The following is a 57,671-nucleotide window of genomic DNA, read 5'->3' as shown; positions in this document are numbered from 1 at the left end:
TGCTGCACACCGTGTCCTATCACGGCGGCTTCCCCTATCTGACGGTGCCCACGCCGCAGGGCTTCGTCGAAATCACCCGCCAGGGCCTGGCCTACAGCCTGCTGCCCGAACTGATGCTGGAAGACGACATCGCCTCCGGCCGGCTGATCGATCTGTTTCCGCAGCAGCATCTGGACATTCCGCTGTATTGGCACCACTGGCGGGTGGAGTCGGCCTTGTCGCAGGCGCTGGCCGATGCGATGGCGCGGCATTGCCGGGACCACCTGCGCCAATGACCAGTCGGCGCGGCTTGCGCCGGAACGGACGCCTCTGCTGTACTGAAGCCGGACGCGCGCGCCGCGGCGGGATATTGACAGCCCGGCCGCGCGCGGCGCAACATGCCACGCCAACCGCAACGGAGGCAATATGACCGGCAACACACCCAACAACGAGCAATGGGCCGAGTTGGAAATGGCCGCCCGCCTGGCGGCTCGCCAGGCTTATGTCCCTTACAGCAAGTTCGCCGTCGGCGCCGCCATTCTGGACGGCGCCGGCAAGATCCACATTGGCTGCAATGTGGAAAACGCCTCCTACGGCCTGACCAATTGCGCCGAGCGCACCGCGATCTACGCCGCGCGCGCCAACCACGGCATCCAGGATGTCCTGGCGGTCTGCATTTACACCCCCACCGCCACGCCTACGCCGCCCTGCGGCGCCTGCCGCCAGGTGCTGAACGAATTCGGCCCGTCCATGCGCGTGCGCGCCATCTGCGACGGCGAGGATCAGATAGACACCACGCTGAAAGTGCTGCTGCCGGGCGCTTTCGGACCCAAGAACCTCAAGGACGCGAGCTAAAGCCCGCTCACGGCGCGCGCGGCGCGCGCGGCGCCGGCCTCAGCTGGTAGCCGCGCTGCCGCAGCTGGCGCACCAAGCCCTGGGGGCCGGCCAGATGCAGCGCGCCCACCGCCACGAACAGCCGCTTTGAGGCCGCCCAGTCGTCTATGCGGCGCGCCATCGCCAGATTGCGGCGGTCCAGCATTTCATGCTGGGTCCAGGCGCTGAGCCGCGGATAGCCGGGCAGCGCCACCAAGGCCTGCAAGGCGTCCAGATCGCCGCGCTCCCAAGCTGAAATCAAATCCCGGTAATAACGATCCGCCTCCTCCGCGCCCTGCCATTCGGCGCTCTGGCACACCCATTCGCGCAGCGCCGGCGCCGGCATCTCAAACAATAAACGGCTCTGCTGGCCGGCCGTTTCCAGGGCCAGCACCGGCCGCCTGGCCGCGCGCGCCATCTCCAGCAACATCGCTTCGCGGCTGTGCTGCGCCTGCTGCCCCATGCGCTGGTATTCCCGCAGCGCCAGCTGCATCAGCCACAGGCTGGGCGCCAGGCCGCGCGCCTGCTCGCGCGCCACGCCCATCTGATCCAACTGGCTCAACAAGGAGTCCCGGCTGGCGGCGTCCAGCTGCCGCCACTGCCTGGGCGCAGCGGCGCCGGCCAGCGCCGTCACCTCGGCCACCGCCGCCTCCACCGTCGGGTCCAATTCCAGCACCAGCGCGTCGCTGGCGCTCAGCGCCTGTTTCAAGCCCCAGTCCGGCGCGTCGGAACCCGGCCGGCCCACATGCATGGTGCCGTACAGATAATGGGTGCGGCCCTGCTTGCTGAAGGTGAACAAGGGGCCGTAGGCCGGCGCCGCCAAGGCCGCCGGCAGAAGCCAGCACAGCGCCAGCCAGACGCCCCAAAGGCAATGCCATCGTTTCATGTCTGCGATCCAAATCAAAACCGGTCAAGGATACCAGCTTGGCGCCTTCCTACCGGAGCGCTTTCAAGCCCTTGCCGCGCCAAAGCCCGGCCACTTGCAAGCGGCGCTTCAAATAAGTAATTGCCCCGAGGCAAAAACTGTTCTTTAGGACAGTTCGAAAGCTTTGCGGTTTGCTAATCCGAATACACCGCCTCACCGCCAGCCTTAGCCACTCCCGCCTCGGCCGCGCCGGAACGGCGTTCGCATCGAGGAGAACGACATGGCTCGCGTCCGCAAAGACATCTTGAAAATGAGCAATCCCTGGGACCCCACCGTGCTGTGGTACGCGCGGGCGGTGCGGGAAATGCAGAAACGCCCGATCAAGGACCCCACCAGCTGGCGTTACCTGGCCGCCATCCACGGCTTCGATTCCCAGCTCTGGCAACAACACGGTTATCTGCAAGCCGGCGAAGCGCTGCCCAGCGCCGCCGATCAGAACACCTACTGGCGACAATGCCAGCACCAGAGCTGGTATTTCATGCCCTGGCACCGCGGCTATCTGGCGGCCTTCGAAGCCATTGTGCTGGCGGAGATCGTCAAGCTGGGCGGCCCCGCCGACTGGGCCTTGCCCTATTGGAACTACAGCGACGGCGCCAACGCCAAGGCGCGCGACCTGCCCACCTGTTTCCAGTCCAAGACCTTGCCGGACGGCGGCGCCAATCCCTTGTGGCTGGCCCAACGCTACGGCTGGAACAACCAGCCCAATCACATCACGCTGCGCCCGGAAACCGTGCAGCTCACCGCCTTGAAGGACGCGCAGTTCATCGGCACCGCCAACGGCATTCCGCCGGGCTACGGCGGGCCGCAAACGCCGTTCTGGCACGGCGGCGGCAATAGCGGCGGGCTGGAAAACCTGCCGCACAATCCGGTGCACACCAATATCGGCGGCCGCAACGGCCTGATGTCGGACCCGGACCTCGCCGGCCTGGACCCGGTGTTCTGGATCCACCACTCCAATATCGACCGGCTGTGGCAGGTATGGCTCAATCGCAATCCCGGCCACAAAAACCCCAGCAACGACAATTGGCTGGAAGGCCCGGTCAACCGCAAGTTCGCGATGCCGCGCCCCAACGGCAGCGGCTACACCTTTGTCGCCAAGGACATGCTCAACACCCAGGCGCCGAACCTGAACTACGTCTACCAGGACGTATCGGACCCTCTCGGCGGCGCCAGCCGTGTCGCGCAGCGCATGCAGACGCTGGCGGCCATCCATCCCGACACCGCGGCGGCAAACACCATGGCGAACAATCCGAAAACCGAACTGCTGGGCGCCAACGCCGCGGCGATCAAACTGGGCAACAACACCGTCCACGCGCAGATGCAGCTGGACGACGACGCCAAGAACAAGGTGCTGAGCAGCTTCCAGGCCAGCCAGGCCGCCGCCCGCCAGTTCAAGGCCCAGCCAGACACCGCGCCGCAAGAGCCGGACCGCGTCTTTCTCAGCCTGGAGAACATCCGCTGCAAAGTGGACGGCGGCACGTTCAACGTCTACGTCGGCCTGCCCCAGGGCGCCGACCCGGCGCAACACCCGCAGAACCTGGCCGGCACCATCGCGCTGTTCGGCGCGCGCAAGGCCTCGCTGGCCGAGCACGGCGGCAACGGCGTCAGCCAGACGCTGGAGATCACCGACATCGTGGACCGCATGTGTCAAAGCCAGACGCTGGACACGGCGCCGATGGGGGTGCAATTGGTGCCGGTGTCCGACATCGAGGACGACGACGAGGTGACGATAGGCCGCATCAGCGTCTACCGCCACGGCCAGTAAGCGTCCATGCCGGTCAAGACCCTGATCGCCGCGCTGCGGGACACGCCCTGGCCGCTGCGCTGCGCCAGCCTCTTGGGCTGGCTCGGCCTGATCGCCCTGGAGCGGCGGCTGACCGCGCCGGGTTATTGCGGCGCCTGGGTTCTGGAGCGTCCCGGCGGCGGCTGGGACGCGCTGACCGGCGCGCTGTGGCTGAACCCGCCGGCGCAATGGCTGCCGTCCTGGCTGTTGATGCTGCTGGCGATGATGGCGCCGCTGCTGGCCGACCCGCTGCGGCAACTGTGGCTGCGCAGCCTGGCGCGCAAGCGCCCGCTGGCGCTGGCCATGTTCTGCTGCGGCTATCTACTGCCCTGGCTCGTCGCCGGCCTGCTGCTGCACCTGCTCGGCCTGGCGCTGCTGACCTTCAGCGCCACGCCGTGGCAGGCCTTCGTCGTCGCCTGCGGCGTCGCGGGGCTCTGGCAGGCGGCGCCGCAGCGGCTGCGCTGCCTGCAAGCCTGCCACCGCCAGCCCAGGCTGTCGCCGTTCGGCTGGCCGGCCGCGCTGTCGGCGCTGCGCGCCGGCCTCGCCGCCGGCGTCTGGTGCGCGGGCGCCTGCTGGGCCTGGATGTTGCCGCCTTTGCTCGCGGGGCCAGGGCATCTGCCCTTGATGGCGGCGATCGGCCTGTGGCTGCTGCTGGAACGCCGCCGGCCGGAGGGCGCGCCGCCCTTGTTGTCCATCCCCAAAGCTTTGCGCCCAGGCGGGCGCGAGCGCCCGGCCGGCGGCGTGAAAGGCCATGCGGCGGAAAACCCCTAGCGCCAAAGACAACGGCCCGCGATTGCGGGCCGTTTCAGCGCGTCCTCAGCCAAGCGGCGGATTCAAGACACTGCGGCAATGATCCCTAAACGCCTTCCTTAACGGCGCTCCGCCGCGATGGCCTGCGCCACCGCCTCCGCCACCTTGATGCCGTCCACCCCGGCGGACAGAATCCCCCCGGCGTAGCCGGCGCCCTCGCCGGCCGGGTACAGGCCGCGCACGTTCAAGCTCTGGCAATCCTCGCCGCGGGTGATGCGCAGCGGCGAGCTGGTGCGGGTTTCCACCCCGGTCAGCACCGCGTCGTGCATATCGTAACCGCGGATTTTCTTGCCGAACTCCGGCAGCGCCTCGCGCATCGCCGCGATGCAATAATCCGGCAAGGCCGCGGCCAGATCAGTCCAGTGCACGCCGGGTTGATAGGACGGCGGCACCGAGCCCACCTGGGTGGACGGCTTGCCGGCCAGGAAATCGCCCACCAGCTGCGCCGGCGCTTCGTAAGTGCCGCCGCCCAGCACATAGGCGCGGCTTTCCAGCTCGCGCTGGAAGGCGATGCCGGCCAGCGGATCGCCCGGATAATCGTCCGGACCGATGCTGACCACCAGGCCGGAATTGGCGTTGCGCTCGGCGCGCGAGTATTGGCTCATGCCGTTGGTCACCACGCGGCCCTCTTCCGAGGTGGCGGCCACCACCTGGCCGCCCGGGCACATGCAGAAGCTGTACACCGCCCGGCCGTTGCCGGCGTGGTGCACCAGCTTGTAATCCGCCGCGCCCAAGAGCGGGTGGCCGGCGTATTTGCCCCAGCGCGCCTTGTCGATCAGCGTCTGCGGGTGTTCGATGCGGAAGCCCACCGAGAACGGCTTGGCTTCCATATACACGCCGTGGCCGTGCAGCATCTCGAAACTGTCGCGCGCGCTGTGGCCCAGGGCCAGCACGATGTGATCGGCGCGGATCTGCTCGCCGCTGGCCAAGGTCAGGCCGCGCGCCACTTTGCGCCCGTCCGGACCGTCTTCCAGATGAATGTCGGCGACGCGCTGCTGGAAGCGGATTTCGCCGCCCAGCTCCTCGATCTCGGCGCGCATTTTTTCCACCATGCTCACCAGGCGGAAGGTGCCGATATGCGGCTTGGCCACGTAGAGGATTTCCTCCGGCGCGCCGGCTTTGACGAACTCGGTCAGCACCTTGCGGCCCAGATGACGCGGGTCCTTGATCTGGCTGTACAGTTTGCCGTCGGAGAAGGTGCCGGCGCCGCCTTCGCCGAATTGCACATTGGACTCGGGGTTCAAGACCTTGTTGCGCCACAGGCCCCAGGTGTCCTTGGTGCGCTCGCGCACCTTCTTGCCGCGCTCCAGCACGATGGGCTTGAAGCCCATCTGCGCCAGCAGCAGCGCGGCGAAGATGCCACAGGGGCCGAACCCCACCACCACCGGGCGGCGCTCCAGGTTTTCCGGCGCCTGCCCCACATAGTGATATTGGGTGTCCGGCGTCGGCATCACGTGCTTGTCGGCCTTGAAGCGGGCCAGCAGACGGGCCTCGTTGGCCACGTCGATGTCGACGATGTAGGCCAGGTTCATCATGCCCTTGCGCGCGTCGTAGCTGCGCTTGAAGACGACGACCTGGCGGATGTCCTGCTCCGGCACGCCCAGATAAGCCGCGATCGCGGCGTTCAGTTCTTCCGGGGCGTGTTCCAGCGGCAGTTTCAATTCGGTAATGCGCAACATCTTGAATTCCAGTACGGGTTGGTGTCTATTCAACGAGGCGGTATTGTAGCGGCAAACCGCTCTTAACCCTATCGCCAAGTCGCAAACTTCCCGTAAGAATCTGTTCGCCGGCCTGCCGCGCGCCGTCTACCGCGCTACACCTGGAATCCGGCCACCGTCTGCCGCAGGCCGCCGGTCACCTCGTCCATGCTCTGAATGCCGCTGGACGCCTGGGTGGCGGCGGCGGCGTTGCCGGCGGCCACCTGGGCGATCTGCTCCACGTGGCGGGCGATGTCCTGGCTGGCCACGCCTTGCTCCTGCAGCGCGTGGGAGATATCGCGCACCACTTGCACCACCTGGCCGGCGCTGCCGCGGATTTGCTGAATCATCTCCCCGCCCTGCTCGGCCAGCGCCAGCCCGGCGCGCACCCGCTCCACGGTCTGGCTCATATTGGCGCGCGACTGATCGGAGCTGAGCTGGATCTCGTCTATCATGCCGGCGATCTCCTCGGTGGCCTGCGCGGTGCGTTCGGACAGTTTGCGCACCTCGTCCGCCACCACCGCGAAACCGCGGCCGGTTTCGCCGGCGCGCGCCGCCTCGATCGCCGCGTTCAGCGCCAGGAGATTGGTCTGATCGGCAATGTCCTTGATCACCTGCATGATGCTGGAGATGGTGGCGGTCTTGTCCGCCAGCGCCGAGATCGCCCCGGCGGTGAGGTCCACCGTCTCGCTGATGCCCTTCATCTCCGCCACGGCCTTGGCGATCACTTCGCCGCCCTCGTCCGACAAACTGCCGGACTGCTGCGACACCTGGCGCGCGTCCTGCGCGTATTGGGAGATGTGGTTGATGCTCACCGTCAGCTCTTCGATCGACGCCGCCATCGAAGTGGCGCTCTCGCTTTGCTGCTGGGAGTTGTCCGCCACCGCCTGCGCGCCGGTCACCACCTCCTCGCTCAGCCGCCCCAGTTCGCCGGCGCTGGCCACGATGTCGGCCACCATCTGCCGCAAAGCCTGCTGCATATGGGCGATATTGGCCATCAGGCTGTCCGCGTCGCCCGCCCGCACCGGCACCGGCACATCCAGCCGCCCGCCGGCGATTTCCCGCACCACGGCCGCGGTCTGCGCCGGCTCCGCGCCCAATTGCCGCATCACGCTGCGGAACAGCCACCAGCCCAGGCCGCCGCACACCGCGGCGATCAGCAGCACCTGGACCGCCACGCCCAGCAATTGCACGCGCAAGGCCGCCCAGACGTCGTCCATATACAGGCCGGTGCCCACCACCCAGCCCCAGCGCGGGCTGGACTGCAAATACGCCAGCTTGGGCTGGGGCTCCGCCGAGCCGGGCTTGTCCCAGACGAATTCCGCGAAGCCCTTGCCCTGCCCCTGCCTCAGGGTCTGGTCGAACTTGTCGCCCAGGCTGCTGCCGCTGGAATCCTTGACCGCGTGCATGTCCTTGCCCACCAGCTTGGGGTTGACCCCGTGCGCCAGCCAGACCAGCCCCTTGTCCAGGGTGAAAAAATACTCCTTGCCGGCGAAACGCAGCCGGGTCAGCGCCAGCAGCGCCTGGCGCTGCGCCTCCGCCTCCGGCATGGCGCCGGCCGCCGCCCGCTCCTCGTAATTGGCCACCAGGCTCAAGGCGTTCTCCACCTGGCCGCGGATCAGATCCTGCCGGTCCGCCATCATTTGCTGATGCATGCTGCGCAGCACCAGGCCGCCCAGCAGACAAGTCAACGCGATCACGCTAAAAATCAATAACAACAAACGCTGCTTCAAGGAAAGGCCCGCTTGCATGATGTCTCCAAAAATCGCTGACGAGGCGGCAAACCGGGTCGCAGGCATGCCGCGGCGGTCCGGTTTATTCGCTGGTTTTATTAAGCAAACCCAAATAATACACCCGTCATTAATCAGCTGACCATGATTAATGACATATGCTTGATTTGCGTCAGTCGCAAGCGGCCCGGCCAGGCGCATGACTTGGCCGCTTCGCGATACCGCATCGATTTTATATTTTACAAATGTAATATCTACAAATAAAATATACACAGATGTAAAACATGGATAGACAGATGAAGCCGTTTTCCGCCACCCTCGCCCTTGCCGGCGCGCTCCTGCTCAGCGCCTGCGCCCAAATGGACGCCGTCAAACCGCAGTCCCAGCTCAAAACGCCGCCCGCCGTGAACGCACCCTGGGCCGGCATGCCCGCGGCGGCCTGGTGGCGGCAATGGCGGGATCCCCAGCTGGAGCGGCTGATCCACCAGGCCTTGCAGGACAACCCCGGCCTGCGCGGGGCCGAGGCGCGGCTGCGCCAGGCTCAGGCACTGAGCGAGGTCAGCGCCGCCGCCTCCCAGCCGCAAATCAACGCGCAATGGCAAAGCACCCGGCAGCTGCACGCGGAGAAAAACCTGGTGGCGCCGGCGGGTCACGGCAACTACGACTGGCAGACCCGCGCCGCCGTCAACCTCAGCTACGATCTGGACGCCTGGGGGCGCGAACGCCAGGCGCTGTCCGCCTCGCTGAGCGACGCCCAGATGGCCGCGGCCGACGCCCGGCTAAGCGCGCTGAACCTGGAGAGCGCCATCATCCGCGGCTATCTGCAGCTGGCCGAGCAATATCAGCAGCGAGATCTGGCGGCGGCGGAACTGGAACAGCAGCAGGCGCTGCTGGACCTCAGCCTGCGCCGCAAGGCCGCCGGGCTGGCCGCCCAGCCGGAGGTGGAACAGCAGCGCGGCAGGCTGCCGGCCGGCCGCGTCCAGCTGGCTCAAATCGACGAACGCATCGCCACCCTGGGCAATCAGCTGGCCGCGCTCAGCGGGCAAGCGCCCGACGCCGGAAACCGGCCGACGCGCCCCGCGCTGCGTCTGGACCAGGCGCTGGACCCGCTCGCCGCGGTGCCGGCCCAATTGCTGGGCCGGCGGCCGGACCTGAGCGCGCAACGCTGGCGGGTGGAGGCCGAGGCCGCGCGCATCAAGGTCGCCCGCGCCGCCTTCTATCCCAATATCAATCTCAGCGCCTTCGCCGGCTATCAGGCGATAGGCTTCGCCGACTTGCTGTCCCCGGCCGCCGCTCTGCGCGGCTTCGCCCCGGCGATCAGCCTGCCGATATTCGAAGGCGGCCGCCTGCGCGGCCAGCTGCGCGCCCAAACCGCCGCCTACGATCAGGCGGTGGAAAGCTACAACGCCGCCTTGATCAACGCCCTGAGCGAAACCGCCAGCGCCATCGTCCGCGCCCGCTCCGCGGACCAGCAAAGCCGGCAGGCCGAACAGGCGCTGGACGCCGCCAGCCGCGAACGGGCGCTGGCCGAACAGGCTTACCGCGCCGGCCTCAGCGATCAGAGCGCGGTGCGCCAGCTGCGGCTGAACGAGCTGTCCGCCCGGCAAAAGCGCGCTCAGGCCCAAGCCCAGCGCCTGGACAGCTACGCCGCGCTGATGGCCGCGCTGGGCGGCGGCGTCGAATCCCCCAATCCCATCGTCGGCGGAGAAAACCCATGAGCCACTTCGAAGAAACCCGCAAACGCCTGCTCCGCGTCAAGACCAGAATTCCGGAATTTCCGCTGGCGCTGCTGACCTTGACGCGGCTGAACTACCATGTGCAAAAACGCCTGCAGGACCTGACCAACGCCGCCCTGCGCAAACACGGGCTGACCGAGAGCAGCTATCTGGTGCTGGCGGTGCTCTACGGCTCCGAGCAAGAGACGACGACGCCCGGCTCTCTGGCGGAAACCTGCTCGCAAAAACCGGCCAATATGACCCGCATCTGCAACGACCTGGAAAAGCAGGGCCTGATCCGTCGCGGCGGCCTCAGCGACGATCGCCGCGCGGTCGCCGTCACCCTCAGCGACGCCGGCCGCGAACGCATCCGCAAGCTGCTGCCCGATGTCTGGGGCAATCTGGGCAATACCTTCGCCGGCTTCAGCGCCGAGGAAATGCAGCAGCAGGAACAGTTCTACCTGCGCCAGCTCAGCAATTTGAACCAGGCGGCGCCCAACGATGAGCACGACTAGCCTCGCCGCCCGGCGCCGCTGGCTGGGCCGGGCGCTGCGCGGCGCCGGACAGGACTGGCTGCGGCAGGAGGGCGAGCGCTGGATCTTCATCCTCAAGACGCTGCTGGCCTGCTTCGCCGCGCTGTGGCTGGCCTTCCGCCTGGGCTTCGATTCGCCGGGCACCGCGCTGATCACCGTGCTCATCGTCGGTTCGCCGCAAAGCGGCCTGGTGCTGGAAAAAGGCTTTTACCGGCTCCTGGGCACGCTGGCCGGCTGCGCGGCGGCCTTGATCCTGGTCGGCATGCTGGCCTCGCAGCCGGTCTTGCTGCTGGCGGCGCTGTCGCTCTGGATAGGCCTGTGCGCCGGCTGCGCCACCTTGTACCGCAACTCGCGCTCCTACGGTTTCGTGCTGGCCGGCTACACCGCCTGCATCATCGCGCTGCCGGCCATCGGCCGCCCGCTGACGGTGTTCGACCTGGCGGTGACCCGGGTCTCGGAAATCTCGCTGGGCCTGATCTGCAGCGCGGTGGTCTACGACATCGTGTTTCCGCGCTACCAGGCGGAGCTGGTGGTCAGCAATGTGCGCGGCCGCTATCTGCGCTTCATCCTGCTGTGCCAGGACGCGCTGGCGCAGAAGCTGCACGCCAGCGATCTGGAGCAGGCCCAGCTCAAGTTCGCCGCCGACATCGCCGCGCTGGAGGCCGGCCGCGCCACCGCCTTTTTCGAAGCCGGACACGTGCGTTCGCGCAGCAATCAGCTGCACGCCTTCAACGCCACCTTCATGGCCGCGCTGACCACCTTCCACACCCTGCACCGGCAAATGGAACGGCTGCGCCGCGACGCGGACTCCCCGCTGCCCGGCCTGCTGCTGCCGTTGTTCTCCGAGGTGGCCGCCGTGCTCAGCGGCGTCGACGGCCCGGCGCGCAACGCCGCGGAAGCCCGGGACACCGAGGCGCAGCTGGGCCGGCTCCGCGCCGGCTGGCCGCGCCGCATAGACGCCGCCCGCGCCTTGCTGCCGGGCGGCGAGCGGGCCGAGCACTGGCGGATAGACTTCGACACCGCCACCGAGCTGCTGAGCCGCTTCATCGAGGAAATGCACGCCTTCGTCGGCGTCTACCACGGCTTCGCCAGCAAAACGCCGCAGCAGATCGACGCGCTGGCCGCCTATGTGCCGGGCACGCCGCTGCCGGTGGCCGTCGCCGGCGGCGTGCGCGCGGCGCTGACCCTGGGCACCCTGTCCGTCGCCTGGTATTGGCTGGCCTGGCCCAGCGCGCTGGAGGCGGTGCTGCTGGCCACCGTGCTCTGCGGTCTCGCCGCCTCCTCGCCGCGGCCGGTGCTGATGGTCAAACAATTCCTGACCGGCTTCGCGCTGGGCACGCCGCTGGCCTATGTCAGCCTGTTCTGGCTGCTGAGCGAGGGCAACGGCTTCCCGATACTGATGCTGGGCCTGCTGCCCTTCCTGGCGCTGGGCAGCTATCTGAAATGCCTGCCCAAATACGCCGGCGTCGGCGCCGGCATGACCATCGTGCTGGCCAGCGCCGTCAACCCGCAAAACCCGATGAATTACGACATCGTGGCCTTTCTCAACAACGGCATCGCCCGCATCCTCGGGCTGGCGCTGGCGGCGGCCTTCTTCCAGCTGGTGCTGCCCGAGCACACCATGGGTTCGCCGCGCCACATCGCCGCCGCCTTGTGGCGGGAAGCGCGCCGCGCCTGCGACGCCAAGCTGCCCCACTTGAAGCAGCGCTACGAGAACCGCATCCGCGACCTGCTCAATCTGCTGAACACGCTGAGCCCGGCCCAGGCCGAACTGAAACAGGCGATCACCGCCCAGGCCATCACCTTGCTGGAGCTGGGCCTGGCGGTGATCAATCTGCGCGCGCTGACCGCGGAATCGCCGTCGCCGCAGTTGCGCGCCGATCTGGAACACACGGTGGCGCAGCTGGAACGCTATTTCGCCGCGCCGTCGCCGGAACGGCTGCAACAGGCCATCGCCACCATGCGCGCGGCCGGGCCGGCGCTGCGCGCCCATCTGGCGCTGGCGGAACCCGAACGCGCCGCGCGCATCCAGCAGGCGCTGACCGATCTGCACCTGATCCACACCTCATTGCTGGACGTGGCCGAAGCCGCCGCAACCGCTGCGCAAGGAACTGAGCATGACTCGTGAAATCGCCGTATTCGGCATCCTGATCCCCACCCTGCTGCCGCTGTTCCTGTTCAGCCTGCTGTGCCAGGCAGGGCTGGACTGGCTGCTGGGCCGGGCCGGTCTTTACCGCCGGGTCTGGCACCCGGCCTTGTTCCGCCTCAGCCTGCTGATCTGCGTGTTCAGCGGCCTGGCTCTGCTGCTGTACTGAATACGCCTCCGGCCCACCCCGAACACCCTTCCGGATAATCAATATGCGAATCAACACTCTCATCCGCTACCTGATCACCTTGCTGCTGCTGGCGCTCGCCGTCTGGCTGGGCAAGGCGCTGTGGGACCACTACATGCACTCGCCGTGGACCCGCGACGGCCGCGTTCGCGCCGACGTGATCACGCTCTCCGCCGACGTGGCCGGCCTGGTGACCCAGGTGGCGGTCAAAGACAACCAGCCGGTGCGCAAGGGCGACGTGCTCTTCGTCGTCGACCGCAGCCGCTACGCGGCGGCGCTGACCCAGGCCGAGGCCGCGCTGGAGGGGCAGCGCACCGAGAAAAACCGCCGCGGCAAGGAGGCGGCGCGTCGCGACGGCCTGGACAGCGCCGTGGTGTCCGCCGAAAACCGCGAAACCGCGGCCTTCGCCGCCGCCGCGGCCGGCTCCCAATACCAGGCGGCGCTGGCGGCGCGCGATCTGGCCCGGCTCAATCTGGAACGCACCGTGGTGCGCGCCCCGGTGGACGGCTATGTGACCAATCTCAATGTCCATGCCGGCGACTTCGCCGCCGTCGGCGCGCCCAAGCTGGCGCTGATAGACCGCAACTCCTATCGCGTGGAAGGCTATTTCGAGGAAACCAAGCTGCCGATGCTCAAACCCGGCGCCAAGGTGGAGATCACCCTGCTCAGCGGCGGCCCGACCTTGAGCGGCCGCGTCGCCAGCATCGCCCGCGGCATCACCGACCGCGACGCCGGCACCGGCCGCGAACTGCTGGCCGACGTCAATCCCACTTTCAACTGGGTGCGGCTGGCGCAGCGGGTGCCGGTGCGCATCGAGCTGGACGCGCTGCCGGCCGGACAGCTGCTGGTGGCCGGCACCACCTGCACCGTGGTGGTGCGCTAGCTCCGCGACAAGCATGAAAAATGGGGCCGTTGGCCCCATTTTTCATTTCCCCACTGAGCCGCTGTTACAGCCGCCGCGCGCGGAAAGTGTCGCACTGCGCCATGTCGCCGCTGTCGAAGCCGCGGCGGAACCAGCGTACCCTTTGCTCGCCGCTGCCGTGAGTGAAGGAGTCCGGCACCACTTCGCGGCCGGCCGAACGCTGCAAGGCGTCGTCGCCTATCCTGGCCGCGGCGGTCAGCGCCGTTTCCAGATCGCCCGGCTCCAGAATCCTCCTCGCCTGATCGGCGTGATGCCCCCATACCCCGGCCAGGCAATCCGCCTGCAGCTCCTGCCGCACCGACAAGGCATTGGCCCGACTCTCGCTGCTGCGCGCCATTTCCTCGTCCACCTTGGCGGAAATGCCGAGCTGATGCTGAACATGGTGGCCGACTTCATGCGCTATCACATACGCCTGGGCGAATTCGCCCGGCGCGCCCAACTCTCGGCCCAGGGTCTGGAAGAAAGACAGATCGATGTAGATTTTCTCGTCGCCGGGGCAATAGAAGGGACCGATGGCCGCGTCGCCGCGGCCGCAAGCCGTCGGCGTCGCGCCGGTGAACATCACCAGCTTGGGCGGCCGGTAACGCTCGCCTTGCGCCTGGAGCAAGGGCCGCCACACGTCTTCGGTGTCCGCCAGCATCACGCGGATGAACTTGGCGTCGCGGTCGTCCGGCGCGCTGACCCTGGCCGGCGCCTGCTGTTCGGCCGCCGGCTCCATCTCGCTGATCAGATTGATCACCGTTATCGGATTGACGTCGAACACCAGCCAGGCCACCAGGCCGATCAAGACCGAGCCGATGCCGAGCGCCCCGCCGCCGCCCCCGCCGCTTTCGCCGCGGCGGTCTTCCACATTATCGCTTTCCCGGTTCCCATCCCAACGCATGCCTACCCCCCCCAAGTCCATTCTCGCCCGCTCAGGCCGCTTCGCCGCGGCGCCTTAGAACAAGGACATCAAAAAGTTCCGCATGGTACGCATTTGACTTGAAACCGGCCAGACCCACCCGGCGAACGCAGCGGACCTTGAACCCGTTCTTACAGCAGACGCCAAATGCCCCACTGCACCGCCAGCGCGAACAAGGCCGCCAGCAAATCGTCCACCATCACGCCGAAACCGCCGCCCACATGACGGTCCAGCCAGCGGATAGGCCAGGGCTTGAGAATGTCGAAAAAGCGGAACAAGACAAAGGCCAGCAACCAGGCCAAGGGCGTGGCCGGCGCGAAGGCCAGCACCAGCAACATGGCGACGATCTCGTCCCAGACGATGCCGCCGTAATCGTGCACGCCCAGCGCCCGGCCGCTGTAGCCACAGATCCAGATCCCGGCGATGAACAGCGGCAGGCACAGCGCCGCCAGCGCCAGTCCCTGCACTCCCAGCGCGTTCAACACAAAGAACAAGGGATAGGCGGCCACCGTGCCCCAGGTGCCGGGCGCCTTGCGCGCCAGGCCGCTGCCGAAGCCGAAGGCCAGGAAATGGGCAGGATGACTCAGGACGAAGCGCCAGTCCGGCTGCAGTTTCAGGGTTTCGGTCTCATTTGAAATGGTCATAGCCGGTGCTTTCCAGTTGAATGATGTTGCCCTCGCCGTCCAGCAGGCTGACGCCCTGGCCGGCAACGATGCGGCCGATGCGGCTGAGACGGCAGCCCGCCGTCGCGGCGCAGGCCTCGATCTGCGCCCGGCGCTCGGCCGGCGCGGTGAATACCAGTTCGTAATCGTCGCCGCCCGCGGCCAGGCAATCCAGCCATTGCCCGCGCGCGGCCTCCGCCAGCGGGTGGGACGGCAAGGCCTCGGCCCAGACTTCCGCGCCCATCTGGGAGGCGGCGGCGATATGGCCGAGATCCGACAGCAGGCCGTCGGACACGTCGGCGGCGGCGTGCGCCAAGGGCAGCAAAGCCCGCCCCAGGGCAATGCGCGGCTCCGGGTATTCCAGCTTGCGCCAGGCCGCCTCGCGCAAACCGTCCGGCAAGGGCGCGAGCTTGCCCAGCCGGCTGCGCACCGCCATCGCGCCCAGACCCAGCTCGCCGCTGACCCAGACATCGTCGCCCGCGCGGGCGGCGGCGCGGCGCAGCGCCTGACCGCCCGGCGTCTCCCCGCCCACGGTCACCGACAGCGTCAAGGGGCCGCGCGTGGTGTCGCCGCCTATCACGTCAACGCCGTAACGCTCCGCCAATGCGAAGAATCCTTGGGAAAACCCGGCGGCCCAGGCCTCGTCCATCGCCGGCAAGGCCAGCGACAGCACCACCCAGCGCGGCGCGGCGCCCATTGCCGCCATATCGGACAAGTTCACCGCCAGCGTCTTATGGCCCAAGGCCTCCGGCGCGACGTCGGCGAAAAAATGCCGCCCTTCCACCAGCATGTCCACTGAGACATGCAGATCGCAGCCCGGCGTCGGCCGCAGGATGGCGGCGTCGTCGCCGACGCCCAGGACCGCGCCGCCGGCCGGCCGCGTGAAATAACGGCGGATCAATTCAAATTCATTCATCACGATCTTTCTGCCCGGCCGATATGAAAACACCCGCGGCAGCGGGTGTGTTCTGGTCTGACGGCGCCGGCGACAAGGCCTTAGTTCTGACGACGCGCCTTCTGCGACGCCACTTCGTCGGCGCGCACTTCGGCGGCCAGCTTGTCCAGCACGCCGTTGACGAACTTATGACCGTCGGTGCCGCCGAAGGTCTTGGTGATTTCAATGGCTTCGTTGATGATCACCGGATACGGGGTTTCCGGATGCTGGGTCAGTTCCAGCGCGGCCATCAACAGCACGGCGCGTTCCACCGGGCTGACTTCGTCTTCGGCGCGTTCGTAATAGTGGCCGATCTGCTTGGACAGCGCGCCCACGTCTTTCAGCACGCCGTACAGGATTTCGCGGAACAGGGCTTCATCGGCCTTGGCGAAGTATTCATTCTCGCGCAGATGCTTTTCGATCAGGGAGGCCGGACGATCCGGGTTCAGCTCCCATTCGTAAATGCCTTGGATGGCAAATTCGCGGGCGCGGCGGCGAGCGGTTTTCATAGAGGTTCCTTGTAAAGAGCGGTGAGCCGGGCACGCCCGGCTCCGGTATCTTGGCGGGAGCCGATCAGCCGCGCTGGATGCGCTTGCGCAGATTCGCCATCTCCACCGCCACGGCAGCGGCCTCGCGGCCTTTGACTTCCATGCGCACTTCGGCCTGCTCGTCGGTTTCGGTGGTCAGAATCGCGTTGGCGATCGGGATGTCGAAGTCCAGGCCGACGCGGGTCACGCCCGCGCCGGATTCGTTCGACACCAGTTCGAAATGGTAGGTTTCGCCGCGGATCACCGCTCCCAGCGCCACCAGCGCGTCGAAGCGGCCGCTCTTGGCCATGGTCTGCAACACCAGCGGCGCTTCCAGCGCGCCCGGCACCGTGGCCAGGGTCACGTCCTCGGCGGCCACGCCCAGCCGGGCCAGCTCGCCCAAGCAGGCGTCGCGCAAGCCTTCGCAAACCGGGGTGTTGAAACGCGACATCACAACGCCGATTTTCAGGCCCTTGCCCGTCAGATCGGGTTCTATACGCTGGATAGCTTGAAGCATCTTGTTCCTCGCGGCGGAATCACTACGGAAAACCGGAGATTCTACCTCAATCCCCGGGCCTTAGCCATTGCGCAGCCGCTCATTCTTCATCCACGTGGAAGGCGCTCGGCTGGCAAAAGCCGGTCACTTCCAGGTCGAAGCCGGTCATAGACGGCAGGCTGACCGGAGCGGTCATCAGCTTCATCTTGCCCACGCCCAGCGCCTTGAGCATTTGCGCGCCGATGCCGAAGGTCTTGCTGTCCCAACGCTGCTTCTGCTGCTCCTGGCCCAGCGCGCGCTGCGCCAGCGCCTCGCCGGTTTCGTCGCGATACAAGAGCACCACCACGCCGTGACCGGCCTCCTCGATCATTTCCAAGGCATTGGGCACAGTCCAGGAGTGCTGGCTGCACAAGGGCGCCAGCACGTCGATCACCGACAAGGGCTCGTGCACGCGCACCAGAGTTTCGCGCTGCGACTGGATCTCGCCCTTGACCAGGGCCAGATGGGTGGCGCGGGTGGTGATGTCGCGGAACACGTGCAGCTCGAATGCGCCGAACGGCGTATCCACCGGCCGCTGGCCCACTTTTTCCACCAGCGATTCGGTGCGGCTGCGGTACTGGATCAGGTCGGCGATGGTGCCCACCTTCAAACCGTGCTCGCCGGCGAACTCCACCAGTTCCGGCAAGCGCGCCATGGTGCCGTCGTCGTTCATGATTTCGCAGATCACGCCGGCCGGCTCCAGGCCGGCCAGCATCGCCAGATCGCAACCGGCCTCGGTGTGGCCGGCGCGGATCAGCACGCCGCCTTTTTGCGCCTTCAGCGGGAAGATGTGGCCCGGCTGCACCAGGTCCGCCGGCTTGGCCAGCCGCGCCACCGCGGCCTGCACGGTGCGAGCGCGGTCCGCGGCGGAAATGCCGGTGGTCACGCCTTCGGCAGCTTCGATGGACACGGTGAAGTTGGTGCTGTACGGAGTGCCGTTATTGCTGACCATCAGCGGCAGGTTCAATTGCTGGCAACGCTCCTCGGTCAAGGTCAGACAGATCAGCCCGCGGCCGTGCTTGGCCATGAAGTTGATCGCCTCCGGGGTGACGAACTCCGCCGCCATCACCAGATCGCCTTCGTTCTCACGGTCTTCGGCGTCCACCAGCACCACCATCTTGCCGGCCTTGATGTCGGCGATAACGTCCTGAATCGGGGAAATAGTCATACCGTCTTCCTTCGTAAGCACTTGTTTTTGGCGCGGGCCGCCGCCCGCCCGAATTCATTATCAGTACCTGTTCAAAGTCTCGCGGGCCAAGGCGAAAACAACTGAAGAGCGTATACGGCGCATCGGCATTCTGCAGCGCTAACTCGCCGTGCCGCGCCCTCGCGAAGCGCAACAGACTTTGAACAGTTTCTCAGCCGGGCAACAGGTCCAGGCTGACATAATCTCCATGGCGATGGATGTCGCCGTCGCGCAAACGCAAGGGCCGCGCGAACAAGGGCCCGTCCGTCGCCAATGTGTGAAACTCGCCGGCCTCGGCGCAAGGGTCCAAACCTTCCGCCAACATCCGGTCCACCACCTCGCGGCTCAACTCGCGACCCAGCCACTCTTCGCTCGCCAGCCGGGTGTTCACCACCACGATGCGGGCGCGAAAGCCCGCGTCGATGAATTCGCGCACCAGCTCGGCGCGCGGCTGCTGCCACAACGGCAGCCAAGCTTGCAGGCCGGCGGCGGCGCAAACCTTCTCCTCCCACTCGCGATGGGCGTCCAGATCGATGTCGCCGAACACCGCGGCCTCGCAGCCGTCGGCGCGCGCCTCTTCCAGCCGGGCGATAAACTCGGCCTCATAACCGTCCCAGCTCGCGCGGCCCACCCGCAAGGGCAGGCCCAGCGCCGCGGCTTGCAGCGCCAGCACTTCCGGACGCACCCCATGCGAGCGCGAGCGCCGGCCACCCTCGTCCATCATGGTCAGCAAGGCCTGCGGGCTGGCGCCGGCGCTCACCGCGCGCCACAAGGCCAGGCAAGAATCCTTGCCGCCGCTCCAGGAGGCCAGCACGCGCCGGCCGGCTCTGTTCACTCAGCGGCTCCGCGCTGGGCCAGCACCCGTTCCACCGTTTCCACGATGGCCTGGGTTTGCGGATCCACTTCGATATTGATCAGATCGCCCACTTTGCGCGACTTGATGATGGTGCGCTCCAGAGTTTCCGGAATCAGATGCACGCAGAAACGGTTGTCCGTCACCTCGCCTATGGTCAGGCTGATGCCGTCAATACCGATATAGCCCTTGGCGAACACGTATTTGATGTGTTCCGCCGGCAATTCGAACCAAACGGTGCGATTATTGGGCAGATCGATCACTCGGGACACCTTGGCCAGGCACAAGATATGGCCGGACATCGCGTGGCCGCCGATTTCATCGCCGAAACGCGCGGCGCGCTCGATATTGACCAGATCGCCCGCTTGCAGCAGGCCAAGATTGGTGACGCGCAGGGTTTCGCGCATCAGGTCGAAGGAAACTTGATCGCCGTTGATGGCGGTGACGGTAAGGCAGCAGCCGTTGTGGGCCACCGAGGCGCCCAGTTCCAGACCGGGCAACAGCGCGTCGGGCAAGCGCAGCGTATGAGTGCGGAAGTCCTGCTTCTCCGTGATGGCGATCACTTCCGCCACCCCTTGGACGATACCGGTAAACACGAAGACGCTCCTTTGCTAGGGATTCGGAGCGCCATTGTAACGCAAGGAGGGGCGCGCGGCCCCTCCTGGTCTTAAATCGGACTCAAGCTGTTTCCCGGCATTTAGAAACGCCAGGACACGCTGGTGCGGATCGCGCGCCCCATGCCCTCGGCGCCCTCGGTCAGATAGGGCTCGTATTGGACATTGAACAGATTGTCCACCGCCAAGCGCGCCTCAAAGCCCTTGAGACTGCCCTTGGGCTGCCAGCCCAGAGACAGGCCGAACAGCGAATAGCCGTGCTGCGCCGGATAGGCGTAGGGCGAGTCGACCAAGACACGGTCCTGCTTGCGCACGAACTTGCCCTGCCCGCTCAGGGACAGGCCGATCTTGTTCCAGCGATAGCCGAGATTGGCCACCGCCTTGCGCGGCGGAATATTGGTGATGGGCTCGTCCTTGCCCCATGGGTCCATCAGGCTATGGTTGCGCTCGCCCTTGGTGGATGACAGAGACAGGCTGCCGAACCAGCCTCCGGCCTGATAACGCCCTTCCAATTCGAAGCCCTGGATCACGTAGCCGGGCATATTGCGATAGAAACCGATCACCGGCGGCAAGGGCGCGCCCGGCGCGTCTCCCCGGTTTGGCCCCAGGCGCTGCGCGATGTCGTTTTTGACGGTTTGGCGATACCAGGTCACCGCCGCCGACAGATTGTCCCCGGACGTCAACACATTGCCGCGCTCGTACTCCAGGCCCAGCTTGACCGCGTTCAGCGTTTCCGGCCGCAGCTGGCGGCTGCTTGCCGTCGTGCTGCCCAAAGTCTGGGTATCGTACATTTCGTCCACCGACGGCGCCCGCCAGGTGCGGGTATAGCCCGCATCCAGCGTCCAGCCCGGGCGGAAGTTCCAACGCGCGCCCAGCCGCGGCGACCAACCGGAATAAGCCAGACCGCTGTAATCATGCCCCTTGGCCGGATCGTTATACGCGGAAGCCAGATTCTCCCGCCCCTGTATCCACACATGGTCGTAGCGCAGCGACGGGGTCAGCGTCAGGCTGTCCAAGGGCTGCCATTGATGCACCCAGTAGGCGGATCGCACGGTTTCTTCGCCCGGCGGCTGGTAGCGCGGATTCAAATAGCCGTAGTTGTAAGCCGGATCCTTCACCTTGTCCGGGCGATAGAACAAGGCATCCAGCGTTTTGTGCGCCCAGCTGACGCCCATCGTGACTTCCTGACGCGCCCAGCCGGAACCAAAGCGGGCGGTATTGCGCAACTCCAGACGCCGGTCGCGCTGAGTCACCCAGCTCTCGTTCCCGAACAAGGAGGAAAAAGCGTAGATGCTGGCCGTCGGCGGCCGGGTATCGTGCTGGTAACGCCGCGACTGGGCGTAACTCAGCTGCAGATCCAGCCACGGCGAATCGCTGACAAAAGTCCAGTCCGCGCTCACCGTCTCGTTTTGCTGTTCGCGCCACACGCTCTGACGCAACCAAGCGCCTTCCCAGCCGTACTTCTTGATATCGGCCGCGCTTGGCGCGGGAATATCGCCGCGCTTAGCCGCCCACGGCGTGCGCCGCTCCTCCTCCTGGCTCACCCAGCCCAGGCGCAGCCTGTGGCCGGGCGCCGGACGCCAAGCCAGTTTCAGCATGCCGCCCTCCAGATCGTTGCCGGAAAACATCGTGCTGGAGCCGTCGCCCTTTTTGCCGTCCCCGGCGCGCGAGCGCGTCACATAGGCCAGGATGTCGGCCTTGCTGCCCGGGCCGCCGGCGTAGGCGGCCAGCGACTGGCCGAACTGATTGCCGTTGTCCTGGTACATCAGCTTGGCGAAGCCGCCCACCGATTTGCCCGGCTGCAGCAACTCCGCCACGGTCTTGGTTTCCGCCTTGACCACGGCGCCAAACGCGCCGTTGCCGTAAAACGGAGAATGCCCCCCCTTCATCACTTCCACCGATCCCAATAATTCCGGGTCGATGAAAGACGTCCCCTGCTGGTATTTGTCGAAGCCTTGCGGCGCGCCGTCCAGGGACACTTGCACATGCTCGACCGACTCGAAGCCCCAGACATTGATGGTCTGGCCTCCGGGGCGCTGCGAGCCTCCGGCGTTGACGCCGGGCAGAGCGTCCAGCACTTCGGCCAGCGAACGGGCTTGCGGCCGCTCGATTTCTTCGCGGTCCAGCTTATTGCTGCCCACCCGCGCCTGCGGGCCGTCGGCGGTGACGTGGACGGTGTCCAGGCGCGCCGGCGCCTCGGCGGCCCAGACGCCGGGCGCGGCCAGGCAAGCCAGGCTGAGCACGAGCGCCTTGGGGCGGAAACGCGGCGGATTTTGAGCGGGGGAAATGGAATCGGGGCAAGACGAGAAAAGGTAGCAGCCAGGCATCACGGTTTTGTTATATTAATGATAATCATTCTCAATATTAACATAAAACTTCCACCTTAAGGCAAGTCCGGTAAAATAGCCGGCTTTATCGAATTCCAATACAAGCATCCCCATGTCCGCCGAACTCGCCCGCATCGCCGAAGAAGTGTCCCACCGCCGCACCTTCGCCATCATTTCCCACCCTGACGCCGGTAAGACCACGCTGACCGAAAAGCTGCTGCTGTTCTCCGGCGCCATCCAGATGGCCGGCACCGTCAAGGGCAAGAAAGGCGGCAAGTTCGCCACCTCCGACTGGATGGAGATCGAGAAGCAGCGCGGCATCTCGGTGGCGTCCTCGGTGATGCAGTTCGAGTACCGCGACCACACCGTCAACCTGCTGGACACCCCGGGCCACCAGGACTTCTCCGAAGACACCTACCGCGTGCTGACGGCGGTGGACAGCGCTCTGATGGTGATAGACGCGGCCAAGGGCGTGGAGGAGCAGACCATCAAGCTGCTGAACGTCTGCCGCCTGCGCAGCACGCCCATCGTCACCTTCATGAACAAATACGACCGCGAGGTGCGCGACAGCCTGGAGCTGCTGGACGAGGTGGAAAACGTGCTGAAGATCCGCTGCGCGCCCATCACCTGGCCCATCGGCATGGGCAAGGCTTTCCGCGGCGTCTACAGCCTGTTGAACGATGAAGTCATCCTGTTCGAACCGGGCGCGGAAAAACTGATCACCGACGTGGAAGTGATCAAGGGCATAGACAATCCCCGCCTGGATCAGCTGTTCCCGCTGGAAATGGAACAACTGCGCATGGAGATCGAACTGGTCAAGGGCGCGTCCAACGAGTGGAATCTGGACCAGTTCCTGGCCGGCGAACTGACGCCGGTGTTCTTCGGCTCCGCCATCAACAACTTCGGCGTGCGCGAAATCCTGGACGCGCTGATCAACTGGGCGCCGGCGCCGCAGCTGCGGGACGCCACCGTGCGCGATGTCGCGCCCACCGAAGGCAAGTTCTCCGGCTTCGTGTTCAAGATCCAGGCCAATATGGATCCCAAGCACCGCGACCGCATCGCCTTCCTGCGCGTGTGTTCCGGCCAGTTCGAGCGCGGCATGAAGATGAAGCATCTGCGCCTGAACCGCGACATCGCCGCCTCCAGCGTGGTGACCTTCATGTCTCACGACCGCGAGATCGTGGAAGAAGCGTTTGCCGGCGACATCATCGGCATCCCCAACCACGGCAATATCCAGATCGGCGACAGCTTCTCCGAAGGCGAGGAACTGACCTTTACCGGCATTCCCTTCTTCGCGCCGGAACTGTTTCGCGGCGTGCGCATCAAAAACCCTTTGAAGCTGAAACAGTTGCAAAAAGGTCTGCAGCAACTGGGCGAGGAAGGCGCGGTGCAAGTATTCAAGCCGCACAGCGGCGGCGACCTGATTCTGGGCGCGGTGGGCGTGCTGCAGTTTGAAGTGGTGGCCTCGCGCCTGGCCGCCGAATACGGCGTGGACGCGATGTTCGAATCCGCCAGCATCTGGTCCGCGCGCTGGTTCAGCTGCGAGGACCGCAAAAAGCTGGACGAATTCGTCAAGGCGCTGCAGATCAACATCGCCACCGACGCCGGCGGCAACCTCGCCTACCTGGCCCCCAACCGCGTCAACCTGCAACTGACCCAGGAACGCTGGCCGGACATCGTATTCCACGAAACCCGCGAACACGCGGTCAAACTCAACGACTGAAGCTGAAACCGACGCCCGACATGGAGCCCAAGGCCACCCTATTCGACTTGATAGGCTATCTGCGCGACAACTACTCGCACGAGATAGCGCGCTCGCTGATCCTGATCGCCGCCCTGCTGATCATCCGCCTGGTGATGGACCGGCTGCTGGCGGCCAACAACAGCATAGCGATCGAGTCGAAACGGCGCTGGTCGGTGAACACCCGCAACATCCTGTTCATCTCCGGCCTGGCGGGCATCGGCCTGATCTGGGCCAGCGAGCTGCAAACCATCGCGGTGTCGATGCTGGCCTTCGCCGCCGCGCTGATCCTGGCCACCAAGGAGCTGATCATGTGCCTGTCCGGCGGCCTGGTGCGCCAGACCTCCAACAGCTACAGCCTGGGCGACCACATCGAAGTGGGCGCGGTGCGCGGCCGGGTGGTGGACATCGGCCTGCTGTCCACCACGGTGATGGAGATCGGACCCAATCACAGCTCGCACCAGATGACCGGGCGCGCGCTGACCTTCCCCAACAGCCTGCTGCTGTCCACGCCGGTGATCCGCGAAAACTATATGGGCGACTATGTGATGCACATCGTCAACGTGCCCATGGCCTACACCGTGCCGCCCATCCGCGCCGAACGCCTCTTGATGGCGGCGGCGGAAGAATCCTGCCAGCCCCACCTGGAAGTGGCGCGTCAGCACATGGAAGACATGGCCAAACGCAACCTGGTGGACATTCCGTCGGTGGAGCCGCGCATCGCCTTGCAGCCGGTGGATGAAAAACGCTATCAGTTGATCTTGCGCATCGCCATTCCGGCCCGAGACCGGCATCGTATCGAACAAACCATCCTGCACAGTTTTCTGGCGCAATGCTTTCCGGAGCAGAACGACGCCGCCCCGGCCTGAAGCGAAGGCGTATCGCGCGCAAATAATTAGAGCAAGAACTCCAAATTTGCGTTAGAATGGCGCATCGCGAATGTCATTGAACAGCCCAAGCGCATCATGAGCAAAAACAGAATCAAAACCTACGACCGCATCATCCAGGAGAGCCTCAAGCTGTTCAACGAACAGGGCGAGCGCAGCATCACCACCAATCACATCGCCGCGCATCTGGGCATCAGTCCGGGCAATCTGTACTACCACTTCCGCAACAAGGAAGAAATCGTCTACCAGATCTTCCTGATGTACCGCGAGTTCATCAACCAGCGTCTGGCGGTGCCGGAAAACCGCGAAATGACGGTGGACGATCTGGTCAACTACCTGGACACCGCCTTCCTGGCGATGTGGCAGTTCCGCTTCATGTTCTACGACCTGCCGGGCATGCTGGCGCGCAACCCTCAGATGCAGTCGGAGTACCACCAGTTCGTCAACACCGAGCTGAAAAACATCCTGGCCGAGCACTTTCGCGAATTCATCCGCCTGGGCCTGCTGGAAATGGACGAGGAAGACATCGAACCGGTCAGCATCAATATCTGGCTGGTGGTGAAGTTCTGGTTCGCCTTTGAACAGACCGCGCGCCCCAAGGCGCCGATCACCGAGGAATCCGGCCACCGCGGCGTGCTGCAGGTGCTGGCCCTGCTCAAGCCCTATGTGCAGGATCAGTATATGGGCGCCTTCCAGGCGCTGTGCGAGCGCCACAAAGTGTGACGCCCCGCCTCCGCGAAAAGAGCAAAGCCGCGTAATCGCGGCTTTTTTCATGCGTCGGCGCTTCTAAAGCGGATTACAGGCTACGCCCCAAGGCCGCCGCCAAGGGCCGCAACTCCGCCATCAGGGCGGCCAAGCCGTCCGGCGTCAGCGCCTGATCGGCCTCGCACAAGGCGGCTTCCGGCTGCGGATGCATGTCCAGCAGCAAGCCGTCCGCGCCGGCGGCCAGGGCCGCCTTGGCCAGAGCGGGCACCAGCCAGGCTTTGCCGGCGGCGTGGCTGGGATCGACGATCACCGGCAAATGGGTCTCGCGCTTGAGCAGGGGAATCGCGCTGACGTCCAGCGTGGCGCGGTAGGCCGGCTCGAAGCTGCGAATGCCGCGCTCGCAGAACACGATGTTGTGGTTGCCGCCGGCGGCGATGTATTCGGCCGCCATCAGCCAGTCGCCCAAGGTCGCGGCGACGCCGCGCTTGAGGATGACCGGTTTGTTCAAACGCCCCACTTCCTTCAACAACTCCACGTTCTGCATGCTGCGCGAGCCGATCTGGATGATGTCCACGCCCTGCTCCAGAAACACGTCCAGCATGCGCACGTCGGCCAATTCGGACACCACCGGCAAACCTTCGGCGCGGCCGGCGGCGATCAACTGCTCGATGCCCTCCACGCCCAAGCCCTGGAAGCCGTAAGGGCTGGGATGCTGCTTGAACACCCCGCCGTGCAGCAGCCGGCAGCCGGCGGCCCGCGCCGCGGTCGCGGCCTGAGCGATTTGCGACGCCGACTCCACGGCCGACGGACCGGCGATCACCTGCAAGGCCTCGCCGCCGAAAGCCAGGCCTCGCGCCTGCACCACGCTGTTCTGCGGATGGGTTTCCCGCGACACGATGCGGTATTCCCGCACCACTCGCATCGCCCGCTCCACGCCAGGCATGGATTCAAACATTTCCGGCGACAGGCTGCGCTCGTCGCCCACCGCGCCGATGATGGTGCGTTCCGCGCCGCGCGACACATGCTCGCTGAGTCCCGCCCCGCGGATCTTGGCCACCACGGCCGCCACTTCGCTTTCCGGCGCCAGCCGGTTCATGATGATGATCATCCGCTACCCCGTTCAAAACCCTTCATCGCCGCCAGCGCCGGGCCAAACGCCGTCCCAGCCGCGACCAGAACGACAGACGCTGCGCGCCGCGCCGGAAAAAGCCGGCCAGCGCATGCGCCAGCCGCCACGGCGCCGAAGCATGCAAGCGTTCGAAAATGCGCCCGCGCCAGTAAACGAAGCCATTATACAGCCGCAGGAACCAGGCCACCCGCATCAGCGCCAGCCGGGTCAGCGCAAACAGCCGCGCCGCCAGCGCGGTGCCGCCCAGCTTGGCCAGCAGAATGATCAGCAAGCCCAGCAGCGCGTGACCGCGTCCGATCAGGAACAGCGCCGCCAGCTTGACCGGCAGCAGCAAGGCGGCCGGCAACGCGAACATCGCCAAGGCCGCCCACGGCGGCAAGGCGGCGATGCGCCGCTCCAGCGCCGCCAGCGGCGGCCAGGTCGCCAAGCGTCCCAGCGCCGCGGACAACTCGTCCCAGGCGTATTCCTCGAACAGGATGATCAAGGCCGCCAGCAAGGCCGGCGGCCAGGTCAACACCCGTTTCAGCCGGCGCCAGCCCAGCGCCGCCGTTTCCTTTGCGCGCATCTCGGTTTCAGCGCCGGCTCAGGCCTTGGCCAGGTCCAGCCACTTGGCCACCTCTTGCGGCCGGTAGGCGCGCATCTCCGTCAGCAGCGTGGGCAGGTCCTCGCCGATGCGGAACAGGTCCATATTGCCGGGACGGGCGAAGCCTTCGGCCACCGCGTGCTCCATCATCCGGTGCAAGGGCTGGTAATAGCCGGCGGCGTCGAGCAGGCCTACCGGCTTGCCGTGCAAGGACAGCTGGCCCCAGGTCAGGATCTCGAACAATTCGTCGAAGGTGCCGAAGCCGCCCGGCAAGGCGATGAAGCCGTCGGACAACTCCGCCATCAGCGCCTTGCGCTGATGCATGGTTTCGGTGACATGAATCTCCGTCAGGCCGGTATGCGCCACTTCCTTGGCCTTGAGAAACTCCGGAATCACGCCGACGACCTTGCCGCCGGCCGCCAGCGCGGCGTCCGCCGCCACGCCCATCAGGCCGACCTTGCCGGCGCCGTAAACCAGGGTCACACCCTGCTCGGCCAAGGTGCGGCCAAAATCGCGCGCGGCCGCTTCGTATTCGGGCTTGGCGCCCTTATTGGAGCCGCAAAACAGACAGATGGCTTTCATTTTTATTTTTCCCCTATTGAAACATCAGCGTCAAAAACACAACGGGCCGCTGCGCGGCCCGCTTGCATCCCCCTCCGGCGCTCAAAGCACCGCGAGCGGATAAGAACCCAACACCTTGACGAAGGAAGTGCACTCGGCGAGGCCGGCCAAGGCCTGACGCACATTGGCGTCGTCTCTATGCCCCTCCATATCGATGAAGAACACATAGTCCCACAGCCCGGCCCGCGAGGGCCGCGACTCGAACTTGCTCATGGACACGCCATTGCCGGCGATGGGCGCCAGCAGATGGTGCACCGCGCCTGGGCGGTTGGGCGCGGACACCACGACCGAAGTCTTGTCCTGACCGGTCACGCCCACGTCCTGCAGCCCCAGCACCAGGAAACGAGTGGTGTTGTTGGGCTCGTCCTCGATATTGGACGCCAGCTTCAGCAAGGCGTAGCGCTCGGCCGCGGCCTGACCGGCGATCGCCGCCGCGCCCTCGTCTTCGGCCGCCAGCCGCGCCGCTTCGGCGTTGCTGGCCACCGACACCCGCTCCACCGCCTCCGGCAGATTCTTGTTCAGCCACTCGTGACACTGCGCCAGCGCCTGGGCGTGGGCGTACACGCGGCGGATGCCATCCAGGCCCTCCACCTTGCGCAGCAAATGGTGATGGATGCGCAGCACCACTTCGCCGCAAATCTTCAGCGGGCTGGTCACCATCAGGTCCAACGTGCGGCCCACCGCGCCTTCGGTGGAGTTTTCCACCGGCGCCACCACGTAATCCAGGCCGCGCGACTCCACCAGGCGGAAGGCCTCGTCGATCGAGCTACAGGCCACGGTGCGCGCCGCGTGGCCGAAATGCTTGAGCGTGGCCAGCTGGCTGAACGTGCCTTCCGGCCCCAGATAGGCGATGGACAAGGGCTTTTCCAGCGCCAGGCATTCGGACATCACCTCGCGGAACAAGCGCGCCACCGACTCGCCCGGCAAGGGGCCGGGATTCAGCTCTTTGACGCGGCGCAGCACCTGCGCCTCGCGCTCGGGCCGATAAATGATGCCGCCGCCCTTGATCTCGCCGATTTCGCGCGCATGGGTGGCGCGCTGGTTCAGCAGATTGAGGATTTCCACATCGATGTTGTCGATGGCGTCGCGGTGCTGTTTAAGTAAATGTTCCGACACGGCTTCCAGTCTTTCTCTATTGCACACATCCTGTGAAGACGCGCCGCCCGGCTTGGCCGCGAGCGCGTCTCTAAACACTCAGTTTCCGCGAGATGAGCCAGGCTCGCAAGCCTTTGTCGCGAGAAAACCCAAGAGACCGGCCCGCGCTTAGAACGTGTTTACGATCTTGCGAGCTAGAGCGAGACAAGGCGAAAACGACGGAGAAAGCGGAGTGCGCCGGCATTCCAAAGACACTCTCAACACCGTATCGCCGAAACGCCGCGGACCTTGAACCGCTTCCTAGCCAAAGCAGGTCCACACCCGGTTGGCCAGATCCACCACGAAATCCGCGCGCAGATACATCCCGGTCAGCCAGGCCAGCAGCAAGACCGCGCCGATGGAAAACAACCAGGTTCTCACGCGTCCTCCTTGGCGAAACTGGCCGACGGGGTTTCCCGCACCGGCAGATTGGCGGCGGCGGCCAGCAAGCCCAGCGCTATCGCCAGCATCCACACCAGATCGTAGTTGCCGAGCAGATCGTAAAGCGCCCCGCCCAGCCACACCCCCAGAAAGCTGCCCACCTGATGCGAGAAAAACACCGCGCCGGACAACATGCCCAGATGACGCACGCCAAACATGCCGGCGATCACCCCATTGGTCAGCGGCACCGTGGACAGCCACAGAAAGCCCATCGCCGCGGCGAACACCGCCACCGAAACGCCGCTGAGCGGCAGCAGAAGGAAGACCGCGATCACCACGCTGCGCGCCAGGTAAATGAAACTGAGCAGGCCGGGCTTGGACCAGCGGCTGCCCAGTTCGCCAAAAGCCATGGTGCCGAAAATGTTGAACAGGCCGATCAAGGCCAGCGCCAGGCTGGCGACGCCGCCGCCCAGGCCGTGGTCGCGCAGATAGGCCGGCAGATGCACGCCGATGAACACCACCTGGAAGCCGCAGACGAAATAACCGGCCATCAAGAGGCGGAAACCGCGCTCCGCCCAGGCGGCGGCGAAGGTATCGGCCATGCTGCGCAACAAATGCGCGCTCGCAGCGCTTTGCGCCGGCCGGTCCTCGCGCGCCAGCCAGCCGGACAAGGGCAGCATCAAGGCCGCGCAGCCGGCCAGAATCAGCAAGGCCGGCAACCAGCCCAGGCCGTCGATCAAGCCCTGCTCCACCGGAATCATCGCGAACTGGCCGAAAGAGCCCGCCGCCGCGACGATGCCCATCGCCCGCGAGCGATAGGCCGGCGGCACGCTGCGCGCCACCACGCCGAAAATCACGCTGTAGGTGACACAGGACAAGGCCAGGCCGAGCAGCACGCCGGCCGACAGCGAAAACAGCAAGGGCGTGCCGGACACCGTCATCAAAGCCAGGCCGACGACGTAAAGCAAGGCCCCGCCCAGCAACACCTTGCCGGAGCCGTGCCTATCCGCCAGCGCGCCGGCGAAGGGCTGCGCCAGGCCCCAGACCAGGTTTTGCAGGCCCAGCGCGAAGGCGAAGGCTTCCCGGCTCCAGCCGAAGGCCTGGGTCATCGGCGGCATGAAAAAGCCGAAGCCATGGCGTATGCCCATGGCCAGCGACACGATCAGGCCGCCGGTCAGCAATAATCGCTTGATGGAATCGTTCATCGCTTGTCTCCATGCGAAAGATGAGCCTGTTCAAAATCTCGCGCACCAGGGCGAGGCAAGGCCTTGCGGCTGAAAAAGCGATGAGCGGGTTTTCAACACCCCTTTAACCATCCGTCTCGCTCTACGCGGCGGACTTTGAACAAGGACTAACAACGGCGCGGCTGTCGTGATCAGTTGTGATCATAGGGCAAAACCAGGACGGCAAAAACAAAACCGGCCAGCGCTGGCGCCGGCCGGTGTTCGCTTCAAACCGTCAAGGACCGCGATTTAGCGCGCGGGCACCGCCGCCAGCACCGCCTTCAGCAAATGCCAGGCCTTGCCCACCGACTCCACTTCCACGCGCTCGCCCGGCGCGTGCGCGCCGCGGATATTGGGGCCGAAGGACACCATGTCCATGCCCGGATACTTGGAGCCCAGGATGCCGCACTCCAGGCCGGCGTGGATCACCTGCACCTGGGCCTCGCCGCCGAACTCGCTGGCGTAGACTTGCTGGAACAGGGCCAGCAGCTTGGATTGCGGATTAGGCGCCCAGCCCGGGTAGCCGCCTTCCATGTCCACCTGGCAGCCGGCCAGCAGGAACAGGCTTTCCACTTCGCGCGCCAGCATCCAGGTGCCGGAATCCAGCAAGGAGCGCACCATCAGGTTGGCGAACAGCTTGCCGTCCTCCAGCACCACCACGCCCAGATTGTTGGAGGTTTCCACCACGCCCTCGACGCGCTGGCTCATGCGCTTGACGCCATGCGGCGCCGCGTGCAGCGCGGCGAAGATGGCGCCTTGGTCGGCGCGCGCCAGCACCTTGTCCAGCTCAATCCGCTCCTGCACCACGGTGACGCCTTCGTCGACGCCGGCCAGCTCGAAACGCAGCAGGCTTTGGAAGGCGTCCAGCTTGGCCGCCACCTTGGCCGCGTCGGCGGCCGGGAAGGCCACGGCGGCGAAAGCCTCGCGCGACAAGGCGTTGCGCGCGGTGCCGCCCTTGAACGAGGCCACGCGCAGATCGGTTTCCGCTTCCAGTTCGCGAATCAGGCGGATCAGAATCTTGTTGGCGTTGCCGCGTCCCAGGTGGATGTCGGCGCCGGAATGGCCGCCGCGCAGCCCCTTGATCACCAGGCTGGCGGCCTGGTAACCGGCGGGCAGCGTCTCGCTCGCGTAGCCGCGGCTGACGTTGACGTCCACGCCGCCGGCGCAGCCCATATAGAACTCGCCCCACTCCTCGGTATCGATATTGATCAGGTACTGGCCTTGCAGCAGGCCGGTGCCCAGACCCAGCGCGCCGCCCATGCCGGCTTCCTCGTCCAGCGTCAAGAGCACCTCGATCGGACCGTGCGGCACCTCCTCGCTATTGAGCACCGCCATGCCCAGCGCCACGCCTATGCCGTTGTCGGCGCCCAGCGTGGTGTTTTCCGCCACCAGCCAGCCGTCTTGCAGCGTCGGGCGGATCGGGTCTTTGAAGAAGTCGTGCTCGGTGCCGGTGTTCGCCTGGCACACCATGTCCAGATGGCCTTGCAGCACCACGCCGACGCGGTTTTCGTAGCCCGGGGTCGCCGGCTTGCGAATAATCAGGTTGCCCACCTCGTCCACCACGGTGTCCAGGCCGCGCAGCTCCGCCCAGCCTTTCAGGTAGTCGCGCAATTGCTGCTCATGCTTGGACGGACGCGGGATTTCACACAGGGTCTGGAAGTGCTCCCAGACGACTTTGGGTTCTAGTTCTGCAATTCGGGTCACGGAAAGTCCTCTAAATCATCAAGATGCGATAGCGGTTCGGGCTATGGCCGAACGCGCCGCGCCAGGCGCGGCGACGTTGGAATTCAGACTGTCCACTTTATCACGCCCGCATGCGCCGCGTCATGTGGGAAACTCATGCCAAAAGCGTCTAATCCGCTGAATCGCTTGACCGAAGTCATGAGTCCGCCTGCAAGCGCCGCCATGCTATTTGCCAGCTGTGACAAAGCCGCTATCCTCCGACACTGAATAATCCCCGCATCTGTTTGTCAGAGCCTGTTCAAAGGCTGGCGAGCTGGAGCGCCGCAGACTTGAACAGCATCTAAAGAAAGGCCCGCCATGCACCGTTACCCCGATCAAGACATCGCCGCCATTTACCGGGTGATAGAGCAGCGGCGCGATATGCGCCATTTTCTGCCGGACCCGGTGGACCCGGCGCTGCTGCGCCGCCTCTTGGAAGCCGCCCACCACGCGCCCAGCGTCGGCTATATGCAGCCGTGGCGCTTCATCCGCATCGCGGACCGCGGCCTGCGCGAAAAAATAGGCGCGCTGGTGGACGCGGAGCGCTTGCGCACCGCGGATCAACTGGGCGAGCGCCAGGCGGAATTCCTGCGCCTGAAAGTGGAAGGCATCCGCGACTGCGGCGAGGTGCTGGTGGCCGCCCTGATGGACGGCCGCGAACGCCATGTGTTCGGCCGCCGCACCTTGCCGGAGATGGATCTGGCCTCGGTGGCCTGCGCCATCCAGAACCTGTGGCTGGCGGCGCGCGCCGAAGGCCTGGGCATGGGCTGGGTGTCCCTGTTCGACCCCGTCGCGCTCTCCGCGCTGCTGGGCATGCCGGAAGGCGCCAAGCCCATCGCCGTGCTCTGCCTCGGCCATGTCTCCGAGTTCTACGCCCAACCGATGCTGGAACAGGAAAAGTGGGCCAGCCGCCAGCCGCTGGAGCAATTGGTGTTCGAAGACCGCTGGCGCGACCATTGAGCCCCCCCGCGTCGCCATGCTAGCCTGAGGCGATGGAACACGCTCTGTACGACTTTCTCGATCAGCACCAGATCCGCCATCAGCGCTTCGACCACCCGCCGGTCTATACCTGCGAAGAAGCCGCGCGCCTGACGCCGGGCCTGCCCGGCGCGGAATGCAAAAACCTGTTTCTATGCGACGCCAAGGGCCGCCAGCACGTGTTGCTGGCGGTGCCGGCCGACGCCGGCGTCGACATCAAGGCTCTGGGCGAGCAACTGGAGCTCAAAGGCCTGCGCTTCGCCTCGCCGGAGCGCCTGCAGCGTTATCTGGGCCTGACGCCGGGCGCGGTGACGCTATTGGCCGCCTTCAACGACCGCGACCGCCAGGTCGCCATCGTCGTTGATCAGGACTTGAGCCGCCGGGACGCCATCCTCTGCCATCCCCTGGTCAATACCAGCACGCTGGCGCTGCCGATGGCGGAGCTGATGCGCTTCCTGGAGCTGACCGGCCACGCGCCGCGCATCGTCGAGGTGCCGCGCCGGCAGGAGCAAGCCGGCCGGCCCTGAGCGCCGCGGCTTGTCAAGGCCACGGCAGTTCCTGCATGATGGTCGTTTCTTTCGATTCGCCCGGATTGCAGACCCAAGCATGTCAGACATACTCAACACCATCATCGCCACCAAGCGTGAAGAAATCGCCGCCGCCTTGCGCCAGCAATCGCTGAGCGCGGTCCGCGCCGCCGCGGAAGCGCGCAGCGGCGATCGTCGCGATTTTGTCGCCGCGCTGCGCGCCAAACACGCGCTGGGCCAGGCCGCGGTCATCGCCGAGATCAAAAAAGCCAGCCCGAGCAAGGGCGTGATCCGCGAGGACTTCCGTCCGGCCGACATCGCCGCCAGCTACGCCGAACACGGCGCGGCCTGCCTGTCGGTGCTGACCGACCGCCAGTATTTCCAGGGCGACGCCGCCTATCTGCAGGCCGCCCGCGCCGCCTGCCGGCTGCCGGTGCTGCGCAAGGACTTCATCGTCGACCCCTACCAGGTATACGAAGCCCGCGCGATGGGGGCCGATTGCATTCTGCTGATCGCCGCCGCGCTGGAACTACCGCTGATGCGCGAACTGGAGGCCTTGGCGATGGAGCTGGGCATGGCGGTGCTGGCCGAGGTGCACGACGCCGAGGAACTGGAACAGGCGCTGCAACTCCAAACCGAGCTGATCGGCGTCAACAACCGCAATCTGCGCAGCTTCGAAGTCAGCCTGGCCACCACGCTGAAGCTGCTGCCGCAAATCGAGAACGGCCGCATCGCCATCACCGAAAGCGGCATCGCCACCGTCGACGACGTGAGGCTGATGCGCAGCCACGAGGTGCACACCTTCCTGGTGGGCGAAGCCTTCATGCGCGAAAAAGAGCCGGGAGAAGGACTCTCCCGGCTGTTTCGAAACCCGACGGACCGCTAAAACATTGCCGGCTATTGCGGCGGGAGGAAAGCGTCCAGCCGCAATTGCTCCTGCGCATTGAAGCGTTGGACGCGCAAGGCGGTCAGCGCCTGCTGTCTTTGCGCGGCGTCCAGGCCGGGCGCCGCCCGCAAGCGCTGCGCCTCCCGTCGGTAGCCGTCTATGCGCGCCTGCCACTGAGCCTGTTCACGATCCAGCTGCGACAAACGGTCGGCGGCGGCCTGCCCCACCATGCCGGCGCGCAAGGCGTACAACTCCTGCTCGCCGCCGCCCTTCTTCCTCAAAGCCGCCTCCGCCTCCGCCAGCGCCAGATGCTTGACCGGCTCCTGCCGCGCCGCGCGCAGCTCGGCCGGCAAAGCCGCCTCCAAGGCCTTGAGCCTAGCCGCCTTCTGCTCCGCGCTCAAACCGGCGTCGGCGGCGATGCGCAGCCGCTGGACGGTGAAGTCGTCGTAGACGTCCTCATCGCCAAACAAGCCCGCCACCTCGCTTGCGGACAAGAATTGCAGACGCAACGCCCTCATCCGCTGCAAACCCGCGGCCGCGTTTCCCGCCGCCAGCTTGGTCTCGCTCAAGGCTCGCCGATAGGCGACGTAACGGTCGAACAAGGCCAAAGCCTGCCCCAAGGCCGCGGCGCCCAATTGCGATTGCAAGGCCTGCTGCACCGCCTTGCGCACCGCCGGCAAGTCCCGCTCCCCCAGCGTCGCCAACTGGTAATCGAACAAGCGCCGCAGCTCCGCGTCCACTCTCAGCGCCCCGCTCGCCTCCACGCGCGCTTGGCCATCCGCCTGGGTGCCGCGCAAGGACGGCGCCGCCGCCGGCGCGGCGACTCCGGTTTGCGCCGCCGCGTCGTCGGCTCCGGACACGCACAGCCAGCCCAGCGCGGCCAGCAGCAGCGCGCAGCCCCACCCCATCCAGGCCCGCAGCATCACAGACCCGTGTTCTTCAGGCGATTGGCCTGCTGCCGGTACAAGCTCACCGGGCTGACCTCGAACAGGCTGACCAGACCAAAGCTCTGATTGATCTCGTTGACGTGGTTCATCCGGTAGTTATCGCGGATCACCTGACCCAGATGCGCGGAGCAGGCGCTGACCAGGCCATCGGTGGGTGTGGAGCCGAAGGCCAGGCCCAGCACGCCCATCGGCACCGACAGCGGATCCAGCACATTGGTGACGGTGGCCGAACCGGTCCATGAATAGTAGCGGATGCCGTTGACCTGATAATCGCCCTCGCCGCAAGCGCTGGTCGGCACCCCTTGCGGGAATTTGGCGCTGAAGGCGGAGGCTCCCGCCGTGGTCAGGGAATCCAACGCGCCCACCGGATATTGCGGCTGCCCGGTGGTGCCGGCGAAGAACTGCATCACCGCGGTCAAGGCCTTGGCCACCGCGGACGCCACCGCCTCGGACACCGATCCCGGAGGCGCGACGCCGCGCACGATGTCGGCCACCGCCGACCCCTTGTTGACCCCGCCCACCGAAGTGACCGAAGCCACCAGGTCCGGCCGCACCCCGGCCACGTAGCGCGCCGTGGGCGCGCCCTGGCTATGGCCGATCAGATTGACCTTGGCGGCGCCGGTGATGGCGATGATTTTTTGCACCTGCTGCAGCAACTGCTCGCCGCGCGCCTCATTGCTGTTCAGCGCGGACACCTCGGCCACGAACACCTGCGCGCCGTCGGCGCGCAAGGCCGCCGGCACTTGATAAAAATAATCCACTCCCAGCAACTGACCGAAACCGAACAAGCCATGCACCAGCACGATGGGGTAGCGCGTCTGGGTATAGCCGCTGGCGGCGTGGGCGGCGGACAGGGGCAACAGCAGGCCCAGACACAGCAATGCTCCGTGTAACAACTTCTTCATGGTGTTTCTCCTCTAGTTGATCAATGCGGGCTGAGTAATTGCTCTTATTTGCATGCCCAAGATTGGTAATAGGAGAAAGCGGCCCAAAACACCAGAATTATTCAAACGTTTGTATTTTTACGTCACATATCAACAACAGAAAATACAAGAACTTAAAATTCAACCGTCCGAAAGATCGATAAGCGTGGGCCAGAGCAGCCGTTCGCTCCCACTAGGCCAATAAAAAAAAAACGCTATATGGCGGCTGCCATATAGCGTTTTTAGTTTGATGAGCCTCAGGCCCAAGCCACAATCGACTCAGTAGTCGGACCCCAGATACAGATAGGCGGTGGGTTTGCCGCCCTTGGCGGTGCCAACGCCAAGGAAGAACGGCCCGATGATGGTGTCCGCGGCGAGGAAGACCGATCCGGCGGGAATCCAATCAGTGTTTTGCGATACCGAGTCGTCAAAGCTGAAACGCCCCCAAATCTTGCCCAGCTCCATCGAAACGCCGGCGTAGACGCCGGAACCAATCGCCGACGGTAGGCTGGACGCTCGCCAATACAGCATCGAGCGGAACAGCGACGAGCGAATGCCCACCAATTCGGAATCCTGATAACCGCTCAGATTCAAAAAGCCGCCCAGCGATCTGGGCAAGGTCTGGGTATCCTCTCTGTTGTCGAGATTCAAAGCGCCCTTGTTCTTGGCGGTCAAGCGCATCGTCACGCTGCCCAGTGTCTTGACATACTCCATGGCCGTATCGTAGTTGGTCAGATTGACATCGCTGCCCCAGGACGGAATGCTCTTGGTCACCCGGCCGCTAAAGAAATAACCGGCACGCGGCCAGCGCGGATTGTCGAACTGATCCACCACCAGGCTAGTGCTGATCCCGGTATCCCTATAATTGAACGGCGCCACGCCAGAAGCCCATGTCACTCGCGAGCCAAAGTGATTATCGTCCCGGTACGCGCCAATCCGCCACTCGCCGTAACGCCCCAAGGCCACGCCGCCATCCAGACGCACGCTGCCCACATCATTGTTCCACGCCATATTCAGCGTATGGTCAGCGTTATAAATCGACAAAAAATCCTGTCGATACCCAAAGGACGCCGCGCCGAACACCGGGCTGCCCTCGTACAGCGGCTGGTACCACTCAGTCTTGAACAGCTTGTTCTGGCCGATGGACACATCGTTGCGCCAGGCGCCGCCGGCGCTATTGGCGTTGCGCCATTCATGCGAAGCCAAAAAGTTGAAATTGCTCTCGCCCGGCGTCGCGCTGCTCAGGTTCAGGCCGAAGCGCAGGAAGTTAGGGCCTATGCTGCGCTCCAGCGGCGACACCGTCATCACATTGCGGCCGGACACACTGTCCACGCGGTAGGTCAGCCGGTCGTAGTCGCCGCCGGCGAACACGCCGCGCAGACGGGTCTGAGCGCTGCTGATCGGCTCCACCACTGAGGAGAAAGCCAGCGATTTGGCCAGTTGCTCCGGCTTGGTGAACTGGCCGGGCTTGCCTTCCACCTGAATCTTGTCGATCAAGGGGAAGTGCGGCCGCTCCAAACGGCGCTTCCACGCCGCGTACTCTTCTTCCGACACCGAATAGGCCGACAGCTGCTTGGCCAGAGCCTTGGCCGCCTCCTCGCCGCGCTGGGTGATTGCCTGGTGTTCGCTGAAAGAGGCCGCGGTATAGCCGCTCAAATCCGGCTTGATCACCAGATCGCGCTTGTCCAACCTCCGCAATTGCTCCTTGGCGTTGCGGCTGACCATCAGATTGGAAGTCTGCGCCACCACATCGAACAGGCTGTTGATCTCTTTCGCCTTCATCAGCGGCGTGGACACGTCGACGACGATCACCCGATCGGCGCAGCGGCCTTTGACATCCTGAATCGGCAGATTGCGCGCCAGGCCGCCGTCCACCAGCAGGCGGCCATCGTCGTCTTCTATCAGATCGAACAAGCCCGGCACCGCCATGCTGGCGCGCAGCGCGCGCGCCAGCGAGCCCTGCTCGAACACCACCGGTTCGCCGGTGGCCAGATCGGTGGCCACCGCGCGAAACGGGATCGGCAACTGGTCGAAACTGCCCACCACGCGATCACGCGTCAGCTTGTGGATGTACAGCTCGATTTCCTGCGAATTGATCGCGCTGCGCGGCACTTTCAGGCCGTCCTTCTTCAAGCCGAAGGTAACGTCCAGATAGTTCTTGTAATCGTCGCGCTTGCGATCGTAGGGCACGTCCGCCCGCGTCGGCTTGCCGGAGAGCAAGGCGTCCCAATCGGCGGCGTCGAACTCGTGCTCCATCTGCGCCAAAGGCAAGCCATTCGCATAAATACCACCAATCAGGGCGCCGGCGCTGGTCCCCGCGATACAGGCGATGGGAATCCGCAAACGCTCCAGTTCCTTTAGCACCCCCAGGTGGGCGAAACCGCGCGCGCCGCCGCCGCCCAGCACCAAACCCACGCCTTGCGGCGGATACGCGCCAAGCTCTTCCCCGTTGCCTGCCCAGGCCGTTTGCGACAAAACCCCGAGCAACAGCAGCGATGTCAGCCGCTGTCGCCGATTCCAGCGATTGTTATTTGTAAGCATATGGGTAAATAATGAGAATTACCGTTTCACCCACGCCTGTGCGTGGCGTAAGATATAGCGATATGCCAATGAAAACATAATTTCCTATAAAGCCGGGCTAAATGTTTGACTTCAAATCACTAGTCAGTTCCCTACTGAACAAAAACACGACTGCCTCCGAAGTGGCGCAGTCTGCAACGCTATTAGTGCGCGACCTGCCTGAAACCGAGTATTTCGGCGCCTTGGTGGAAATCATCAAAGCCGTCGCCAAAATCAATACCGACACCGATATCTCGCTGAAAGAGCGCGTCAAGACCCTGGTCTACGTCGACGACAAGGCCAACAACATCCACCGCCAGCTGTGCCGGGACTATTTGCAGTCCAAAGGCGGCAGCAAAGGCTATCTGCCCACCATCCTCGCCTACTGGCACGAGCTGTCCTCCGCCTACCAGATCTGCCTGAGACTGTACAAAAGCCATCCCAACGCGGTGCCGGAAGACGAAATCCGCATCGTCACCATCCGCGGCCTGCATCACCAGATGCGGCTGATCGCCTGGAACTCCCTGCGCTATCTGAAGCCGGAAGGCGCCGCCTGGCAAAACGGTTTCCGCTTTTTCAGCCAGGCAGAGGAAAGCGGTTTTTCCCGGCACCCGATCAAGCTTTATCTGAACAGCCCGGACGAATTCAGCTGTGAACAACTGCTGATCCAGGCCGGCATGCTCTTCCTGGCGCAGACCGACAATATGCTGCACAAGGAGATCATCGCGGTAGACCAGTTGCTGATGATGCTAAGCCAGAGCATTCCGCTGGACAAACAGCCGCCGGTGGAAGAGCCCATCTTCGTCTACAACCTGTCGATGCCCGAACCGCCGCAAGCCATGCTGCGCGGCATGGCCGGCAAATGGCACCGCTACTGGTCCGCTTACGAAATCACCAGCCGCCTGGCGGATCTGATGTTCGATCTGGACAGGCGGATCCCTCCCGCCCTGGCGGCCATGGACGGCGGGCTGGAGCGCGAGGAATGGGCCATTCTATGCGAAAAACTGGCCATTCGCTGGTCTACCGACGGCGGCAAATCGCTGCGCAAGTCGGAGCGCTCGCTGCACGCGTCCAACGCCCACGTCAGCATAGGCTTCGAACGCGTCGCCTATCAGGTCAAGGTTCAGGACGTGCCGACGCAGGATCCCGAGCGCGCCAGCGATTGGCGCATCAACGACATCAGTTCCACCGGCATGGGCCTCACCTTCATCGGCAAGGCGGTGGAACAGCTGGCCATCGGCCGCGTCATCCTGGTCAAAGCGGACAATCACCCGCAGCTGCTGGGCGTGATCCGCCGCATCCTGCGCCAAAGCAACGGCACCAAGGTGGGCATAGAAATCCTCGGGCAAAACCCCGTCGGCGTATCGCTGCTGGACCCCGAGCACTCGGAATCCCCGCCCTCCACCGCCATCTACATCACCCAGCCCAATTCCCGCAAAGGCCAGCGCTACTTCCTGATGCCCAAGGCCCTGACACTGCCGGACAAGCAATTGGTGCTGGCGGCGCAAGGCAAGTCCTACCAGATTCGCCTCAAAACCCCGCAGCACGAATACGAGGACTGCAGCCACAGCGACTTCGACACGCTGTCCAAGGTGGACTAAGCCCCGCCCCCCGCCGCGCGGCGGGCAATAAAAAACCGGCTCGCCATGGCGAGCCGGTTTTTTTACGCGAGAACCGTCCCGCTTACAAGACTTCGATGATGCCGGCGGCGCCCATGCCGGTGCCGATGCACATAGTCACCATGCCGTAGCCCTTCTGGCCGGCGTCGCGCATGCCATGCACCAGAGTGGCGGTGCGGATGGCGCCGGTGGCGCCCAGAGGGTGACCCAGAGCGATGGCGCCGCCATGCGGGTTGACCTTGGAGGTATCCAGCTCCAGATCGCGGATCACCGCCAAAGCCTGTGCCGCAAACGCCTCGTTCAGTTCGATCCACTTCAGGTCGTCCTGCTTCAGGCCCGCCTGGCTCAAAGCGGCCGGGATCGCCTCTTTCGGACCAATGCCCATGATTTCCGGCGGCACGCCCTTGACCGCGAAAGTGACGTAGCGGCCCAGCGGAGTCAGATTGAACTCCTTGAGCACGCGCTCGGACACCAGAATCACCGCGCCGGCGCCGTCGGACATCTGCGAGGAATTGCCGGCGGTGACCGAACCCTTGGCGTCGAACACCGTTTTCAGCTTGGCCAGGCCCTCCAGCGTGGTCTCGCGGCGCGGGCCTTCGTCGGTGTCCAGCACGCGGGTCTTGACCGCCACTTCGCCGGTTTCCAGATTGGGCGTGCGGTAGGTCGCCTCCAGCGGCGTGATCTCGCTCTTGAACTTGCCGCCGTCGATCGCGGCCAGCGCGCGGCGGTGCGATTCCACCGCGAACGCGTCCTGGTCTTCGCGCGACACGCCCCACTGCTGCGCCACTTTTTCGGCGGTCAGGCCCATGCCGTAAGCGATGCCGTAGTTTTCATCCTTGGCGAAGATTTCCGGGTTCAGCGACACCTTGTTGCCCATCATAGGCACCAGCGACATCGACTCGGCGCCCGCGGCGATCACCACGTCGGCCTCGCCCAGGCGGATACGGTCGGCAGCCATCTGCACCGCGTTGATACCCGACGAGCAGTAACGGTTGATGGTGATGCCGCCCACGGTATTGGGCAGGCCGGCCAGCAACACGCCGATGCGCGCCATGTTCAGACCCTGTTCCGCTTCCGGGAAGGCGCAGCCCACCACGCAGTCGGAAATCAGCTTCGGATCCAGATTAGGCACCTGGGCCAGCGCGCCGGTGATCACGTGCGCCAGCATATCGTCCGGACGCACATGACGCATCATGCCGCGCGGCGCCTTGCCCACCGGCGTGCGGGTGACGGCGACGATGTAAGCTTCTTGTACTTGTTTGCTCATTTTGATTCTCCTGTCGGCGGCCTGACCCGCGCTCCGGCGATCAGGCTGCCTTTCATCTGGCTATTGGCCGTGCTTGCGGGAGGATTCGTCGCGAGCGGGCCGAGATCGAAGCGAGAAGCGCAGCCGTACATGCGGTACGGCGAGCATCGCAGCATTCGATATCGGCGCGCGCAGCAGAATCACCCCCAAGCACTTAGTTGCGCAGCGGCTTGCCGGTGGTCAACATATTGGCGATGCGATCCTGGGTCTTGGAGTTTTTCAGCAAGGTCATGAAGGCCTTGCGCTCCAGATCCAGAATCCACTGCTCATTGACCAGGGTGCCGGCTTCGACGTCGCCGCCGGTCATCACGTCGGCGATCAGGCCGGCGATGAAGAAGTCATGCTTGGAAATGAAGTTGCCTTCCAGCATGTTCACCAACTGGCCCTTGATGGACGCGGCGCCGCTGCGGCCGGCCACCGGGAAGCCCTTGACCTTGAGCGGCGGACGGTAGCCGGCCTCGGCCAGCGCGATCGCCTGCTGTTTGGCCACGTGCAACAGCTCGTAAGCGTTGAACACCACCGGGTCGCCGTTGCGGAAGAAGCCGATTTCCTGCGCTTCGAAGCCGCTGGTGGCCACTTTGGCGGTGGCGATGGCCATGAAGTAGTCCTTCAGCGCGGCCAGCACGTCGCCGCGCGCCTCCTGAGCGGCGCGCAGGGCGAATTCTTTGCAGCCGCCGCCGCCCGGCAGCAGGCCGACGCCCACTTCCACCAGGCCGACATAGGACTCCAGCGCCGCCACGGTCTTGTCGCAGTGCATGGCGAATTCGCAGCCGCCGCCGAACACATAGCCCTGGGTCGCCGCCACCGTCGGCACCTGGCAATAGCGCAGGCGCATCGAGGTTTCCTGGAAGCGGCGCACCGTCGCGTCGATCGCGTCCCAATCGCCCATCATGAAGGCCGGCATCATAGACTGCAGATCGGCGCCGACGGAGAACGGCTCCTCGGTCTGCCAGATCACCAGGCCCTTGAAGCGGTCTTCGGCGATGTCGACGGCCTTGTTCAGACCCTCGATCACGGCCGGGCCGATCGCATGCGCCTTGGACTTAAACGACACCACCAACACTTCGTCGCCAGTAGTGAAAGCGCGCACGCCCTCGTTTTCGAACACGGTTTCGCCCAGCGGCGCCGAGGCCTCGCCCAGCACCTTGGCCGGCGCCAGCTGACGCTGGTACACGTCCAGCGTGGAGCGGCCCACCAGCTTGTTGCCGGCCGGATCGTAAGAACCTTCGGCGAAGTGCACGCCGGCGCGGTCGCCCTGCAGCACCCAGGCCGGCAGCGCGGCGGCGCTCAGCGCCTTGCCGGCTTTCACGTCCTCGTCCAGCCACTTGGCCACTTGCTGCCAGCCGGCGGCCTGCCAGGTTTCAAACGGACCCACGCTCCAGCCGAAGCCCCAGCGGATGGCGAAGTCGACGTCGCGCGCGCTATTGGCGATATCGGCCAGATGGTGGGAAATGTAATGGAACACATCGCGGAAACATGCCCACAGGAATTGCGCCTGCGGATGGCTGCTCTCGCGCAGTTTCTGGAATTTTTCCGCCGGATTGGCGATCTTCAGGATTTCCTTGACCGCGTCGTCGCCCTTCTCGCCGGAGCCGACGTACTCGCCCTTGGCCGGGTCCAGCACCAACATGCGCTTGCCGTCTTTCTTATAGATGCCGGCCTTGGTCTTGGCGCCCAGCGCGCCGGCGGCGATCAGCTTCTGCATCCATTCCGGAGTCTGGAACAGGCCGTGCCACGGGTCTTGCGGCAGGGTGTCCTGCATGGTTTTGACCACGTGGGCGAAAGTGTCCAGGCCCACCACGTCGGCGGTGCGGAAGGTGGCCGATTTAGGGCGGCCCAGACGCGGACCGGTCAGGTCGTCCACCACGTCGAAGCGGATGCCGAACTTGTCGGCGTTGGCGATGGTGGCCAACATCGAGAATACGCCGATGCGGTTGGCGACGAAGTTGGGGGTGTCCTTGGCGCGAACCACGCCCTTGCCCAGGCTGGACACCAGGAAGCGCTCCAGATTATCCAGGATGTGCGCGTCCGAGGTCAGGCAGGGAATGATTTCCACCAGATGCATATAGCGCGGCGGATTGAAGAAGTGCACGCCGCAGAAACGCGGGCGCACATTGTCCGGGCAGCTTTGCGCCAGCGTGTTGATCGACAGGCCGGACGTATTGGTGGCGAAAATGGTGTGTTCGCCCAGGTGCGGAGCCACTTTGTGGTACAGATCCGCTTTCCAGTCCATGCGCTCGGCGATGGCTTCGATCACCAAGTCGCAATCCTTCAAGAGGTGCAGGTGGTCGTCGTAGTTGGCCGGCTGAATGTGGTTGACGGCATCCTTATTGGCTAAGGGAGCCGGCTTCTGCTTTTTCAAGCCTTCCAGCGCCTTGAGCACGATGCCGTTCTTGTCGCCTTCCTTGGCGGGCAAGTCGAACAGGATGGTCGGAACTTTGGCATTCACCAGATGGGCGGCGATTTGAGCCCCCATCACGCCAGCGCCTAACACGGCTACCTTGCGTACGTTGAACTTGGTTTGAGACATGGTTTCCTCGTTTTGTTGAAACACAACATGAGACAGGCCCCTCTCGCCTGCTCAGCCTGCCTCAAGGACGGGCGTTGTTCGTCCTTGCGCTGAGTCGGCGGCGCGCCGCCGCTGCAGCCGGCACAACTCGGCCGGCCGGGAGAATGATTATGATGAAGCCCGGCCCGCCCGGAAGCCTGGCGAGAGATGGTTTTCCCACCGCCGCGGACATCCGTCAATCTACTGAAAAACCGCGCCGGCAGCCACTATTGCGGCGGATCAAGCGCAGCTGGAAAAGATCTGCATTGAAAAATATCAAACACTCGCTTTTCTCTCAAATAAGTCTAACCCAATTTGGGCAAAAAAACAGGGGGTTCATGGAAAAATAGAGAGAGAAAACAAGCGAAAAAACCGGCGCGGCGCAGACGCAAAAACCGGGCGAGCGCCACCGCGCCCGCCCGACCCGAAATCCGCGCGCCCAGCGGCGCCGATTCAATTAAAACCGGTAGTTGTACTGCAAGCCGATCAGCTGCAGATAGGTCTTGTAGCTGCCTTTGACCGTGCCGCCGTTGCCAGTACACGCCGCGCCGGTAGTCGGGCTATTTCCCGAAGGGCTGCAACCATCGGTGTAGTTCACATTGGCATTAGCGAAATTGATGAAGCTATAGGCGAAGTCGACCGAGCTCTGCTTGTTGATCTTGTAGTTGGCGCCCAGCGACAGCCACAGACGGTCACTATCGGGGATTGCAGGGTGACGCTCATTGTCCGAGCGCAATGGAGACTGCTCCCAGGCCACACCACCGCGGAACAACCAAGCATCATTGTATTGGTAGTTGGCACCAAGAGACACGCGCCAAGTATCGCGCCAGTTCTGATGGATGGTGATATCACCTTGCGAGACACCATTCACAGTAGCCTGCTTGATAACGATGTCTTTCATTTGTGAGTTGGCCACCCAGGTCACATCGCCCATCACCGCCCATTTCGGATTCAGCTGATGAAAGAAGTTGGCGGAAGCCGTCTCTGGCGTTGTCACATCAACGGTTGCACTGGTATCAGGATGCTTGGTCCCACTCAAATACGCTTGAAGGTTGGGAACACCAAGAGCAGCCAAGTTACCCTTCACGTTAGAAAAGTCCCAATCTGCCGTGCCCTCAAGTTTCTGTTTGATTGCCGAACGGTAAGCCAAACCAAAGCGAGTATTTTCATTCAGCGTAAACATATAGCCGATGTTCCAGCCAAACCCCCAGTCATCACCAGAGATCCTTGCCGTACCATCACCAGATACACCCAGTGCATTCAACTGCCCCTGAATCCCCGCCCCACCAATGATGGCGGGGTTCATCGGATTAAGCCCCAGTTTTTTAGCAGCCAACTGCGCAATACCAGTACGCACGTCAGCAGCCTGCTGCAAAGTAGCATCCAGATATTGGGCCGAGAGACCAAAACCAAACGCATGACGGTCATCCAACTTGAATGACATGCTAGGATTAATATTGAAGGACTTTAGGTCAACGTTTTGCAAGGCATAGCGTCCGGCCCAGCCACTGTCATAATCTAACTTGGCACCATACGGAACAAAGACGCCCACGCCCAAGTTAATCTTGTCGTTCAGCTTGTGCGACAAATAAAAGTTAGGCGCAACTACCACCGAAGGCGCAAAAGAGCCCCCATTACCACCGCCGGTAGGTTGATTGGCAAAATTGGTGGAACCATTGTCGGTATATTCGGAATGTGGCACCACAAAGGTTAAGCCACCGGAAAACTGCGTGCCCTCCAGCCGGGACAGACCGGCCGGGTTGGCGAAAATAGTGGAAGGATCGTTGGCCTCGGCGCCGTTGGCATGCGCCGTGCCCTGGCCGGACACGTTCTGCGAACCAAACTGATAACCCGAGGCCACGGCCTGGGTGGACATTAGACCGAATGTTGCGCCCATGACCATCACGGACAGGCTGAGGTGCTTGAGTTTCATGTTCTCCCTCTCTCTTTGGCGTTGCTATAGTGTTCTTAGGTGTTAGATGACCAATAACAAGCACTGGTCATATTTGATGCTACCAGAGAATTAGAGCAATTCCACAAGGTTTTGGAGTGTTTGTTCCAAACAAACGTTTAATGAGACATTTCTGCAACAAGCACGCAAAAAAGCATGGAAATGAGCTAAATATCACCTAAAAGACGCGATTTTCCATCGCAATCCACCGCCACATAGGTAGCCACCACTTCGGTGATCGCCTCGTGCGAGCCATCGATGCGCTCCGCTTCGACAGTGATTTTCAGGGTGATGGATTTCTGGCCTATTCTCAGCCGTTCCACATAAAGGTCCACCACGTCGCCCAGCAGGATGGGCGCGGCGAATTGAAAGGTGTTGACCGCCACCGTGGTCACCGGGCCGCGCGACAGGCGCTCGGCGTCAAGGCTGCCGGCCATGTCGATCTGATTCATCAGCCAACCGGCCTGGACTCGGCCGTAAGCATTGGTGCTGGTTGGCAGCGCGCGCACGCGCAGCGTGGGAATCCGGACTTCAGGGCGGTCCATGCTCACTCCTTTGTTCTTGTTCATCGCTCGATCTTGGCGACTTTTCATCATTTCACGCCAGCGGCCGTCTGCCAGCCGCTGGCGTGAAATGCCGGGACGGATCCCGGCAAATCTTACCCCTTACGCTCAGAAGATCAAGCGTTGCAGCAGCTTATCGTCATGTTGCTCCAGCATCTTGTCGAAATCGTCCACCATGATCACGTCGCGCTTGAGCTTGCGCGCGCGGCTGACGGCGTCGAACTCGGCCTGATTGAGCAAACCGGCCGCCAAGGCTTCCGCCAGGCGCTCGCGCGCGGTCACCGACACGAACTTGCCGTCGCGCGCCAGCTTGCGCAGCTTCTGCTCCAGCGGCTCGGTGGCCAGCACGGCTTCCAGCGCGTGCGCCAGCACGCCGACCGCATCGGTTTCCTCCTTGGGCAGATACATGCCGCGCGTCAGCCGCTCTCGGGTCGCGCCCGGCTCCATCATCGCGCGCGCCACCTGGGTGCCGACGCGGTCGGACGCCGGCTTGAGCGTCAGGCCCCACGGGAAGATCAGCTTGCGCAGCACCGCCGCCAGCATGCGGCTGGGCAAGTTGGCCAGGAAGCCGTCCATCGCCTGCTGCACATCGTACAAGGCGTTTTCCACCGACCATTGCAACACCGCCAGGTCTTCCTTGGGCGCGCCGTCGCGCTCGAAGCGCTTCAGGCAGGCGGAGGCGATGTAAAGACCGGACAGCATGTCGCCCAGACGCGCGGACAGCTTCTCGCGGAACTTCAGGCTGCCGCCCAAGCTGAACATCGCCATATCGGACAGCAAGGCGAAGGCGCTGGAGAAACGGGTCAGCCGGCGATAGTAGGCGCCGACTTCGCCGCCGCGCGGCGCGCCGACGAAACGGGCGCCGCTCAGACCCAGCCACAGCGAACGCACCACATTGCTGATCACGAAGTTGATGTGACCGGTAATGGCGGCGTCGAATTCCTTGCCGTCGTCGGTCATCGCCGCCTTCATTTCGCGCAGCACGAAGGGATGGCAGCGGATCGCGCCCTGGCCGTAGATGATCATCGAACGGGTCAGGATGTTGGCGCCTTCCACGGTGATGCCGATCGGAATCGCCTGATAGGCGCGCGCCAGATAGTTGCGTGGCCCCAGCACCACGGCCTTGCCGCCATGGATGTCCATCGCGTCGTTGATGGCTTTGCGCATGCGCTCGGTGTTGTGGTACTTGAGGATGGCGGACAGCACCGACGGCTTCTCGCCGGTATCGAGACCGGTCAAGGCCAGGTCCTGCGAGGCCTCCATCTGATAGGTGTAGCCGCCGATGCGCGCCATCGCCTCGTCCACGCCCTCGAACTTGCCGATGGGCAAACCGAACTGATCGCGGATGCGCGCGTAAGCGCCGGTGACGAAGGTGCTCATCTTGCCGGAAGCCACCGACATCGCCGGCAGGGAAATGCAGCGGCCCACCGACAAGCACTCAACCAGCATGCGCCAGCCCTGGCCGGCGAACTCGCGGCCGCCGATGATCCAGTCCAGCGGAATGAACACATCCTTGCCCCAAGTCGGGCCGTTCATGAAGGCGGCGCCGCCCGGGAAATGGCGACGGCCGATGGCCACGCCCTCGTGTTCGGTGGGCACCAGCGCGCAGGTGATGCCCAGGTCTTCTTTATCGCCCAGCAGATGCTCGGGATCGTACATCTTGAACGCCAGGCCCAGGATGGTGGCCACCGGGGCCAAGGTGATCCAGCGCTTTTCCCAGCTGACGCGCAGGCCCAGCACGTCGTCGAAACGCTCGCCGGTGCGCGGATGGGTGTAGGAACCGCGGCAGACGATGCCGTAGTCGGGAATGCTGCCGGCGTCCGAGCCCGCATAGGGGCTGGTCAGCGCGAAGCAGGGAATCTCCAGACCCTTGGCCAGGCGCGGCAGATAATAATCCTTCTGCTCCTCGGTGCCGTAGTGCTGCAGCAATTCGCCCGGGCCCAGAGAGTTGGGCACCATCACCGATACCGCGGCGGTGCCGCCGCGGGTGGCGATCTTGGTGACCACTTTGGCGTGAGCGTAGTTGGAGAACTCCAGACCGCCGTACTGCTTTTTGACGATCATGCCCAGGAAGCCGTTGTCCTTGATGAATTGCCACACTTCCGGCGGCAGATCCTTCAGCTCGTGGGTGATCTTCCAATCGTCAATCATCGCGCACAGCTGTTCGGTGGGGCCGTCGATGAAGGCCTGTTCTTCCGGCGTCAGCTTGGGATCGGGAAAGGACAGCAGGCGGTTCCAGTCCGGCTTGCCGGAGAACAGGTCGCGATCCCACCAGACCGTGCCGGCGTTGATGGCTTCCTGCTCGGTCTGGGACATCGCCGGCGTGATTTTCTTGAACACGCCGAACACCGGGCCGGTGAACACGGCGCGGCGCAAGGGCGGAAGATTGAGAACGGCGGCGATCACCGCGAAAACAGCCCAGGCCGCCGGCGGCAGCGGGCAATGGAAGACGAACTGGAGCGCGGCTAGCCAGGCGGCCAGCCCCACGGTCCAGGCCAGAACAGGCGCGCGGAAATACGCCAGCGCGCCCAGCAGCACGACCAGAACAACGGCAGATATCATTTTGTTTTACCCTCGTGTTGACCCTTCCATTCCGGCGGCAACAGCAAGGGACGCGGCCTTGGTCGACGCGTCCTGCCCTGCGCTCCGGAATCAGCCTTCCATGGGCGCGACCAGGCCAGCCATGACAAAGGGCACGAGGTATTTGACGATCATGTCCGGATCCCGCGCGCTGACGATCTGACTGCGAGTGAAGATCTTCAGCACATCGTTGCCGGCGAAGGCATTGAACATGACGCTGAACGCAAGATGCATTCTCCAGGCCAACTGCTCCGTGTCCAGCAAGGGCAAGGCGCGCTGAAACGCGCGACTGTAACGCTGGACGAACACGCTGTACTGCTGGGAGATGGTTTCGCGCAACAGGCGGTGGTTCTCCACCAAGGTGCGCGACAACAGGCGCACGAACATCGCCCCGCCGCGCGACGGGTCCTTGGACAGCGACAGGCAGGGCCGTATGAACGACAGCACCAAGCCTTCCACCGACAGTTTCTCCTCCGAGGCCTCCGCCTCCAGCTTGTCCAGTTCCGCCAGGCAGTCCGCTATCAGCGGGGCCAGTCTGCGCATGAACACGGACTCGAACAACGCGTCCTTGGAGCCGAAGTGGTAATTCACCGCGGCCAGGTTTACCTCGGCTTGCTGGGTGATCATGCGCAGCGAGGTCGCTTCGAAACCGTGCTCCACAAACAAGCGTTCTGCAACGTCCAGAATGCGGGTGGCGGTATCGGGGCGGCTTGCTTCCATGTTCTCCAGTGCCTTTTTTGTATTTGCTGGTTTTATGGTCTTGCTCATTTCAGCTTTCGAACAAGCGTTTCAAACTTACGTTTTAATTTGACGAATGTCAAGACATGTCTCGACGGCGCTCGGGCCAAACTCTCAGGGCGGCAACAAAAGCGGCAGTCCGTATTTTAGACTGCCGTTTGAATGAAACACATGTTGAAAGCGTTTAGTCAAGGCCGCGCGCCAAATCCCGCTTCAGATCCTCGACATGCTCCAGGCCCACTGCCACCCGCAACAGGCCTTCGACGATGCCGGCCTTGGACCTGGCTTCCGGCGTGATGCGGGCGTGGGTGGTGGACGCGGGATGCGTAATGGTGGACTTGACGTCGCCCAGATTGGCGGTGCGGGAAATCAGCTGGACCCGGTCCACCACGCGCCAGGCCTCGGCCCTGCCCCCCTTGACCACGAAGGACACCACCGCGCCGCCGCCGCTTTGCTGACGCAAGGCCAGTTCATATTGCGGATGGCTGGCCAGCCCTGGATAAAACACCCGCTCCACCGCCGGCTGCGCTTCCAGCCAGCGCGCCAACTCCAGCGCGTTGGCGCTGTGCTTTTCCATCCGCAGATGCAGGGTTTCCATGCCAGAGAGCAAAGCCCAGGCGTTGAACGGCGCCAAGGTGGGGCCGGCGGTGCGCACGTGCAGGTAGATCTGCTCGATCAGCGCGTCGCTGCCCACCACCGCGCCGCCCATCACCCGGCCATGGCCGTCCAGGTATTTGGTGGCGGAGTGCATCACCAGGTCCGCGCCCAGTTTCAGCGGCTGCTGCAAGGCCGGGGAACAGAAGCTGTTGTCCACCACCAGCAGGGCCTCATGCTGATGGGCAATAGCCGCGATGGCGGCGATGTCGGCGATTTCCGTCAGCGGATTGGACGGCGTTTCCAGAAACAACAAACGGGTATTGGGCCGCGCCGCGTCGCGCCAGGCTTGCAGGTCGGTGGCGTCGACGAAGGTGGTTTCCACGCCGAACTTGGCCAATAGGCCGGCAAACAGATTGGTGGTGGAACCGAACAGGCTTTGCGAGGACAGGATGTGATCGCCGGCCTTGAGCAAGCTCATCATGATGGCCTGGATCGCCGCCATGCCGGTGGCGGTGGCGATGGCGCGCTCGCCGCCCTCCATCAGCGCCAGCCGCTGCTGAAAGGCCGCGACGGTGGGGTTGGTGAAGCGGGAATAGGTGTAGCCGTCCAGTTCGCCCAGGAACATGGCCGCGGCCTGTTCCGCCGAATCGTAGGTGAAGCTGGAAGTCAGATGCAGGCTTTGGCTGTGCTCGCGATAATCGCTGATTTCGCGGCCGCCGCGGATTGCCTGGGTTTCCGGGTGCCAACAGGCTTGTTCGATATTGTCGGATGCCATTGATGTTTCTCTGCGGGTGCTTCTAAGAATTTGTTCACGATCGGCTGCGCGTCATGAGACCTGGCGCGGCGAATACTGCTTCGAAAGGCTCATGCGCCGTGCGCACACTCCGCTTTCCCAGCCGCAAGGCCTTGTCTCGCCTTGCCTCGCGGGAGCATGAACAGGCGCCAAGGATAAGGCCAACGGCCATATTGCCTGAAAATCCGCGGTTTGCTAAATGCCTGCCGGGCATAAAGCCGCCGGCCCGGCGGCATTAGCGCCAGCCGGCGACGGCGGCCGGCTCACTCGATCAGCAGCATATGCGCGCGCACCCAGTCGCGATCCGCCGCCTCGAAGTGCCACCACTCGGTGGCGATGCCGTTGAAGCCGGCCTGGCTCATGCAATGGCGCAACAGCTGACGGTTGGCCACTTGCGCCTCGCTCAGCCTGCCGGTCCGCAGCAGCTCCGCCTCGCGCTGCGGCTGCGCCCGTTCGGTGAAGTCGTCGAAACCGGTGCCCATGTCCAGTTCGCCCCCGTCGGCATCCTCCACGCTCAGGTCCACCGCCATGCCGAAGCTGTGGATCGAACCGCGCGCCGGGTCGGCGACGTAGATGCGCTGCGGCGTGTCCTTGACGATGTCCCACAGCACCCGCTGCACCCGCCCCGGCCTCAGCGCGTCGAAAACCAGCAAATGGAAGCCGGGACGCAGCCGGCGCAGCTCGCGCGCGGCCATGGTCAGGCCTTCGGCCGCGCGGCGGTGCAATAAGGCCGGCGCCGCCTCGCCGTAAAGGTTTCGCCCCACGAAATTGTTGGCGCAGGCATAGCGCAGGTCCAGTCTCACCCCGTCGATGTCCGCTATCGACAGGTATTCCGGATGCGCCGCCAAGTCCTCCATCCCGATCACCGCTTTCATGCTCGCCTCGCTTCCCTCGTCCATCCCCCGGTCCTCACTCCCCCGCCATCTCCCGCGCCATCTCCCGCGCCAGCCACTCGGCGCTGCCCAGGGCCAAGGTGAAGCCCAAGGCGCCGTGTCCCAGATTCAGCCACAGATTGGCCGGCCCCCCGGGCGCGCGGCCTATCATGGGCACCCCGTCCGGCGTGGCCGGCCTCAAACCGGCCCATTCCGCCGCCTGTTCCAGGCGGCCCGCCCGCGGCCAATCTCGCATCACCTGCCGGCGCAAGCCGGCCACGCGCCGCGGGTCCGGGCTTTCGTCATAGCCGACCAGGTCCGCCGCCGCCGCCACCCGCAGACGGCCGCCTATCGGCGCGTACAAGATCTTGCGCTCGAAATCGGTGACGCTGAGCGCGGGCAAACCCTCGCCCGCCGGCATGTCCAGGCTATAGCCCTTCAGCGGGTAGAGCGGCAGCCGCAGGCCCAGTTTGCGCGCCAGCCCCGCGCCGCCGACGCCGGCGGCCAACACCAGATGCCGACAAGGCAGAGCGCCTCCGGGCAGCCAAACTTGCCGCACCCGCCCCTGGGCCAGTTCGAAGCCTACGACCTCCTCGCCGAAGCGGAACTCTACGTCCAGACCCTCGTCGCGCATTCTTCGCTGCATGGCCAGGCAGAACAGCCGGCAATCCGCCACCTCCTCGTCCGGGGTATGCACCCCGCCGGCCAGCGGCCCGCTCAAGCCGGCCAAGGCCGGCTCCAGCGCGCGGCAGGCGTCCGCGTCCAGCAAGCGCTGGCACGCGCCCAGCTCGCTCAAGGCCGCCACGCCTTGTCCCGCATGCTCCAGCGCCGCCGCGCCGCGGTACAGCACCAGCTTGCCATTGCGCCGCCAGGCGAAACCGTCCAGGCCTTCCGCGCGCAGCGCGTCCAACTGCTGGCGGCTGCTTTGCGCCAACCGCCACAATTGGGCGCTGCCGGCGCGGTTGGCCTCGCGGTTGCAGGCGCGGTAGAAGCGCCACAGCCATTGCCACTGGGCCGCGTCCCAACGCGGGCGCAAACGCATCGGCGCGTCCGCGCTCAGCAGCCAGGCCAGCGCCTTGGCCGGCACCCCGGCGTCGGCCAGCGGCGCCACATAGCTGTAGCTTAGCTGGCCACCGTTGGCGTGGCTGGCGCCGGCCGCCGCCTCGCCGCGCCGTTCCAGCACCGTGACCGGCCAGCCCGCCCGCGCCAGCCGCCACGCACTGCACAGTCCAATCACGCCGGCGCCCACGATCAGCACCCTCGCTTCGTCCATTCCGCCCCCTCGCAAAGTCCATCAAACCCCGACGCCGGGAACCAATCGCCAAGACCTTGGACCGACAGCGGTAGATGACGGACAATTCGCCTGCCGCGAACAAGAACTCAGGATAGCGTAAATGACAAAATCGATCCTCTCCCTTTCCCTGCTGCTGGCCGGCGCGCTGCCCGCCGCCGCGCTGGCGGCCAAGCCCCTGGTCTTTTGCGCGGAAGCCGCGCCGGAAGGCTTCGACCCGGCGATGTGGGACACCGCCTCCACCTACAACATCGTCAAGCCCGTCTTTCAGGGTCTGACCGAATTCAAACGCGGCGGCGTGGCGCTGCGCCCTGGGCTGGCGGAAAGCTGGAGCGTATCGGCGGACGGGCTGGAATACACTTTCAAGCTGCGCCGCGGCGTCAAATTCCATCAAACCGATTACTTCAAGCCCAGCCGCGACTTCTCCGCCGACGACGTGGTTTTCACCGTCAACCGCTGGATCCGGCCGGAGCTGCCGTTCAACCAAGCGCTCAAGACCCCGCTGACCGGCCCGGACGGCTACGGCCTGGTCAAGCTGATAGACTCGGTGCAAAAGCTGGACCCGAACACCGTCAAGATCCGGCTGAAAGAACGCAACGCCACCTTCCTGACCTTCTTCGCGATGGGCTTCGCCGGCATGCAGTCGGCGGAGTACGCCCAGCAGTTGCTGCAGGCCGGCAAGCCCGCGCAGATCAATCTGCAGCCCATAGGCACCGGCCCCTACCGCTTCAAGAGCTACGCCAAGGACTCGACCGTGCGCTACGAGGCCAACCCCCAGTACTGGGGCGCGCCGCAGAAAACCCGCAGCCTGATTTTCGCCATCGTCACCGATCCTCAAGTGCGCATCCAGAAACTGAAAGCCAATGAATGCCAGGTGGCCGCGGCGGTGCGCGAGGCCGATCTGGACACCTTGAACGCCGACAAGAACATCAAGATCGCCGCCACCGGCGCCAGCAACATCTCCTATCTGGCCTACAATCTGAAACGGCCGCAATTCGCCAAGCGCGAAGTGCGCGTGGCGCTGGACATCGCCATCAACCGCGACGCCCTGTTCAAGACGATGTTCCCCAAGGGCGGCGCCACCCAGGCGGTCAACCCCTATCCGCCGTCCACCTGGAGCTGGAACGCCAAAACCCGCAATGAATACAACCCGGCCAAGGCCAAGGCGCTGCTGGCCCAGGCCGGCTACCCCAACGGCTTCGCCCTCGATCTGTGGGCGCTGCCGGTGCAAAGGCCGACCAACCCCAACGGCAAGCTGATGGCGCAGATGATCCAGCAGGACTGGGCCAGGATAGGCGTCAAGGCCAATATTCGATCCTACGAATGGGGCGAATACCTGAAACGCGCCGCCGCCGGCGAACACGATGTCTATATGTCCGGCCTGACCAGCAACTCCGGCGATCCGGACGATTTCCTGTGGAACTCGCTGTCCTGCAGCGTCAGCAAGGGCGGCCAGCGCTTTTGCAACCCCGAGTTCGACAAGCTGCTGCTGCTGGGCCGGCAGGCCACCGAGCAGAAGCAACGCGCCCAGTACTATTTGAAAGCCCAGGAGATTTTCAAATACGAACGTCCCTGGATCACCATGGCCCATTCCCGCATTTACATTCCGCTGCGCAACAATGTGCAGGGTTTCGTGATGAATCCCAACGGCTCTTTCGACTTCGAGGACGTATGGCTCAAATAAACCCAAGCTGGCCGCCCTATTTCGTCAGCCACCGCTATCAGGGCTTGCGGGCCGGCCCCCGCCTGATCGTCACCGCCGCCGTGCACGGCAACGAGGGCTGCGGCACGCTCGCCGTCCGCCGGCTGATGGCGGAGCTGGAACAAGGCGCGCTAGCCTTGCGCGCCGGCCGGCTGACCCTGGTCCCGGTGAGCAATCCGCTGGCCTTTCAGTTGGGCCAGCGCGGCGGTGAACGCAATCTGAACCGCCATCTCGCCCCCAGCGACGCGCCGCGCGATTACGAAGACCATGTCGCCAACTGGCTATGTCCGCTGCTGGCGGAGCACGAGGTTTTGCTGGACTTGCACTCCTTCCAGTCCCAGGGCCAGGCTTTCGTGTTCCTGGGACCGCGCGACAACGCCGGCGAGCTGGAGTCCTTCGCCCTGGCCGCGCAAGAAGAAGCGCTGGCGCAAAGGCTGGGCGTGGCCCGCGCGGTGGACGGCTGGCTCGCCACTTACGCGCTGGGCGTGAGCCGACGCGGCAAGGCCCCGGACGGCGACGTCCGCTACGGCGTCGGCACCACCGAGTACATGCGCCAACAAGGCGGCTGGGCGCTGACGCTGGAGTGCGGCCAGCACGACGACCCGGCCGCGCCGAGCGTCGCCTACCAGGCCATCGTCAACACCTTGGCTCATCTGGGCATGTTGGACGCGCCGCCGCCCGCGGCCGGCCCCTTGGAGGTGCTCAGCCTGTACGAGGTGGTGGACAAGCTCGACGACGGAGACCGCTTCGCCCGCGACTGGACCAGCTTCGACCCGGTGAGCCGAGGCGAGCTGATAGGCTGGCGCGCCGACGGCAGCCCAGTAACGGCGCTGGACGACGGCCGCGTCGTCTTCCCCAACCCCCGCAGCCCTAGCGGCCAGGAGTGGTTCTATCTGGCCCGGGCGTCCTCCCGCTTTTGAGAAGCTGTTGACGATCCGCCGCGCGCAGCGAGGCGCGGCCACCGCTTCGGAATGCTCATGCGCCGCATGAGCATTTCACTTTCCAAGACCGGCTCCCAGCGCCATTCTGCACGACTCAGCATTTCCACTTAAGTATTTGTTTTTCATAAAAACCGCCATTTAGGCCAGCACGCCCCCCATCCCAACTGCTACACCGATAAGCACTGCCGCGCGGCCGGCAGCCGCTACCGCGCCCGGTCGTCCCTGGCCGTGCGTCCACCTCAAATCATTCAGCGCAAGGAAGTGAACACCATGAGCCATCTTCCCACGCATCAAACGCTGCCTTATGGCGTCGCCATTCATCAGGCGATCGCCGAAGGCAACCTGGCGCAGATGAAAACCTTGCTGGAGCAAGGCGAGCAGCATCTGCACCAATACGGCGATCTGCACGCCGCCATTGAGCAATTGAAGCTGGAAATCACTCGTCTGGAACGGCGCTGAGCGCCGCGCAGCCCGAGGCATCCCTCACCTTTAGTTTTGGAGGTCTTATGTCAGGCAATACTCAGACTGAAATCGGATTGTTCCCCGTCAGCTACCTCATCGGCAACGATCTGGCGGGCGCGCCAACGCTGCTCTTGAACCTGCTGGTGGCGCCCCCCACCCACTCGGTGACCGGCAGCGCCCACGTCGTCAACCAAAGCCTCCACCCGCCGCTGAACCTGCACTCCCATGTTCACGGCCAATACGCCTACCTGGGCGTGGTGCCGACCAGCGAGGGCCGCATCCTGATCTCCGCCCAAGGCCACAACGGCAACACCACCAACTTCAAATTGCACCTGGTGCTTAGCCACGACTGGAAAAAGGGCATCGCCAATTACAGCTATCTCGACGGCTCCACATGGGTGGAAGTGGACAATGTGCCGGCCAAGCTGAACCCGGAACTGAAATCCCGCTATTTCCCGCTGCCGCTGGAACCCGGCCCGGTGATCCTGCCCAATCCGCCCATCATGGCCCTGTACGGCGTGCCGATCCAAAGCGCCATCGCCAGCGGCGACCTGGCCCATATGAAAACCCTGGCCGCTTACGCCAAACAGCAGCTGGACGCCCAGCCGCAACTGCGCAAGGAACTGGATGCGCTGAAGGCGGAAATCACCAAGCTGGACCGCAAATAAGCAGGCGCGCGCGCCGATACCTTCCCATTCGTCAAGGAGTGCTCCATGTCAGCAACAGGATTGTTCCATGTCCGTTACCTCATTTCCCAACCGGTGCTGGGCGCGCCGGTCCTGACCCTGGACTTGCTGGTCGACACGCCGCAGAAAAAGATCAGCGGCCACGCCAGCATCACCCAGAGCGTCAGTCCGCCGCTGCAGTTCCAGGCCAATGTCTGGGGCCATTACAGCCAGGCCAAGCTGGACCCGTCGGCCGAG

51 protein-coding genes (2 of these 51 cut by a window edge) are annotated in these 57,671 nt (G+C 64.6%); 21 read left to right on the top strand and 30 right to left on the bottom strand.

What is annotated here, in order from left to right:
* Positions 1–275: the 3' portion of a LysR family transcriptional regulator ArgP gene (locus NK214_RS01910; protein ID WP_107798905.1), read on the top strand. The gene continues 616 nt to the left of window position 1, outside the view; only the last 275 of its 891 coding nucleotides appear in the window; its start codon lies off the left edge, out of view; its stop codon occupies positions 273–275.
* 130 nt (positions 276–405) lie between these two features.
* Entirely contained in the window at positions 406–834 is a 429-nt protein-coding gene (locus tag NK214_RS01905) for a cytidine deaminase (RefSeq protein ID WP_107798904.1), read from the top strand.
* A gap of 7 nt (positions 835–841) precedes the next feature.
* Here the strand turns inward: NK214_RS01905 and NK214_RS01900 are convergent, their stop codons facing one another.
* The gene (locus tag NK214_RS01900; protein WP_253313654.1) at positions 842–1,738 is read right to left on the bottom strand and encodes a TraB/GumN family protein; all 897 of its coding nucleotides are present in this window, start codon (positions 1,736–1,738) and stop codon (positions 842–844) included.
* A 259-nt stretch (positions 1,739–1,997) separates the two neighbouring features.
* Between NK214_RS01900 and NK214_RS01895 the strand changes: the two genes are divergently transcribed.
* On the top strand, positions 1,998–3,542 hold the full coding sequence (locus NK214_RS01895) for a tyrosinase family protein (protein WP_253313653.1): 1,545 nt from the start codon (positions 1,998–2,000) through the stop codon (positions 3,540–3,542).
* 6 nt (positions 3,543–3,548) lie between these two features.
* Complete coding sequence (locus tag NK214_RS01890; RefSeq protein ID WP_253313652.1) at positions 3,549–4,331, top strand: DUF2182 domain-containing protein; 783 nt, start codon at positions 3,549–3,551, stop codon at positions 4,329–4,331.
* A gap of 98 nt (positions 4,332–4,429) precedes the next feature.
* Here the strand turns inward: NK214_RS01890 and NK214_RS01885 are convergent, their stop codons facing one another.
* Positions 4,430–6,049 (bottom strand): NAD(P)/FAD-dependent oxidoreductase, encoded by a 1,620-nt coding sequence (locus NK214_RS01885; RefSeq protein ID WP_107798900.1) that lies wholly within the window; start codon positions 6,047–6,049, stop codon positions 4,430–4,432.
* 134 nt (positions 6,050–6,183) lie between these two features.
* Positions 6,184–7,818, bottom strand: a complete 1,635-nt coding sequence (locus tag NK214_RS01880) for a methyl-accepting chemotaxis protein (protein WP_107798899.1) — start codon at positions 7,816–7,818, stop codon at positions 6,184–6,186.
* A 275-nt stretch (positions 7,819–8,093) separates the two neighbouring features.
* Between NK214_RS01880 and NK214_RS01875 the strand changes: the two genes are divergently transcribed.
* Genes NK214_RS01875 through NK214_RS01855 form a run of 5 tightly spaced genes read left to right on the top strand, consistent with a single transcriptional unit; the run spans position 8,094 to position 13,261 of the window.
* The gene (locus NK214_RS01875; RefSeq protein WP_253313651.1) at positions 8,094–9,515 is read left to right on the top strand and encodes an efflux transporter outer membrane subunit; all 1,422 of its coding nucleotides are present in this window, start codon (positions 8,094–8,096) and stop codon (positions 9,513–9,515) included.
* Positions 9,512–10,027: a MarR family winged helix-turn-helix transcriptional regulator gene (locus tag NK214_RS01870; protein ID WP_107798897.1), complete on the top strand. Its 516-nt coding sequence runs from the start codon at positions 9,512–9,514 to the stop codon at positions 10,025–10,027. The genes NK214_RS01875 and NK214_RS01870 overlap by 4 nt, the downstream gene beginning before the upstream one ends.
* Positions 10,014–12,173: an FUSC family protein gene (locus NK214_RS01865; protein ID WP_253313650.1), complete on the top strand. Its 2,160-nt coding sequence runs from the start codon at positions 10,014–10,016 to the stop codon at positions 12,171–12,173. The genes NK214_RS01870 and NK214_RS01865 overlap by 14 nt, the downstream gene beginning before the upstream one ends.
* Complete coding sequence (locus NK214_RS01860; RefSeq protein WP_107798895.1) at positions 12,163–12,360, top strand: DUF1656 domain-containing protein; 198 nt, start codon at positions 12,163–12,165, stop codon at positions 12,358–12,360. The genes NK214_RS01865 and NK214_RS01860 overlap by 11 nt, the downstream gene beginning before the upstream one ends.
* Before the next feature lie 43 nt (positions 12,361–12,403).
* Positions 12,404–13,261 carry an efflux RND transporter periplasmic adaptor subunit gene (locus NK214_RS01855; protein ID WP_253313649.1) on the top strand — a complete coding sequence of 286 codons (858 nt, stop codon included), beginning with the start codon at positions 12,404–12,406 and terminating at the stop codon, positions 13,259–13,261.
* A gap of 64 nt (positions 13,262–13,325) precedes the next feature.
* Here the strand turns inward: NK214_RS01855 and NK214_RS01850 are convergent, their stop codons facing one another.
* The 9 genes from NK214_RS01850 to NK214_RS01810 form a co-directional block, all read right to left on the bottom strand.
* Positions 13,326–14,183 (bottom strand): neutral zinc metallopeptidase, encoded by an 858-nt coding sequence (locus tag NK214_RS01850; protein ID WP_253313648.1) that lies wholly within the window; start codon positions 14,181–14,183, stop codon positions 13,326–13,328.
* A gap of 149 nt (positions 14,184–14,332) precedes the next feature.
* Entirely contained in the window at positions 14,333–14,845 is a 513-nt protein-coding gene (locus NK214_RS01845; RefSeq protein ID WP_107798892.1) for a phosphatidylglycerophosphatase A, read from the bottom strand.
* Positions 14,829–15,779: a thiamine-phosphate kinase gene (gene thiL / locus NK214_RS01840; protein WP_253313647.1), complete on the bottom strand. Its 951-nt coding sequence runs from the start codon at positions 15,777–15,779 to the stop codon at positions 14,829–14,831. The genes NK214_RS01845 and thiL overlap by 17 nt, the downstream gene beginning before the upstream one ends.
* A gap of 80 nt (positions 15,780–15,859) precedes the next feature.
* Positions 15,860–16,306 (bottom strand): transcription antitermination factor NusB, encoded by a 447-nt coding sequence (gene nusB, locus NK214_RS01835; protein ID WP_081547192.1) that lies wholly within the window; start codon positions 16,304–16,306, stop codon positions 15,860–15,862.
* Between the two features lie 64 nt (positions 16,307–16,370).
* Positions 16,371–16,841, bottom strand: coding sequence for a 6,7-dimethyl-8-ribityllumazine synthase (gene ribH / locus NK214_RS01830; RefSeq protein ID WP_081547190.1), 471 nt, complete (start codon positions 16,839–16,841; stop codon positions 16,371–16,373).
* A 79-nt stretch (positions 16,842–16,920) separates the two neighbouring features.
* Positions 16,921–18,027: a bifunctional 3,4-dihydroxy-2-butanone-4-phosphate synthase/GTP cyclohydrolase II gene (ribBA, locus tag NK214_RS01825; RefSeq protein WP_235088479.1), complete on the bottom strand. Its 1,107-nt coding sequence runs from the start codon at positions 18,025–18,027 to the stop codon at positions 16,921–16,923.
* Positions 18,028–18,217: 190 nt separating this feature from the next.
* The gene (locus NK214_RS01820) at positions 18,218–18,880 is read right to left on the bottom strand and encodes a diphthine--ammonia ligase (RefSeq protein ID WP_253313646.1); all 663 of its coding nucleotides are present in this window, start codon (positions 18,878–18,880) and stop codon (positions 18,218–18,220) included.
* Positions 18,877–19,494 carry a riboflavin synthase subunit alpha gene (locus tag NK214_RS01815; RefSeq protein WP_107798888.1) on the bottom strand — a complete coding sequence of 206 codons (618 nt, stop codon included), beginning with the start codon at positions 19,492–19,494 and terminating at the stop codon, positions 18,877–18,879. Before NK214_RS01815 ends, NK214_RS01820 begins: the two co-directional genes overlap by 4 nt.
* 101 nt (positions 19,495–19,595) lie before the next feature.
* Positions 19,596–21,755 carry a TonB-dependent receptor domain-containing protein gene (locus NK214_RS01810; RefSeq protein WP_253313645.1) on the bottom strand — a complete coding sequence of 720 codons (2,160 nt, stop codon included), beginning with the start codon at positions 21,753–21,755 and terminating at the stop codon, positions 19,596–19,598.
* Positions 21,756–21,951: 196 nt separating this feature from the next.
* Between NK214_RS01810 and NK214_RS01805 the strand changes: the two genes are divergently transcribed.
* The 3 genes from NK214_RS01805 to NK214_RS01795 all read left to right on the top strand — a co-directional run bounded on the left by NK214_RS01805 (position 21,952) and on the right by NK214_RS01795 (position 25,190).
* Positions 21,952–23,562 (top strand): peptide chain release factor 3, encoded by a 1,611-nt coding sequence (locus NK214_RS01805; RefSeq protein WP_227103300.1) that lies wholly within the window; start codon positions 21,952–21,954, stop codon positions 23,560–23,562.
* Positions 23,563–23,582: 20 nt separating this feature from the next.
* Complete coding sequence (locus tag NK214_RS01800; RefSeq protein ID WP_235088474.1) at positions 23,583–24,449, top strand: mechanosensitive ion channel domain-containing protein; 867 nt, start codon at positions 23,583–23,585, stop codon at positions 24,447–24,449.
* A gap of 96 nt (positions 24,450–24,545) precedes the next feature.
* Entirely contained in the window at positions 24,546–25,190 is a 645-nt protein-coding gene (locus NK214_RS01795) for a TetR/AcrR family transcriptional regulator (protein WP_107798884.1), read from the top strand.
* 73 nt (positions 25,191–25,263) lie between these two features.
* Here NK214_RS01795 and aroF read toward each other — a convergent pair whose 3' ends face one another.
* From aroF to NK214_RS01765, 6 genes are all read right to left on the bottom strand, one after another.
* Positions 25,264–26,280, bottom strand: a complete 1,017-nt coding sequence (gene aroF, locus NK214_RS01790) for a 3-deoxy-7-phosphoheptulonate synthase (protein WP_253313644.1) — start codon at positions 26,278–26,280, stop codon at positions 25,264–25,266.
* Between the two features lie 22 nt (positions 26,281–26,302).
* Positions 26,303–26,866, bottom strand: a complete 564-nt coding sequence (locus NK214_RS01785) for a hypothetical protein (RefSeq protein WP_253313643.1) — start codon at positions 26,864–26,866, stop codon at positions 26,303–26,305.
* 18 nt (positions 26,867–26,884) lie between these two features.
* Positions 26,885–27,466: a TIGR00730 family Rossman fold protein gene (locus tag NK214_RS01780; RefSeq protein ID WP_253313642.1), complete on the bottom strand. Its 582-nt coding sequence runs from the start codon at positions 27,464–27,466 to the stop codon at positions 26,885–26,887.
* Between the two features lie 81 nt (positions 27,467–27,547).
* Positions 27,548–28,621 (bottom strand): prephenate dehydratase, encoded by a 1,074-nt coding sequence (gene pheA / locus NK214_RS01775; RefSeq protein WP_227103307.1) that lies wholly within the window; start codon positions 28,619–28,621, stop codon positions 27,548–27,550.
* Positions 28,622–29,016: 395 nt separating this feature from the next.
* Entirely contained in the window at positions 29,017–30,225 is a 1,209-nt protein-coding gene (locus NK214_RS01770; protein ID WP_253313641.1) for an MFS transporter, read from the bottom strand.
* Positions 30,226–30,492: 267 nt separating this feature from the next.
* Positions 30,493–31,947, bottom strand: coding sequence for an aminoacyl-histidine dipeptidase (locus NK214_RS01765; RefSeq protein ID WP_227103309.1), 1,455 nt, complete (start codon positions 31,945–31,947; stop codon positions 30,493–30,495).
* Positions 31,948–32,283: 336 nt separating this feature from the next.
* Here NK214_RS01765 and bluB point away from each other — a divergent pair, with 336 nt between their 5' ends.
* The 3 genes from bluB (at position 32,284) to trpC (ending at position 34,356) form a co-directional block, all read left to right on the top strand.
* Positions 32,284–32,925 (top strand): 5,6-dimethylbenzimidazole synthase, encoded by a 642-nt coding sequence (gene bluB / locus NK214_RS01760; protein ID WP_107798878.1) that lies wholly within the window; start codon positions 32,284–32,286, stop codon positions 32,923–32,925.
* A 32-nt stretch (positions 32,926–32,957) separates the two neighbouring features.
* Positions 32,958–33,470 carry a prolyl-tRNA synthetase associated domain-containing protein gene (locus tag NK214_RS01755; protein WP_253313640.1) on the top strand — a complete coding sequence of 171 codons (513 nt, stop codon included), beginning with the start codon at positions 32,958–32,960 and terminating at the stop codon, positions 33,468–33,470.
* A 79-nt stretch (positions 33,471–33,549) separates the two neighbouring features.
* Positions 33,550–34,356 (top strand): indole-3-glycerol phosphate synthase TrpC, encoded by an 807-nt coding sequence (gene trpC / locus NK214_RS01750; protein ID WP_227103318.1) that lies wholly within the window; start codon positions 33,550–33,552, stop codon positions 34,354–34,356.
* An 11-nt stretch (positions 34,357–34,367) separates the two neighbouring features.
* Here trpC and NK214_RS01745 read toward each other — a convergent pair whose 3' ends face one another.
* The 3 genes from NK214_RS01745 to NK214_RS01735 all read right to left on the bottom strand — a co-directional run bounded on the left by NK214_RS01745 (position 34,368) and on the right by NK214_RS01735 (position 38,641).
* Positions 34,368–35,279, bottom strand: coding sequence for a lipase secretion chaperone (locus NK214_RS01745; protein WP_107798875.1), 912 nt, complete (start codon positions 35,277–35,279; stop codon positions 34,368–34,370).
* Complete coding sequence (locus NK214_RS01740) at positions 35,279–36,208, bottom strand: triacylglycerol lipase (RefSeq protein WP_227103322.1); 930 nt, start codon at positions 36,206–36,208, stop codon at positions 35,279–35,281. The genes NK214_RS01745 and NK214_RS01740 overlap by 1 nt, the downstream gene beginning before the upstream one ends.
* Before the next feature lie 297 nt (positions 36,209–36,505).
* Complete coding sequence (locus NK214_RS01735) at positions 36,506–38,641, bottom strand: patatin-like phospholipase family protein (protein ID WP_253313639.1); 2,136 nt, start codon at positions 38,639–38,641, stop codon at positions 36,506–36,508.
* 311 nt (positions 38,642–38,952) lie between these two features.
* Here NK214_RS01735 and NK214_RS01730 point away from each other — a divergent pair, with 311 nt between their 5' ends.
* Positions 38,953–40,386, top strand: a complete 1,434-nt coding sequence (locus tag NK214_RS01730) for a PilZ domain-containing protein (RefSeq protein WP_227103326.1) — start codon at positions 38,953–38,955, stop codon at positions 40,384–40,386.
* 82 nt (positions 40,387–40,468) lie between these two features.
* Here the strand turns inward: NK214_RS01730 and NK214_RS01725 are convergent, their stop codons facing one another.
* The 9 genes from NK214_RS01725 to NK214_RS01685 all read right to left on the bottom strand — a co-directional run bounded on the left by NK214_RS01725 (position 40,469) and on the right by NK214_RS01685 (position 53,625).
* Positions 40,469–41,671 (bottom strand): acetyl-CoA C-acyltransferase, encoded by a 1,203-nt coding sequence (locus NK214_RS01725; RefSeq protein ID WP_107798871.1) that lies wholly within the window; start codon positions 41,669–41,671, stop codon positions 40,469–40,471.
* 193 nt (positions 41,672–41,864) lie between these two features.
* On the bottom strand, positions 41,865–44,240 hold the full coding sequence (locus NK214_RS01720; RefSeq protein ID WP_253313638.1) for a 3-hydroxyacyl-CoA dehydrogenase/enoyl-CoA hydratase family protein: 2,376 nt from the start codon (positions 44,238–44,240) through the stop codon (positions 41,865–41,867).
* Positions 44,241–44,715: 475 nt separating this feature from the next.
* Positions 44,716–46,191, bottom strand: a complete 1,476-nt coding sequence (locus NK214_RS01715) for an OmpP1/FadL family transporter (RefSeq protein WP_253313637.1) — start codon at positions 46,189–46,191, stop codon at positions 44,716–44,718.
* Between the two features lie 185 nt (positions 46,192–46,376).
* Positions 46,377–46,754, bottom strand: a complete 378-nt coding sequence (locus tag NK214_RS01710; RefSeq protein ID WP_019102937.1) for an acyl-CoA thioesterase — start codon at positions 46,752–46,754, stop codon at positions 46,377–46,379.
* Between the two features lie 126 nt (positions 46,755–46,880).
* A complete protein-coding gene (locus NK214_RS01705; RefSeq protein WP_253313636.1) occupies positions 46,881–49,334 on the bottom strand; it encodes an acyl-CoA dehydrogenase in 2,454 nt (817 codons plus the stop codon).
* Between the two features lie 90 nt (positions 49,335–49,424).
* Complete coding sequence (locus NK214_RS01700; protein ID WP_019102939.1) at positions 49,425–50,072, bottom strand: TetR/AcrR family transcriptional regulator; 648 nt, start codon at positions 50,070–50,072, stop codon at positions 49,425–49,427.
* Between the two features lie 202 nt (positions 50,073–50,274).
* Positions 50,275–51,462 (bottom strand): O-succinylhomoserine sulfhydrylase, encoded by a 1,188-nt coding sequence (locus NK214_RS01695; protein ID WP_227103336.1) that lies wholly within the window; start codon positions 51,460–51,462, stop codon positions 50,275–50,277.
* A gap of 281 nt (positions 51,463–51,743) precedes the next feature.
* Positions 51,744–52,379 carry a M15 family metallopeptidase gene (locus NK214_RS01690; RefSeq protein WP_253313635.1) on the bottom strand — a complete coding sequence of 212 codons (636 nt, stop codon included), beginning with the start codon at positions 52,377–52,379 and terminating at the stop codon, positions 51,744–51,746.
* A 10-nt stretch (positions 52,380–52,389) separates the two neighbouring features.
* On the bottom strand, positions 52,390–53,625 hold the full coding sequence (locus tag NK214_RS01685) for a D-amino acid dehydrogenase (protein ID WP_253313634.1): 1,236 nt from the start codon (positions 53,623–53,625) through the stop codon (positions 52,390–52,392).
* Between the two features lie 121 nt (positions 53,626–53,746).
* Between NK214_RS01685 and NK214_RS01680 the strand changes: the two genes are divergently transcribed.
* The 5 genes from NK214_RS01680 to NK214_RS01660 all read left to right on the top strand — a co-directional run.
* Positions 53,747–55,327, top strand: a complete 1,581-nt coding sequence (locus NK214_RS01680; protein ID WP_253313633.1) for an ABC transporter substrate-binding protein — start codon at positions 53,747–53,749, stop codon at positions 55,325–55,327.
* Positions 55,315–56,265, top strand: coding sequence for a succinylglutamate desuccinylase/aspartoacylase family protein (locus NK214_RS01675; RefSeq protein WP_253313632.1), 951 nt, complete (start codon positions 55,315–55,317; stop codon positions 56,263–56,265). Before NK214_RS01680 ends, NK214_RS01675 begins: the two co-directional genes overlap by 13 nt.
* Positions 56,266–56,556: 291 nt before the next feature.
* On the top strand, positions 56,557–56,745 hold the full coding sequence (locus tag NK214_RS01670) for a DUF1843 domain-containing protein (RefSeq protein WP_107798863.1): 189 nt from the start codon (positions 56,557–56,559) through the stop codon (positions 56,743–56,745).
* Positions 56,746–56,792: 47 nt separating this feature from the next.
* On the top strand, positions 56,793–57,416 hold the full coding sequence (locus NK214_RS01665) for a DUF1842 domain-containing protein (RefSeq protein ID WP_107798862.1): 624 nt from the start codon (positions 56,793–56,795) through the stop codon (positions 57,414–57,416).
* Between the two features lie 45 nt (positions 57,417–57,461).
* On the top strand, positions 57,462–57,671 hold the beginning of the coding sequence (locus NK214_RS01660; protein ID WP_107798861.1) for a DUF1842 domain-containing protein. The gene runs 393 nt beyond the window's last position; only the first 210 of its 603 coding nucleotides appear in the window; the start codon lies at positions 57,462–57,464; its stop codon lies beyond the right edge, outside the window.

Source organism: Chromobacterium sp. S0633 (genome assembly GCF_024158805.1).
In the GTDB taxonomy this organism is placed as follows: Bacteria; Pseudomonadota; Gammaproteobacteria; order Burkholderiales; family Chromobacteriaceae; genus Chromobacterium.
This window is presented reverse-complemented; position numbering and strand designations above follow the sequence as displayed.

Bases quoted from the DNA above. Each gene is read 5' to 3' on its own strand.
- NK214_RS01905 (WP_107798904.1), top strand. From the start codon at position 406: ATGACCGGCAACACACCCAACAACGAGCAATGGGCCGAGTTGGAAATG.
- NK214_RS01900 (WP_253313654.1), bottom strand. From the start codon at position 1,738: ATGAAACGATGGCATTGCCTTTGGGGCGTCTGGCTGGCGCTGTGCTGG.
- NK214_RS01895 (WP_253313653.1), top strand. From the start codon at position 1,998: ATGGCTCGCGTCCGCAAAGACATCTTGAAAATGAGCAATCCCTGGGAC.
- NK214_RS01890 (WP_253313652.1), top strand. From the start codon at position 3,549: ATGCCGGTCAAGACCCTGATCGCCGCGCTGCGGGACACGCCCTGGCCG.
- NK214_RS01885 (WP_107798900.1), bottom strand. From the start codon at position 6,049: ATGTTGCGCATTACCGAATTGAAACTGCCGCTGGAACACGCCCCGGAA.
- NK214_RS01880 (WP_107798899.1), bottom strand. From the start codon at position 7,818: ATGCAAGCGGGCCTTTCCTTGAAGCAGCGTTTGTTGTTATTGATTTTT.
- NK214_RS01875 (WP_253313651.1), top strand. From the start codon at position 8,094: ATGAAGCCGTTTTCCGCCACCCTCGCCCTTGCCGGCGCGCTCCTGCTC.
- NK214_RS01870 (WP_107798897.1), top strand. From the start codon at position 9,512: ATGAGCCACTTCGAAGAAACCCGCAAACGCCTGCTCCGCGTCAAGACC.
- NK214_RS01865 (WP_253313650.1), top strand. From the start codon at position 10,014: ATGAGCACGACTAGCCTCGCCGCCCGGCGCCGCTGGCTGGGCCGGGCG.
- NK214_RS01860 (WP_107798895.1), top strand. From the start codon at position 12,163: ATGACTCGTGAAATCGCCGTATTCGGCATCCTGATCCCCACCCTGCTG.
- NK214_RS01855 (WP_253313649.1), top strand. From the start codon at position 12,404: ATGCGAATCAACACTCTCATCCGCTACCTGATCACCTTGCTGCTGCTG.
- NK214_RS01850 (WP_253313648.1), bottom strand. From the start codon at position 14,183: ATGCGTTGGGATGGGAACCGGGAAAGCGATAATGTGGAAGACCGCCGC.
- NK214_RS01845 (WP_107798892.1), bottom strand. From the start codon at position 14,845: ATGACCATTTCAAATGAGACCGAAACCCTGAAACTGCAGCCGGACTGG.
- thiL (WP_253313647.1), bottom strand. From the start codon at position 15,779: ATGAATGAATTTGAATTGATCCGCCGTTATTTCACGCGGCCGGCCGGC.
- nusB (WP_081547192.1), bottom strand. From the start codon at position 16,306: ATGAAAACCGCTCGCCGCCGCGCCCGCGAATTTGCCATCCAAGGCATT.
- ribH (WP_081547190.1), bottom strand. From the start codon at position 16,841: ATGCTTCAAGCTATCCAGCGTATAGAACCCGATCTGACGGGCAAGGGC.
- ribBA (WP_235088479.1), bottom strand. From the start codon at position 18,027: ATGACTATTTCCCCGATTCAGGACGTTATCGCCGACATCAAGGCCGGC.
- NK214_RS01805 (WP_227103300.1), top strand. From the start codon at position 21,952: ATGTCCGCCGAACTCGCCCGCATCGCCGAAGAAGTGTCCCACCGCCGC.
- NK214_RS01800 (WP_235088474.1), top strand. From the start codon at position 23,583: ATGGAGCCCAAGGCCACCCTATTCGACTTGATAGGCTATCTGCGCGAC.
- NK214_RS01795 (WP_107798884.1), top strand. From the start codon at position 24,546: ATGAGCAAAAACAGAATCAAAACCTACGACCGCATCATCCAGGAGAGC.
- aroF (WP_253313644.1), bottom strand. From the start codon at position 26,280: ATGATCATCATCATGAACCGGCTGGCGCCGGAAAGCGAAGTGGCGGCC.
- NK214_RS01785 (WP_253313643.1), bottom strand. From the start codon at position 26,866: ATGCGCGCAAAGGAAACGGCGGCGCTGGGCTGGCGCCGGCTGAAACGG.
- NK214_RS01780 (WP_253313642.1), bottom strand. From the start codon at position 27,466: ATGAAAGCCATCTGTCTGTTTTGCGGCTCCAATAAGGGCGCCAAGCCC.
- NK214_RS01770 (WP_253313641.1), bottom strand. From the start codon at position 30,225: ATGAACGATTCCATCAAGCGATTATTGCTGACCGGCGGCCTGATCGTG.
- bluB (WP_107798878.1), top strand. From the start codon at position 32,284: ATGCACCGTTACCCCGATCAAGACATCGCCGCCATTTACCGGGTGATA.
- NK214_RS01755 (WP_253313640.1), top strand. From the start codon at position 32,958: ATGGAACACGCTCTGTACGACTTTCTCGATCAGCACCAGATCCGCCAT.
- trpC (WP_227103318.1), top strand. From the start codon at position 33,550: ATGTCAGACATACTCAACACCATCATCGCCACCAAGCGTGAAGAAATC.
- NK214_RS01745 (WP_107798875.1), bottom strand. From the start codon at position 35,279: ATGCTGCGGGCCTGGATGGGGTGGGGCTGCGCGCTGCTGCTGGCCGCG.
- NK214_RS01740 (WP_227103322.1), bottom strand. From the start codon at position 36,208: ATGAAGAAGTTGTTACACGGAGCATTGCTGTGTCTGGGCCTGCTGTTG.
- NK214_RS01725 (WP_107798871.1), bottom strand. From the start codon at position 41,671: ATGAGCAAACAAGTACAAGAAGCTTACATCGTCGCCGTCACCCGCACG.
- NK214_RS01720 (WP_253313638.1), bottom strand. From the start codon at position 44,240: ATGTCTCAAACCAAGTTCAACGTACGCAAGGTAGCCGTGTTAGGCGCT.
- NK214_RS01715 (WP_253313637.1), bottom strand. From the start codon at position 46,191: ATGAAACTCAAGCACCTCAGCCTGTCCGTGATGGTCATGGGCGCAACA.
- NK214_RS01710 (WP_019102937.1), bottom strand. From the start codon at position 46,754: ATGGACCGCCCTGAAGTCCGGATTCCCACGCTGCGCGTGCGCGCGCTG.
- NK214_RS01705 (WP_253313636.1), bottom strand. From the start codon at position 49,334: ATGATATCTGCCGTTGTTCTGGTCGTGCTGCTGGGCGCGCTGGCGTAT.
- NK214_RS01700 (WP_019102939.1), bottom strand. From the start codon at position 50,072: ATGGAAGCAAGCCGCCCCGATACCGCCACCCGCATTCTGGACGTTGCA.
- NK214_RS01695 (WP_227103336.1), bottom strand. From the start codon at position 51,462: ATGGCATCCGACAATATCGAACAAGCCTGTTGGCACCCGGAAACCCAG.
- NK214_RS01690 (WP_253313635.1), bottom strand. From the start codon at position 52,379: ATGGACGAGGGAAGCGAGGCGAGCATGAAAGCGGTGATCGGGATGGAG.
- NK214_RS01685 (WP_253313634.1), bottom strand. From the start codon at position 53,625: ATGGACGAAGCGAGGGTGCTGATCGTGGGCGCCGGCGTGATTGGACTG.
- NK214_RS01680 (WP_253313633.1), top strand. From the start codon at position 53,747: ATGACAAAATCGATCCTCTCCCTTTCCCTGCTGCTGGCCGGCGCGCTG.
- NK214_RS01675 (WP_253313632.1), top strand. From the start codon at position 55,315: ATGGCTCAAATAAACCCAAGCTGGCCGCCCTATTTCGTCAGCCACCGC.
- NK214_RS01670 (WP_107798863.1), top strand. From the start codon at position 56,557: ATGAGCCATCTTCCCACGCATCAAACGCTGCCTTATGGCGTCGCCATT.
- NK214_RS01665 (WP_107798862.1), top strand. From the start codon at position 56,793: ATGTCAGGCAATACTCAGACTGAAATCGGATTGTTCCCCGTCAGCTAC.